The following is a 56,711-nucleotide window of genomic DNA, read 5'->3' on the forward strand; positions in this document are numbered from 1 at the left end:
CCGTGCCTTGTGGCCCAGGCCGGAGCCTGCCAGCTCCCTCTCCAGTACTCCCTCCAGCTGCTGTCCACTCTCCATCATGGCCCAACAGCCTACTTCTCCCGTCCTATCCCCTGCCCTATTTTTTGGGTAAGTATGAGCCCAAAGGGAGAGGGGACATCCACGGGTCTCCTCCTCAGTCGCGCGAGAAGTCACCCTGTGCCTCGACCGAGGGCTTGCCGTCGAGATCCCAGTATTTCCACTCCCCGGCCTTCTCGCCATGGGCGTAGTGGCCCTGAGCGGCCAGCACGCCATTCGCGTGCCACTCCGAGTAGAGGCCCTGCGCACGTTGCGCGAGCAGGGTCCCCTCGGCCCACTTCTTCCCGTCGGAGCGCCACGCGGTCCACTTCACCTCTTGCGAGCCGGCGGTGTGGACCTCCTCGCGGTTCTTCTGTCCCTCTTCGTAGTAGAGGGTCCACACGCCCTGCTTGAGGCCACCGCGGTACTCGCCCTCGAGCTGCTTCACCCCGGTGTCGAAGTAGCTCACCCAACGGCCTTCCATCTTGCCGTCGACGTAGGGCCCCTCGGTCTTGAGCTTCCCGTTGGGGTGCCACTCCACCCAGCGGCCGTGCTTCCTGCCATCGGGCTTCGCGCACCACTGCAAGGTGCCCTCCGGTGGCGCGCGGCCATGCAGCTGCGCGCCATCGGGACAGGGATGGGAGGCCTTGCTGCATCCGAGGACCGTGCCCACGACGACGGCCAGCGCGGCGAGACGCATGCGAGAGGAGACTAGTAGCAGGTGCCGACTCCGCTGCAGCTGCAGTTGTTGCTGGCGAACGAGTAGTCGTCGGAGGCGGCGGTGAAGCTGCCGAGGCCGTAGTCGTGCTTGGCGCAGTCCTGGGTGTACGCGGTGGTGCCCACGCAGGCGGGGGTGCTGGTGATGCCGCAGCCCTGGCCGCAGCGGCCCTTGCAACCATTGCCCGAGCCGCCATTGCAGCCGCAGCCCCTGCCGGCCTGGCGGGTGTAGCCGCCGATGTTCTGATTGCCGCAGGTGCAGGAGATATGGGTCCAACCGCGCGCCGACACGAACTGGTACGGGGAGAGCAGCTCACCCGTGGGGACGATCTGCATGAAGCTCGTCTGGCGCATCGCCGCCTCCTCGGAGCGGGTGCGCTGCCCCTCCTCGGGGATGGCCTTGGAGATGCCCTCGAGCAGCGGGGTGATCAACTGGGCCTGCGCCGCATCGAGCGCGTTGCCCTCGGGCATGAACTTGCCCACGCCCTGGGAGTAGTCGAGGTGGAAGCCGATGACGGGATTGCCGAAGTCGTAGGTCACCTCGACGACGTTGGCGGAGGTCTCGACCACCAGCATGCGAACGGACGCACCGCCCGAGCTGTAGGAGGCCTCGAGCGTGGTCGCATCACGCTGGAGCAGCGCGAAGCCTTGCGCCTCCTCCACCACTTGCGACGGCCCGTTCGAACAGCCGATCGCCATCACCATCGTCATGACGGCCAGGAAGAGCTTCTTCATCTCGGTCTCGATTCCGCGCGTGGGCGCACAGGAAGGGGGACCGGGATGGTAGGGAGAGCCCTCGTGCATGTCCATGAGAAATCAGGAATCCCCATAAAACCCGCGTGACGTTCCGGCCTCAGCGAGCGCACGTGAAGCGCTGCGTCAGGAAGGCAATCCGCACGCGAAGAACCGTGGTACATGGCCGCCCCCCCATGGAATCGTCCTCGACGTCACGACGGCTGATGGCCGTGAGCCTTGGCCTCCTGCTCCTCTCCTGTAGTGTGGTCCGCAACCCGGCCCTCCCCGGTCCCACGGGCGCGAAGGACCTCTCCCGCTACGTGCTCGTCATCGACGAGACGCCGGACGGGCAGGTGCGGCACGAGTGGAGACCCATCAGCGGCTTCGACCTGTCGAAGTACTCCCCCTATCGAGCGGATGACGGCTTCACGGGGGGGCACATCGTTCACGCGGCCTGGACGCGCGACTGTGACGAGGAGTTCGATCAATGCGTGAAGATGTGCAAGGACTCGCGCAGGGGCACGAACTGGAAGCACGCGACCAAGCGCTCCAAGGAAACGATGTGCCGCGACAAGTGCTATCCCGCCTACCGGGACTGCTGTGATCTTCGAGAGCGGGCCACGGCCGGAGCCGTAGAATTCACGGCAATCGCCGGTGCCGTTGAATGGTTGAAGCAGAATCGTGAGAAACTCCTGCTCGGGGCTACTGTCGTCATCGCTGGGGTGGCGTTCGTCGTGGTTGCCACCGGAGGCAGCTTCATCCTCGCGCCGGCCCTGCTCCTGGCGGCACACGCTCCCCCCTCCGCTTCCCAGCTCGCGGTCTCGCAACCATGACGGTCCTCACCATTCTCCGGCACCCGCAGGAGGTCATCGGCAAGCGGTGGAGGGAGGATCAGCCGCCCGAGCAGACTCGCGTTCTCAGCCTCGCGCGAGACGCCCTTTGCTTCATTGCCGCCACCGGCCAGTACTACCCCTTCGAGGATTTCCAGAAGGGCCTTCACTCCGCCCCTGTCGTTCAGACTCGAGATGATGACTTCCCGGAGCTGAAGGAGCGCCTGAGCAGAACGGAGGCGTTCTTCACGCAGCTCCTGGATGACCCCGACTCCGCTGGAGAGGAAAAGCTGATCCAGGTCATCCTCGATACGCTCCGGTTCATCTCAGCGACCGGCCAGTACGAGGCCTTCAGCCAGTACCTGGAGCATCTCGAGGCGGAGGGCCCTCCTCATGTCGTGGCCGCCTTCGACACGATGCAGGAGGCGCAAGCCTGGCTCGACCACCACCCCGCTCCACCGCGTTTCGCCAGTATCCTGATCGGCAACGACTACCACGCCGTGATGTACGATCGCGAAACGAACTTCCGCCGGCTGCCGCGAGCCCGCAGCATCAGCTACTACCTCGTTGACCTGGAGGAAAAGGGCGCCCCCGTCGCCACGGCCTCTTTCGCCAACCACGAGGAAGCCGAGGCCTGGCTGAAGGCACAACCCACGCCCGCCAGAAGGGCGTGGGTGAAGATCGGCTCCGAGCTCTACCTGGCCGCGTACCACCCCCACTTCAACCACCGCGCCCTGTACCCCCTCTCGCTGGCGGACGGCTACAGGGACGGAGAGTAGGTCCACCCGCTCAAGGAGCGGCGGTGTTCGTCGGAGAGGTGAAGAACACGCGGTTGGCGGGGTTGAACTCGATGGACACGGGCACCCGCGGCGACACGCGGCCCACCGCGTCCATCTTGGCCAGCTCGGTGTTGTTCTCGCTCACGTAGTCCTTCATGTGCGCCTCGATGCCGTTGCCGGGCTTCCGCAGCGAGATGGGGAAGTCCGTGGGAATGTCCTGCTGGCCCATGCGCGCCCAGTCCGACAGGAGCACCGACTGCAGGCTGGCGCGCGGCACCGGGTCGCCCGCCGCGGCGATGCGGTGCACCTCGCCCTCGCGCTGCCCGGCGGAGATGAGCGGCGAGCCGAACGCCACCGTGTTGATGACGTTGTAGCGCGCCTTGATGGTGGGATCCGCCGCGAGCTGCTGGGCGATCATCCCGCCCTGGCTGTGGCCGGCGAGCACCAGGTCCGCGCCCGCGGGCACCGTGTTCAGGATGGCCTGGCGCGCGTTGCGCAGGCCGGGGTTGTCCTGCTGGAAGCCGGACTTGAGGTTGGTGATCCACCCGGTGCTCTGGTTCTCCACCGCCTCGGTGCCGGAGATGCCCACCAGGTGCACCTGCCGCGAGGTGTTGCCCTGGCGCAGCGTCGCCGGGGTGATGGACACCGGCCCGTGCTCGCCACCGTTGTAGCCCGCGAAGACGAACTGGGCGAGCTCCGCCGCGCCGTTGATCTTCCCCGTCTGGTTCGGCGAGAGCTCGCCGCGCTGTCCATAGAAGTTGTTGCCCAGCTGCGAGGGCGCCGGACGGCTCGCCACGGGCAGGGTGGGCGCCGGGCGGTTCGCCTTCGCGACGACCGCCGAGGCGGTCTGGAAGCCGTCCTTGGACGCCGGGGCCTTCGCCGTGTCCACCGTGTTCTCCGCGCGCACGGTGTTCTTCGCGGGAGCGGTGGTGGCCGGGGTCTCGGTCTTCGGGGCGGCGACGGGCTTACGGCCGGAGTTGTTGACGTTCATGGACATGACGGAGGGTCTCCCGCATCAACTGGCGATGCGCTGGATGGATATCGATGCAGCCATTGTCTGACTTCGCTCGTGGAAGTTTCCGATTGGATTTGAGAGGGATTTTCCGGAGCGTGCGCCAGCGCATCGTCATTTCTCCGTCAGCGCATCGTCATTGCCTCGAAGGCATGGGCGGAGGTGGCTCCCGGGCCACCCCGGCCCCCGGCGTGCGCCTCGCAGCACCCACGCGAGCACGGCGAGGCCGAGCCCCCACGCGCCGCTCCCCGCGTCCACGCCACAGCCACAGCCCACCTGCAGCACGAGGTCGCCCACGTTGAAGCCGAGCGGCGCCGACTGCGCGCTCCGCAAGCCGTACTGCTCGGCCCAGGCGGACGCCTCATGCGGGCCCTCGGCGAGGTCCGTGGTGGGCACGACGGCGAAGGTACCGGCGTCGTCCGCCACCACGGGCGCTCCCAGCGGCTCGCCATCGAGGAACACCTGCACGGTGGCACCGGGGGCCGTCCTCCCCTCGAGCCGGGGCCTCGAGATGACCCCGGTGTCCCCGGCTCCGGGAGACACCCAGCCCGGCACGGAAGGCGCGGCGAAGGCCTGGGAGATGACGTCCACGCGGCCCACGTGGAGCGGATCCTCCGCGAGCACGGGCTCGGCGCCGCGGGTGCCCGCGGGCGAGTCACCCGCGGCCCCCGCGTTCACCGTGGCGGCACAGTCCGAGGGCACGCCGCCCTGGGCCTGGATGAACAGCAGCCCGCCTCCGCCTCCACCACCCGGGGAGGTGTCACTCGAGGCGCCCGCCCCGCCGTTGGCCGAGAGCACGGTGCAGCCGAGCGTCTGCGCGACGCGCACGTGCACCGTGCCGCCCGCGCCTCCACCGCCACCCCCTCCGTGCAGACCACTGGCCAAGGGCGCGTCCTCGCCACGGGCGGTGATGATGCCGCGAGGACGGGGGCCCTGGATTTCACGGGCGCGCACGAAGACGATGCCGCCCCCCGCGCCTCCCGCCGTGCCCTCGATGCCCGCGCCCCCGCCGCCCCCGAGCAGCAGGCGCTCCTGGGTCCGCGTGTAGCGCAGCGCCGAGCCGCCCTGGCCACCCACGTCGCGCTCCTCCGCCTCCTGCGAGGAGCGGCCGCCCTTCCCGCCCGGGCCCACGTGGCCTCCGCCACCACCGCCCGCGTCGTGGCAGTTGCCGCCACCGCCGCCATTGGCGATTCGTCCATACCCGCTCTTGGGGACCGCGTCGGCCAGGCCGGCGAGCCCCTCGCCCTTGCGCGCACCGCCTCCGGCCGCCGCCGTCCCGTCCTCCGCCGCGCAGTCGTAGAGCTCCAGGGCCAGCCCCGTCTCGGCCGCGCCGCCCCGGAAGCCCAGTCCGTCCACGTCCAGCGAGCCCAGGTTGAAGACGGTGCCGGTGGCCAGGAACGCCAGCACGCCACCGCTGCGCCCGTCCCACGCCCGCGCCCGCAGCGAGGCCGCGTTCGCGATGCGCACGTCCGTGTACTCGGGCACGCGCACCACCTGGGAGACGGAGGCGAAGCGATTCACCAGCGGCGCGCTCAGGCGCAGCACTCCCGTCCCCACCTCCGCCACGCGCGCCAGCTCCCAGCGGCCCGCGCCCGAGTCCCGCGCCTCGAGCTCGTCCACCGCCCCCCGCAACTGCGAGAAGGGCAGCGCGTCCGCCATCTGCAGCACCAGCACCAGCTCGCCCGCGGCGAACGCCGAGGCATCCGCCACGCTCAGCTCGGTGGCCCCCGCGGCGGCCGCGGCGAGCAGCGGCGTGGTGGCGTTGATGACCGTCCCCGCGGACCTCACCTGCAGGCTGCCATGCTGCCCATTGCCCAGACCCATGGTGTCCGGCTCGGCACGGACCACCAGCGGCCACAGCCCCAGCACCACGGCCAGCAGCCCGAGCACGAACCCCGGCCCGAAGCCGGCAACGAAACGACGCGAGAAAGACAGCGACACGGCCCACCTCCAGTGTCTGCCTCTCGTCATAGGAGAAAACAAGGGAGAACGGCAACTCCCGAAGGACGGGGACACACCGGCAGTGCGTCCCTCCCGTTCAGAATCGGCCCTGGGCGAGCGGGAAGAGGGTCACCATGCGGCCGGGCCGCGACACATCCGGGGCGAACGCGGGAAGCGGCGCGCCCACGGAGACGCGAGCGCCGTCCACGTTGAGCAGCGCGCCCCCGGGAGCGCGGGAGGCGAAGGAGGAGCGCTCCTTGGTGAGGTTGATGACGACGGTCTGCACCAGGGCCACGAGGAGCCAGCTCGTCATGTGGGTGGGCCAGAGGATGAGCTCGAGCCCGCCGTGGCGCGAGGGCAGGGCGTACTGGAAGGACCAGAAGGCGGCGTAGGTGGCGATGCCGGAGAGCCACGTCCAGATGAAGCTGTGGGAGTAGGCGAGGTCGGTGCTGGCGATGAGCCAGATGGGCAGGGTGCTGAGCAGCGGGAGGACGGCGCCGTTGAAGACGATCATCGCGTGCGTGCCGGCGCCGAGGACGAAGTCGGCGCCCTCGCCACCGGTGAAGGCGGAGGAGAGGACGGTGGCGCCGAAGAGGGTGACGACCTCCACGGCCCACAGGCCGGAGCCCACGATGAGCTGCGAGCCGAAGCCGGTGACGAACTCGCCGAAGGCGCGCAGGAAGGAGAAGGACGAGCGGCGCACGGGCCTGCCGGGCTGGTGCTCGTGCGAGAGGAGCCCGTAGTCATGGGACACGGCGACGGAGGGCGAGAGCAGGCTCAACGCGCGAGGCGGCTCCACATCGAGCCGGGGCGCATCCGCCGGAGAGAACTGGAGAACGGAGAGGACGAGCAGGGTCGCGAGCATGGGGAGGAGTATGCCCGCTGGGAACGCCGCCAGCTCATGGTCAGGCATTGCCCACCATGATGCTTCACATCCCCAACGTCCTCACCGCCGAGCAGGTGGCCCGCTGCCGCGAGGTCTTCGCCCAGGCGTCCTGGGAGGATGGCCGCGGCACCGCCGGCCACCAGTCCGCCCAGGCCAAGAAGAACCTCCAGCTGCCGGAGAACGGCCCCGAGGCCCGCGAGCTCGGGGACCTCGTGCTGCGCGGCCTCGAGCGCAGTCCACTGTTCGTCTCGGCCGTGCTGCCCCAGCGCGTCTTCCCGCCGCTCTTCAACCGCTACGACGCGGGGATGACCTTCGGCTCGCACGTGGACAACGCCATCCGCCCCATCACCGGCACGCCGATGCGCCTGCGCACCGTGGAGGACACCTATGGCAGCCACTCGGTGAAGCTGCCCGCGGGGGACCTCATCATCTACCCCGCCTCCAGCCTGCACCACGTCACCCCCATCACCCGGGGCGTCCGGCTCGCGTCCTTCTTCTGGATTCAGAGCATGGTCCGCGACGTCTCGCAGCGCTCGCTGCTCTTCGACCTCGACATGGCCATCATGCAGCTCAACAAGGAGGTGCCCAACAGTCCCTCCCTCGTCATGTTGACGGGCGTCTACCACAACCTCCTCCGCCAATGGGCCGAGCCCTGACGACACCCTCCGTGCCCTTCCCCACACCGCGAGCGGTCCCCACATTGACCTCCCAAAGCACGTGGGATATCTCTGCCCCGGGTGAAACTGAGAATTATTCTCAATTTCCATATCGGAATGCAGGACATGGCCCCCGCCCGGCAGGACGCGAGGCCCGCGGTGGGCCTGTTCCGCATGGGCGAGGCCAGCTCGACGGGTGAGCGGGAGCGCTGGGCCTGGGCGCTGGTGTCCGCCGGGCTCGTGCACGCCGTGGCGCTGGTCATCGGACTGTCCCTGCCCCACAGCACCCCGAAGGCCGCCCCGCTCCCCGAGGAGCCGGAGGTGGTGTTCTTCTCCTTCCCGCCTCCGCCCGCCGCGGCCTCCGGTGCCACGGCCGCCCCGGCGCCCGAGCGGGTGCAGCACCAGGCGCGGACGCGCGCCCCGCGAATCATCCCGACGCTCGCGATGAAGACGCCCGTGCCCGAGCCCGTGGAGGCGCCGGTCGAGACGGCGAACCCCGAGACGGTGCCGGAGACTCCGCCGGAGCTCGAGGAGGCGCCCGCGAGTGAGGCGACGGGCAACCCGGGCGTGCAGGGCGTGGTCGCGGGAATCGTGGGCGGCGTGCTGGATGGACGGGAGGGCGGGCTGCTCGGCGCCACGGGCGGCTCGGCGCTCGAGCTGAAGCAGGTGGCGCGCGCTCCGGAAGTGCTCGCGCAGGTCCAGCCGCGCTACCCCCGGCGGGCCAAGGCCGATGGCATCCAGGGGCTCGTGCTGGTGCGCATCATCATCGGCACGGATGGGCGCGTGGAGCCCGAACACACGCGTGTCATCCGCTCGGTCCCCGAGCTCGACGCGGCGGCCATCTCCGCCGTCAGCCAGTGGCGCTTCTCTCCGGCACTCGGCCACCAGGGCCGGCCGGTGCGCGTCATCGTCGAGATTCCCGTCCAGTTCTCCCTGAAGTGAAGCGCGCAGAGGGGCTCCGCACGCAGAGGCACCCGATGAGCATCACCCTTCGCAAGATCATCTTCTGGCCCCATCTGGTGTCCGGCGTCATCACCGGAATCGTCATCGGCATCATGTCGCTCACCGGCGCGGCGATCGCCTTCGAGTCGGAGCTCGTCGACCAGGCCGACAGCGCCAACCGGAAGGTGCAGGTGCCCGCTCCGGACGCGCCGCGCCTGTCCGTGGACCAGCTGCTGGCCCGCGTGAAGGAGGCCCGGCCGAAGGCACGGCCCTCGGGCGTGACGGTGTACCCCGAGGCGGACTCGGCCGTGCGGGTGCTCACCGGCCGCTCCGAGGGCGTGTATGTGAATCCATACACGGGCGAGGTGCGCGAGCAGGGCGCGAAGGGCTGGCGCTCGAGCTGACGTGGGAGACGCGCAACCAGAGCCGCAACAACCTGAACGCGGTGGGGCTGTCCACCGGACCCAACATCACCGCCGACCTGTTCGAGCCCAATCCCACGCCGGACCTGTCGGCGGTCAACCCCGTCTTCGCCAGCGCCAACCAGAGCCGGCAGTGGACGGTGGGCGCCTACGCGGCGGATCAGCTCAGCCTTGGCCGCTACGTGGACGTGCTCGGCTCCGTGCGCTTCGACCTCTTCGACACGAAGTACGTGGCGGAGGACGCCGCGCGCACGCGCACCGTGCTGAGGCGCCAGGACCACCTCTTCAACTGGCGCGTGGGTCTGCTCGCCCACCCCCTGGAGAAGACGAGCGTCTACGCGACGTACGGCACGTCCGCCAACCCGTCGGCCGAGGTGGGCACCCTCACCACGGGGACGGCGAACCTGGAGCCGGAGCGCAACGCCACCATCGAGCTCGGCGCCAAGGCGGACCTGTTCGAGGAGCGGCTGGGGCTGAACGCGGCGGTGTTCCGCGTGGACAAGACGAACGCGCGCGTGCCGAACACCGACCCCTCGGGACCCCCGACGATTCTCGATGGCGCCCAGCGCGTGCAGGGCTTCAGCGTGGGCGTGACGGGCAGCATCACGAGCACCTGGAGGGTGATCGCCAGCTACACCCAGTTGGACTCGGAGATCCTCGAGCACAGCAACGCGTACCTGGTGGGCCAGCCGCCGCCGAGCACGCCGCCGCGCAGCTTCTCGCTGTGGACGACCGTCACCCCGCTGCGGAGCCTCACGATTGGCGCCGGCGCCGTGTACCAGGACGTGACGACGGCGAACAACCCGGCCTCGGAGAGCGTGGCCTTCCTCAAGGTGCCCGACTTCTGGCGCTTCGATGCCTTCGCCAGCTACCAGTTGTTCAACCGGGTGGACCTCCAGCTCAACCTGAACAACATCAGCGACGCGCTGTTCTACGAGCAGTACTACGCCGGGCATGCGGTGCCCGGTGAGGGCCGCTCGGCCAACCTGACGGCCCGGGTGCGCTTCCAGGCCGCACGAGCGGGCGCCGGAGTCACCGCCTGCGCCCGCTCGCCGTGTCGAACCGGTGCAGCCGCTGCGCGTCGTAGCGCAGCCACACCGGCGAGCCCGTGGGGGCCGAGAAGTCCTCCTTGGCCCTGGCGATGAGGCGCTCGCCGGCCACGTCCACCGTCACCCAGCTCTCCGAGCCCATCGGCTCCACCAGGTACACCGTGCCGCTCAGCGCGCCCTGGGGCGCCGCGCCCGTGCCGATTTCGAGGTGCTCGGGCCGCAGGCCCAGCGTCACGCCGTCCTCGCGCATCCCCAGCGTCTCCGGCTTCACCAGGTTGATGCGCGGCGAGCCGAAGAACGCCGCCACGAACAGGTTCGCCGGGGCGTCGTAGAGCTCGCGCGGCGGCGCCACCTGCTGCACCTCGCCCTGGCTCATCACCACCACCCGGTCCGAGAGCGTCATCGCCTCGGCCTGGTCATGCGTGACGTAGATGAAGGTCGCCTTGAGGCGCTCGTGCAGCTTCTTGATTTCCCCGCGCATCTGCGTGCGCAGCGCGGCGTCCAGGTTGGACAGGGGCTCGTCGAAGAGGAACACCTTGGGACGCCGCACCAGCGCACGCCCCAGCGCCACGCGCTGCCGCTGACCGCCACTGAGCTCCTTCGGCCGCCGCGTCAGCAGCTTCTCCAGCCCGAGCAGCGCCGCGGTCTCGTTCACACGCTGGTCGATGGTGGCCTTGTCGGCGCCCGAGACCTTCAGCGGGAAGGCCATGTTTCCACGCACGTCCATGTGCGGGTACAGGGCGTAGCTCTGGAAGACCATGGCGATGTCCCGATCGCGCGGAGACAGCTCATTGACCGCCACGCCGTCGATGCGCAGCACCCCGGCGGAGATCTCCTCCAGCCCGGCGATGAGGTTGAGCGTCGTCGACTTGCCGCACCCGGACGGGCCCACCAGTGAGACGAACTCGCCATCGGCGATTTGCAGCGTCACGTCCTTCGCCGCCACCACTCCGCCCCGGTACTCCTTGCGAACACCTTCCAGTGAGACCGTTGCCACGCCACGTGCCTCCTCGCTGAAGTCCACCCGGCAGACTACCGGCACGGCGGCACGTCGGTGCTTCTATTCTCGCGGAGGTGTCCGGTACGAGACCGGCGTCTCCGGGTCCCTGGTAGTCTGCCGGGACGCCACTCCGCCGCCGAGCCCCATGCGAAAACCTCTGGTGCAGTTCGTGCTCTCCCTCTCATCGGCCGCCGTCCTCGGCCTCTCCTGCGTCACCGCGCGCCCCTGCTTCGCTCAGTCTTGTGGACCCGCCTGCGCTGTTCCCGTCGCCCCGAGCACTGGCGAGATTCTCGTGCCAGCGGCGACCCGGGCTGGACAGGTCTTGGAGAAGGTCATCCAGGCCGCCGAGGTCATTCAGGGCTTCCTCAGCGTCTCCAAGTTCCTCGACGAAGCACAGAAGAAACAAGCGGAGGACATCATCGTCGAGTGCGTCAAGCAGGCACACTTCAAGGTCGAAGAGGATCTCTTTGGAAAGGGGAAGACGCTCCCCGCATCGGACTGCAAGAAGCCCCCCACTGTCGAGAAGAAGCTCGCCCCTACCTGGGCCCAGCACCTGGGCAAGCTCAAGCACACAGTGGCCTTTGAATGTATTCAACGGCGCTTTTTCGAGGAGTTTCCCAACAACTTCGCCATCGAGCCGAGATATCGAAGGGAAGAGTTCACGAACGACCTCATGCTCACCGACAGGTGGGGGGGCTCGAAGAGGCCTGACGTCGTTCTCCACTTCACCCGGAATGCCACTCGGATCCACTGCATCTACGAGCTCAAATTCCCCTGTGGGAATGAGCAGGGCAATCCCTGGAACGACAAGCGCGTGCAGATCCAGATGGAGGAATACAGAGCCCTCGGCGGCGAATGCGAACCTGTCATCATCACCCCGCAGCTCGAGATCAACTGACAGTAGACCCCATGCCCCCCAGCCAACCACGCATCCGAATCCAGGGCACCGTTCGCAACGAGTCATACGGCTACGAGAAGGTCGGAGAGGAACTCGTCAAGAAGGTCCGAGAGCACGTCTACGACCGAGTCCTCGCGAGGGACGTGGTCCGCATCATCTTCTTCCTTCCCCACCATCACCACCACCTCACCACCGGGGTGACTCATGCTCTCGACAGCTACCTGCATGCCATCGAGGGATGTCCCGGCGCGCTCTCGAGGTACACCTGCTGCTGGTGGGAGTCCTTCGACCTGACGGAGCCATCGGACTGGGCTCGCATCCGAGAAACCCTGGAACCAAAAGAGCCCCGATTCTTCGAGGACTATGAGCCCCACGATGCTCGATTCGCCGAGAAGGACGGCGCCGATCCGTACTTCACCCTCTTCGGCGAGCAGGGAAATGGCTACTCCTTCAGTTACCACGCCCGGCTTCCCTGGCGAGAACCGCATCCCCACAGCGTGAGCGTTCTCTCCGCCACCCTCCCGACCGAGTACCTCGAGGAGCACGGCGCCCAGCACGTACAAGCGTTGGCGATGGCCATGGCGTCTCGCCTGCCCTTCGCTACCGGGCATGCCGGACTCGCCCTCGAACTCTGGCATCCCATCTACGCCCAGCTCGATCGCCTGCGCACCGAGCTCTTCCGCCACCCGGGCTTCGATGTCCGTGAGGCCTCCCACTTCGACGGCATGGGCACACTCGTGGATGGCATTCACTGGATGAACTTCCTCGGCCCGCCCCTCCTCTCCGAGCTGGGAGGCGCCGCGGGTCTGCGCGCCCGTCTCCACTCGCCCACCACCACCGTGCAGGAAATGGAGGATGAGCGCGCCGTCGTGACGTTGGGCGCGGAGCCCGAGGCGGGTGACACGGCGCAGGGCCAGATGCTTCCCGCCTACCGGGAGCTCGCCCGCCTGCTCGAACCCTACCTGGAGCCCTTCCCCTGGGGATTCCTGGCTCGCAAGACGCCCTCCGTGGAGGAGGAGCTCCGCCGCTGGTGGCGCCGCTTCCTCGATTGATCCGGTAACAGCGTTGCGGCTCCGCGTCTGCTAACCTCCGGGCACGGCGCTCCCCCCGCCGTTGCCCCATGCGCTGCCCGGTCTGCCACCGTCGTCTCATCCCCGGTGCCGCCTGTCCCCCGCACGCGGAGCGGCCTCCGCTTTCTCCCGAGGCCGAGCCCCTCCCCGTGCCACAGGTGCCCGGCTTCCAGCTCCAGGCCCTCATCGGCGTGGGTGGCTTCGCCCGTGTCTTCTCCGCCCGGCGCGAGGAGGATGGCCGTGAAGTCGCCCTGAAGGTGGCCCTCGGCCCCTTCTCCGCCCGCTTCGCCCGCGAGGCCGCCGCCCTGCGCCGCGTCGGCCCTCCCACCGTCCCCGAGCTCCTCCTCGAGCGCTCCACCCCGGGCTCCACCGAGGGCCGCTCCTTCCTCGTCCTCGAGCGTCTGCGCGGACAGACGCTCGCCGCCTGGATGGCCGCGCTCCCCGGCTCCGGCGCCGCCCCCCTCTCCCACGTGCGTGATCTGCTCGCCGGCCTGTGCGGCGCCCTCGAGCGCGTCCACGCCGCGGGGCTCGTCCACCGCGATCTCAAACCGGAGAACGTCTTCCTCCGCGAGGGCGGTGCCCTCAGCCTCCTCGACTTCGGCCTCGCGCGTTTCCTCGATGCCTCGGACCCCGGCGAGCCCGAGTCGTCCGTCAGCCTCACCCGCACCGGCCAGCGGCTCGGCACCGCCGTCTACATGGCCCCCGAGCAGTGTCTCGAGTCGCGCGACGTGGACGCGCGCACCGACCTCTACGCGCTCGGCGTCCTCCTCTTCGAGCTGCTCACCGGCTCGCCCCCCTTCACCGGCGGGCCCGACGAGGTGCTGCACGGCCACGTCACCCTCCGGCCTCCTCGCGCCTCCGAGCGCGGCCCCGTCCCGCCGGCCCTCGACGACGTCCTCCTGCGCTGCCTCGCCAAGGACAAGGCCGCGCGCTTCGACTCCGCCGCCGCGCTGCTCGCCGCCTTCGACGCCGCCTGCCGCGCCAGCCCCTCCGCGCCCGCCGCCGCCGAGGAAGCCCTCGCCCCCGCCCGTCCCCAGGGCGTGCGCCAGGTGGCCCTCCTCGGGGTGCGCGGCGAGCTGGACGTGGAGCACCTCGCCGCCACCGTGGCGCCCGAGGGCGGCCTGCTCGCGCGCGTCCACCCGGGCCTCTACCTCGCCGCCTTCCCCGAGCACCCCTCGGCCGAGGCGGGCCTGCGCGCCGCCGCCCGTGCCGCCCGGCTGCTCTCCGCCGAGCCCCATACCACCGCCGTCCTCCACCTCGCCGAGCTGCGCGTGCGCCCCGGCGCCACCCTCACGCGCATGGCCGGCCCCGCCCTCGAGCAGCCCGAGTCCTGGTGGCCCTCCCAGAGCCCCGGTGCGGACACAACCCTGCTCGCCACCCCCGAGGCCGCGGCCCGGCTCGGCGAGGGTGCGACACAGCCCGGCCCCTCGGGCGCCCTGCTGCTCTCCGGCGACTCCTCCATCACCCGCGGCCCCGCCTCCGCCGGGCCTCCGCCCCTGCTCGGCCGCGACGCGCTGCTCGACACGCTGGTGGCCAGCGCCACCCGCTCCTTCTCGGGCCACGGCCCCGGCCTCTCCGTCCTCACCGGCGAGCCCGGCCACGGCAAGACGCGCCTGCTCGACGCGCTCGCCACGCGCCTGGAGACGGAGGCCGGGGCCCGGGTGCTCCGCCTCGCCGCGCCCCACCCGGACGCCGCCGGGGCCGATGCCCTCCTGCATGCGCTGTGGGCCCTCTGCGCGCCGAACACGCCCCTGCCCTCGGCCCCCACGGGCGCCCGGCGGCACGCGCTCGCCCGCGCCGTGGCCGAGGCCCTGCGCCGGCTCGCCGCCCGCCAGCCCCTGGCCCTCCTCCTGGACGACGCGCACCAGGCGGACCCCACCCCCCTGGATGCCCTCGAGGTGGCCACGCTCGCCGCGCCCGAGGTGCCCCTCTTCGTGTGCGCCGCCGGCCGGCCCGAGCTGCTCGGCCTGCGTCCGCTGCTCGGCGAGCGCGCCGGCCTCCCCGCCTGGCACGTGCTGCCGCCGCTCGCCCCCGAGGCCAGCCGCGCCCTGCTGCTGCACCTGCTGCGCCCCGCCGAGTTCATCCCCGAGCCGGTGCTCGCCCGCCTGGAGCAGCTGACGCAGGGCGTGCCCCTCTCCCTGGTGGAAGTCGCTGGCGCCCTGCGCACCTCGGGTGCCCTGCGCGCCACGCCCGGCGGCGAGTGGTACGTGGCCGCGGACGAGCTGCTGCACGTCTCGGTGACGCCCCTCTTCGAGCGGCTCGCCACCCGTGCCCTCTCCGTGCTGCCCGCGGCGCACCAGGGCCTCGCGCAGCTGTGCGCGGTGCTCGGCCAGGAGCTGACGGTGGCCCAGGTGGACGCGGCGCAGCGGCACCTCGACACGAAGGAGGACACGGCGCGCATGGCCGGCCTCGACGCGGGCGCGGGGCTCGCCCGGCTGGAGCGCGCGGGGCTGCTCGAGGCGGTGGGCCCGGAGCGTTACGCCTTCCGCCAGCCCCAGTTGCGCGAGGCCCTCGAGCGGGCCCTGCCAGCCCCGTGGCGCCGGGCGCTGCACGCGGCGGCCCTGCGAGGCCTCTCGGGCCAGGGAATCGCGGAGCAGCGCCGGAGGGCCCGCCATGCCGCGGCCTGTGGCGCGCACGAGGAGTCCTTCACCGCCTGGTTCTCCCTGGGCGAGGCCGCGCGGCAGGCCCACCGCCACGTGGAGGCCGAGCAGGACTACACCCATGCCCTGGCGCAGCTCCCGGAAGGAGACACGGCCCGGCGCGCGCGGGTGCTGGCGGGACGGGGCCGGGTGCGCTACCGCACGCACCGCCTCCGCGAGGCGCTGGCGGACCTGAGCGCGGCGCGGGCGCTGGCCGGCGCCCTGGGGAGCACCTCGCTGGAGGTGGACCTGCTGCTGGAGGAGGCCACCGTCCTGGACTGGCTGGAGGACGCGGAGGGCTCGGCGGCGCGCACGCGGGAGGCGCTGGAGAAGGCCGAGTCCCTGGATGATCCACGCCTGTCCGTGCGCTGCTCGCTGGCCCGGGCGCGGCAGGCGTGGCGGCAGGGGGACTGGGCGCGCGCGACGCGGCTGCTCACCGCCACGGTGGAGGCGACCACGCTCGCGCGGGACACGGAGACGCGCGTCATCGCCCTGATGATGCAGGGCACGGGGCTGGCGCTGGCCGGTGAGGGGGAGGCCTCGGCGCGGGCCTTCGACGAGGGGGTGGCGCTGTGCCGCAAGGAGGGCGACGCGCTGCACCTGGCCGCCACCCTCATCAACCGCACCTTCCTCTGGCGGCTGCGCGGAGACCTGGAGGGCAACGAGCGGGACTTGCGCGAGGCCATCGCCGTGGCGCGCGAGCTGGGCCACGCGCAGGTGGAGCGCTGGTCGGTGGGGCAGCTCGCCGAGTGTCTGCACTGGATGGGGCGCTCGCGGGAGGCGCTGGGGCTGGCGCGGCGGGCGCACGAGCTGGGGGTGCGCTTCTTCGGCGAGCACCCGGTGGCGGTGGACGCGGTGCTGCTGGCGCGCGTGGACGCGGCGCTCGAGGACATGAAGGAGGCGCGCGGGCAGCTGGACTGGCTCTCCGCCCACTGCCGGCCCGAGTCCACCCCGCCCAACACCCTGGCCCTGTGGCGGCTGGTGGAGCTCCGGGTGCGCGAGGCCGAGGCCGGCATCCGGGACGCCGGGGCCTGGAAGGTGCTCGCCGAGGAGGCCCAGCCCCACACCTCGGGCGACGAGCTGACGGAGGTGCTCCACCTGGCCACCCTCTCCGCGCTCCAGGCCGGCCGCCGCGACGAGGCCCGCGAGTGGCTCACCCGCGCCGAGAGCACCGCGGCCGCCTCTCCCCTCTGGCGCTCGCGCCTGGAGGGGCTGCGTGTTGCCTGGGAGTCCACTCCGGGGGCGCGTGATCCGTAGCCGCACGAGCAACAGGGGCTCCAACCTCCTCCCCGCCCCCGAGGAGGCGAACGCCCCCTCTCCCATGGCCCGCCCCATGCACTTGTGTCACACCATGAATTTCCAGCGACTCGCGAACAAGTCTGGCTCCCTGCACGTCCTGTTCCACGGCCTCACACTGGGGGTGATGCTGCTCGGGTCGACAGGCTGCCAGCCCGGGCTGCCGGAGGACGAGGGGGGGCTGGAGAGCGGCACGGTGGAGCGGGAGCTGCGGGTGGCCAACTCGCTCACCACGAAGGCGCTGGTGCTCAACGCCATCTCCACCAACCCCACGGCGAACGACTTGCTGGCCGGCGGGGGCCTGGCGCCGCTGTTCCACCCCGTCACGGGCAACGGCTACCTCCAGCTCCAGCTGAGGGACCTGGACGCGCAGAGCTTCATGTCCTACCTGGTGGGCTGCGCGCTGCCGGCGGGCCACACCATCGCCTGGGAGGATCCGCTCACGCTGACGCCGCGCACCTGGGAGGGCAAGGCGGGCCTGTGCCCCCAGTGGGAGTACGGAGCCCCGTCCGACACGTGCAAGAACCGGGTGTCGGCGTGTCTGCTGGCGCGCAACAACGCGCTGGGCCGCCGGGTGGAGCTGTCCATGCGCGGGGAGGATCCGCTGCAGCCGGCGCTCTTCCCGCTGGAGGCCCAGACGCGGCCGGTGGAGTACGACCCGGACCTCGGCAACGCGCGGGTGCCGAGCTACGAGGCCTGCACGGCGGCGCAGAGCGGGGTGGGCCGGGACTGCGGCTGGAAGGGGGACTTCATCGGCCGGTGCGTGCCGGGGCAGGCGGTGCGGCTGGGAGCGGGAGGCCGGGCGCCGGACCAGTGCGTCACGGGCCCCGCGCTGGGCGCGTGGAGCGGGGCACGCATGATGCTGCGCGTGTGCGAGGGCAACATCGGCTGCGACTCGGGGAGCGGGCGCCACCTCGGCCAGAGCCAGGGGACGTGCCTCACCACGGCCCCGGCGGTGACGTTCACCTGCCCGGCCTCGGGCTTCTTCAACGTGATGAGCGCGCCGTATGACAGCACGCTGACGGGCGGCGTGTCGGTGGCGGTGGAGACGGGCACGCTGGCGGCCACCAGCTACAAGCTCTCGGAGAAGGCGGTGTACCGGCTGCGCGAGGGGGCCTACTACGGCAACATCTTCGACTCCAAGGCGCTGGCGGCGAAGGTGTACGTCGAGGAGAGCGGCCGCATCGTGGGCAAGGAGCAGACCGTCCAGGGCTCGGTGTACCGGAAGATGTTCTCCTGCCAGGCGCCGGAGTGGAACAACGACGCGGCGTATGCCTCGTACCGCGTGTGCGCGCTGCCGGGCTCGGGGGCCAACTGCGCGTCCCGGGTGGTGGGGGACTGCTACAACTACAGCATGCCCTCGGCCTCGAAGTGCAGGAGGGAGGACGGCGCGGTGGTGGTGGGAGATGGGGACTTCGAGGACTGCTACGATTCGGAGGGCACGCTGTGGAAGGAGCCCATCACCGTGTACCTCTACGAGGCGTGCGGACTGACGCCGGGCATTCCTTCCGAGTATTGCCTCTGGCGCAGCACGAAGCAGTAGGAGCACCCGCCGCATGAAGGACGGTCAGGACGATTCCCGCGGTGCGCCTCGAGCCAGCGAGGCCCGGGCCTGGTCGCTGTACGGCGAGGAGCTGTCGCCGGGGGCCCAGGTGGGGGGCTACATCGTGGAGGGCACGCGGTACCGGGGCAGCGTCTCGACGCTCTACCGGGCGAAGGAGGCGCGCAGCGGCGCCCCCGCGGCACTCAAGGTGATGCACCCGCAGTTCGCCGCCGCGCGCAGTGCGCTGCGCCGCTTCCAGCAGGAGGCGGAGACGCTGAAGCGGCTGAGGCACCGGCACATCGTCGACGTGCTGGAGCACGGGACGCTGGCGGACGGGCGGCCCTTCATCGCGATGGAGTGGCTGGAGGGGAGGGACCTGGCGGCGGAGCTTTCGGCGCGAGGGCCCTACTCGGCGCGGGAGGCGTTGGAGCTGCTGGAGCAGGTGGGCTCGGCGTTGAAGGCGGCGCACGGGGCGGGGGTGGTGCACCGGGATTTGAAGGCGCAGAACGTGGTGGTGCTGGCGGGGGAAGGGGGCCCGCGGGTGAAGCTGGTGGACTTCGGGGTGGCGAAGCTGCTGGCGCCGGAGGAGCACCCGGGCGCGGTGATGACGAGCACGGGGATGGTGCTGGGCACGCCGCTGAGCATGGCGCCGGAGCAGATTCGAGGGGAGACGCCGGACGCGCGGACGGACCTGTATGGGCTGGGGGTGCTGCTGTACCAGCTCGTGACGGGACAGCCGCCGTTCCAGGGGACGACGCAGGTGGAGCTGGAGGAGCAGCACCTGCACGCGCCGGTGCCGAGGGTGAGCGAGCGGGCGCCGGTGCCGGCGGCGCTGGACGCGGTGGTGGGGCGGTGCCTGGAGAAGAAGCGGGAGGACCGCTACGCGGACGTGGACGCGGTGCTGGTGGAGCTGCGGCGCGCGGTGCGGGGGGAGGGCCAGGGCCGGTCGACGCAGGTGAGGGCGCTGGGGTTGTACGTGGAGGCGAGGATGGGGGTGATGGTGGACGACGCCACGATGGACGCGGTGGACGCGTTGATGGAGCACGCGCGCGAGCGGGCGGACGCGGTGGGGCTGAAGGTGATGGTGGAGGGGAGCAGCTTCCTGTTGGGGGTGGCGGCGCTGCCGGACGAGGCGGACGCCGAACGGGAGGCACGGAGACGGGTGCTGGAGCTGGCGCTGGCGCTGGCGGAGGAGCCCGACCGGGGAGAGGGAACGGCACGGGTGCGGCTGACGCCCACGCTGCACCTGGACACGGCGACGCTGCGCCCGGACGCGAGCGGCAGGCCAGCGCTGGGGGGAGGCCGGCTGCTGAGGTTGTCGGCGTGGACGGGGGGACATCCGGGGAGGGGCGTGGTGGTGACGGAGGCGGCACTCGCGGGGTTGCGGGACACCTTCCAGGTGAAGGTGCTCCCGGGCCGCGAGGGCCTGTGCCACGTCACCCGGCACGCGGCGTGAGACGGTGTTGAACGGAAGCGGGCTACCGGCTGGGCTACGGGAACGTCACGCCGTCGAGGAGATGCCCCGTCCCCCCGCCGCCTCCTCTGACTCCACTGCTCTGACAAGGTGTCGAGCACGAGCAGGCGACAATGCGCCAGAAGGAATGCCAGGGAAACAGGGCCCTCGCTGTTCGGCTATGCTCCCGATGAAGCGCCCATGAGAATGATGGCGGCGCTGGAGGCGCGCGCATGACGGCTCCGTCGAAGAAGGGCACGGCTCCGAAGTCCCCGGTACGGCCCGGAAGAGCCCCGCCCCTGCCCATTTCCGGCGAGTCCTTCAAACTCGTCCCCCAGGGCGCGGCGCTGGCCGTCGTCAAGGTCCCGCCCGGGGAGCGCCAGGACACCTCCGATCATGTCCTCACCCGCGCTCGGCTCGAGCAGTTACTGTGGCGCAACTCCATCCCAGTGGTGCCGGGCTCGGCCCTGTCGGGCTATCTTTCCACCCTGCATTCACTGCCCGCTTTCGAGCGGCATGCGCCGGGAGCATTCTCCCTGGACCCGGGTACGACTCGGCTCTCCCGGAGCGACTGGCGCGGCAACCTCGGCGAACTCTCGGCCCGGCACGGGGGGATGATTGCCCAGCAGGACCTCAATGCCGTGCGCCCCAATCACCCCATCTTCGATCTGCGCGACCACCGGGGCGGCCTGAATTCCGTGAAGACGAGCATACGCCCGGCGGATGGCCGGGGAGATCCATTCGAGACGTACCTGCGGGGGCTGCGCGACATCGTGGGCCTGCGCCCGACGACCTGGGAGCGGGCGCGAACGGCCCTGTACCCCCAGCGTCCGGCGGACGAGGGCCGCGCCTTGATGCTGCGCAACGGGTACCTTTCGGTGAATGAGGAGCATGTGGAGCCGTTCCGGGCCGCGCTGCGCGACCCCGGCAACTACCGCAAGCGCTCATACCGCGAAGTGGCGGACAAGCTGCTGGAGGCGGAACCGGTGCGGATTGGCGGGACGGTGTACCGCGCCTATCAGAACCTGGAGAACACCCGCCGGGGCTCGGGGTCTCCGGACGACGTGCGCCGGCAGGCGGAGGCCGCGCTCTCCTCCGTGAGGGAGAAGATCGCCGTCTACATCACCAGCAACAACATCACCTCCCAGCACCTCATGCAGTTGGAGCGGTTCCGCCAGCAGGTGGCCGTCGCCAATCCCCACATGACACCCGCGGAGGTCAACCGCTGGGTCTTCCCGGAGCTCCTCCTCGTGGCGCGCCATGGGGGTGGGGTCCGCGGAAACGCCGTGGCGTCCGGTATCGCGGGCGGGCGGGGCTCGGTGGGTGGCGCAGTGGTTTCCGTGCTTTGTGAAGCCGTTCACGTCTACTATGAACCACCAGAGGATCCATTGCCGTCACTCACCAAGGCTGGCGCCGCGGGGGGAACATCAGGGCTGGTAGGTGGTGCTACCCAGAATCTCGTCACGGCCAACGCAGGCAGTGCGCTAGCGCGCAGACTCGTCAGCCAGGGCACGAGTGTCCGGCTGGCGACGGGTACGGGCCGGGCAGTGGGTGGATTCGCGGGAGGCGCGCTGGCAGCCCCCATCTTCACGATGACCTCGCTCGCGCTCGACGATGAAGAGCACAGCGGTACGGACTACGTCGCGACAGGAACGCGGGCTTTTGTCTCTGGCAGCCTCAGTTCCGCCATCGCGGCGGGGGTCGTGGGCGCCATCTGGGGAACAGAGGTTCCCCTGCTGGGAAATACGGTGGGATTCATCATTGGCTTCGGCGGGTATTATCTCGTGGACGCACTGACCGGCGAACAGGTGGAGCAGGGCATCCGCAATAACCTGGAGGCTCCGCCAGGAAGTGGCCGTTGAGGGGCGGGTGAAGCCAATGGAGAAAATCACCAAGAAAAAGCCCCTCCCTCTCTGGGTGATCGGATTGGGGGTGTGGGTCGTGGCCTTCGGGATTGTCTCCGCGCTCTGGATCGACCTGAGCATCCGCCAGAAGCTTCCAGGGCCCATCAGCTGGCCAAGTCTGGCCTTGATAGCGGCTTGCGCGGCGATCTTGGTGGTGATGATCGTACAGCGCATCCGGTCGGAGCCGACGCCCGAGCAACGGGCCGCGTTCTGGGCGCTCCTGGAGGCGGAGCCGGGGACGGTGGGCGCGGTCGTGGTGAAGAAGAAGGGCAAGCCAGAGGTCATCGCCACCGTGCGCAGCGTGGAGGAGTATTGGATGCTCGCGGGCCTGGGCAAGCTGCCGCATGAGCACACCCTCGTCATGGCGGCGCCAGAGGAAGACCCGAAGCCCAAGCCGTGAGGAAACATACCCCGCCGTGGTTGTTTGGATTGTATGCAGAACTATTTCGAGCTGGAAAACGACATGGGCATCCGGGACCGCTGGGAGCTCGGCGACCCGATGGATGGGAGTGGCCAGGAGATCTGGAACGGGCACTTCTCGAAAGGTCTTCCGCTCTCCATCCATCTGCCCGTTCGGATGGGCATGTACAAGCAAGGGCGTGCCCTGGATTTCTCGACCACCGCGCTCGGTGTCACCGTCATTCACGACAGGGTCAAGACACTCTTCGAGCAGCTTGGCATCCAGGACCAGATGCAGCTCTTCCCCGTCACGATCGACGGCCATCCGGAGCGTCACTACATCGTGAACCTGCTCCGAACGATCCGGTGTATCGACGATGCCCGATGTGAAGAGGTGGGTTATCGCACCGCGGAGGAAGGATACGAGGAAGGGATTGGCGAGTATTACAAGGTGGTCGGTCTGAGGATTGACCCGAGCCAGGTGGGGAATGCCGAGATCTTCCGTCCCTGGGGCTGGCCGGTCTCCATCATCGTTTCGGAGCGAATCAAGAAGGCCATGGAGATGGCTGGCGTGACGGGCACACGTTTCACGGAAGTCTGAGCGGGTGTTGCGCCAGAAGCGAGCGAGCAGGCCAGCGCTGCTCTCCTCTTCGAGCCTGGAGCCAGCCCCTCCCACTGACCTGTGAGCCCTCCCCGCCGTGCGCAGCCTACAAGGGTTGAGCTGGCGAGAGGAGTACGGCCATGACGGACCCGGACAACGAGTGGGACGACCTGGAGGCAGGATGGGACGCCACGGGGGCCCTGGTTGGACCGACCTCTGACGAGGTGAACGCGCGCAAGGCCCTCAAGGGTCCGAAGCCCGACGAAGCGAGCTCGCTCGCGGCCCTGCGGGCACGGGAGCAGGCGGGCGAGGCCCGAGGAACGGAGGACGCCCCCACCGCCGGAGGCAAGGCCACCGCGCGCCCCGAGGAGTGCGAGGGACGCGCGCTGGACGCCATCAACGACGGCGATGGCAACTACCTGGAGCCACCAGACTGAGCGGCCCGGGGGAAGCTCACTTGATGCCGTGCCGCCGCAGCAGGCGGTAGAGGTACACGCGGTCCATGTCCGCGCCGCTGGCCGCCTGGGACACCTTGCCCTGGTGCAGCTCCAGCAGCGCGCGCAGGTAGCGCCGCTCGAAGTCGTCCAGGGCCAGCCGCCTCGCCTCGGCGTAGGGCACCTTCGGATCCACCTCGAAGCGGCTGCCCGGCGGCACCATGTCCGACAGCGCCAGGGTGTCCTCGAACACGAGGCACCGCTCCAGGTAGTTGCGCAGCTCGCGCACGTTGCCCGGCCACGCGGCCTGCTCCAACCTCGCGATGAAGCCGGGCTCGCGCAGCGCCTTCGTCCGCTCCGGATCCGCCCCCAACGAGTCGAGAATCTGCTCCACGAGGAAGCGCAGATCCTCGGGCCGCTGGCGCACCGGCGGCAGCGGAATGCGCAGCACCGCCAGCCGGAAGAAGAGGTCCGAGCGGAACCGGCCCGCGTTCACCTCGGCGCGCAGGTCCCGGTTCGTGGCGGCGATGATGCGCACGTCCACCGGCACGTAGGCGTTGGTGCCCACGCGGCGGAACTCCCGCGCCTCCAGCACGCGCAGCAGCTTGGGCTGCAACTCCGCGGGCAGCTCGCCAATCTCGTCCAGGAAGACGGTACCTCCGTGCGCCTCCTCGAAGGCGCCGATGCGCCGCTGGGCCGCGCCGGTGAAGGCCCCCTTCTCGTGGCCGAACAGCTCGCTCTCCAGCAGGTCCGCGGGAATGGCGCCGCAGTCCACCGTGAGGAAGGGCTTGTCGCGGCGGGCGCTCTCCTGGTGGATGGCCTGCGCCGCCTGGCTCTTGCCCGTGCCCGTCTCGCCCTCGAGCAGCACCGTCACGTCGCGGGCCGCCGCGCGCTCCAGCAGCGCGAAGCACATGCGCATCGGCACCGAGGTGCCCACCAGCGAGCCGAAGCGCGTGCGCTCGGACACCGGCAGCCGGTTGCTGTCCGTGCTGTAGTCGAAGCGCACCACCACGCGGCCCAGGCGCAAGAGACTGCCGCCGCGCAGGTACCCCTCGGCCACCTGCACGCCATCGAGGATGACGCCGTTGGTGCTGTCCAGGTCCTTCACCCGCGCGCCCTTGGGGCCCACGCGAATCTCGCAGTGAAAGCGCGACACCGTGGGATCATCCAGGTTGAAGTCGTTGCTCGGGTGCGAGCCGATGGAGCACGCATCGGACACCGAGTCCCAGACGGTCCCCACTCCGGGCCCCTCCACCACGGTGAGCAGGAAGCGCCGGACGGCCGTCGCTTCCGGAGCCCCTGGCGCGTGCGCGTAGGGCCGCGTCACGCTCACATCCTCGGCTCCGGGAGGGTTCTCAGGACGATCAATGGAGGGCATGGACGAAGGTTAGCAGCCCATCGCGCCCCCGCACGCAACTCCTGGCGCACATCGACGACAATATGGGCGTACCTGGGCCGATGTAGGTCCATTTACGGGGAATCGACCCATGCTTGTCCGCTCGACCGCCGCCACCGTCCGCCCCCCGCCCTTCGTCCCGGCCGCCCCGGCCGAGGCCCGCCGAGGGGCGAGCCCGGCACCGCGCGCGCCCCAGGGGGGAGGCGACGTCTTCGAGACCCCGAGCCAGCCGCCGCGCGACGAGGGGTTGAAGGACAAGGCGCTCATCCAGGCGCTGCATGAGGCGGCGGCGAAGCACAAGGACCTCGGCTACAACCAGGCGCGCAAGGTCATCTTCACCGCGTTGGACAACCACGAGGGGAAGGTGAAGTGCGTGTACACGGGCCGCGAGCTGAAGACGAACAAGATTCCCAACAGCTCGGACATGAACGTGGAGCACACGTGGCCGCAGTCGAAGGGCGCGACGGGGGCGGCGAAGAGTGACTTGCACCACCTGTTCCCCACGGACAGCAAGGCGAACAGCCAGCGCAGCAGCCATCCGTTCGGCGAGGTGCGGAAGGTGAAGTGGAGCAGCCCGAGCGGGGCGAAGCTGGGCACGGACGCCGAGGGCCGCACGGTGTTCGAGCCGCCCCCCGAGCACAAGGGCAACGTGGCGCGGGCGCTGTTCTACTTCTCCACGGTGTACGGCAAGGCGATTCCGCCGGCCGAGGAGGCGGTGCTGAAGAAGTGGAACGTGCAGGACACGGTGGACGCCGCGGAGCTGACGCGCAACGGCGCCATCGAGAAGTACCAGGGCAACCGCAACCCCTTCGTGGACGACGCCTCGCTGGCCCAGCGCATCGCGGACTTCTGATTTCCCCTCGCCCTCCGGGAGAGGGAGTAACCTGCGCACGTGATGGCCACTGTCTCTCCATTGTGGGCACTGGTCCCCGGGGCCTCGGACGTGCCGCTCGCGAAGGTGGGCGGCGCACCGGAGCCCGTGGGCGCCGTGCACTGGCCGGCCTGCGCCACATGCGGCGAGCCCATGCGCTTCCTCTTCCAACTGCCGCACGTGCCCGGGCGTCTGGACCTGTCACCCTCCGCCGCGGTGTACGTCTTCCAGTGCGAGAACCCGGACACCGTCTGTGAGCGGTGGGACGCGCACGCGGGAGCCAACGCGGTGGTGGCGGTGGAGCCGGGCACGGCCTCGGTGGAGGGAGCGCGGCCCACGGGCGTGCCGTACGCGGAATGGAGCCTGGGCCTGGCCCCGGCCGAGGAGGACACCGAGGCGCTCTCGGTGGACGTCAACGAGGCCACGGACGAGCAGCTCGCCGCGCTGGACCGGGCCCTGGAGGAGGCGCCCGAGAGCAAGGTGGGCGGAGTGGCCGGCTGGGTGAACGGGGATGCCACGCCGGAGTGCTGTGGCGAGCCCATGCGCTTCCTGGCCCAGCTCGCGGCGATGCCCTTCGGGCTGGCCTTCGGGGACAACGGCCGGGGCTACCTCTTCCGGTGCCGGAGGGGCGGGTGCGGCACGCCCTTCCGCTTCACCTGGCAGGGCGCGTAGCCGGGCGGCTCGCCTGCATCCCCCCTATCGAAGCAGACGTCTTGTCCGTGGACGGAGACCCGGGAACGGGCGACGCTCGGGGGTGGAGACGACACCGGGATGACGACACCGATCGACGACCGCTTCTACATCGAGCTGCTCAAGCTGTTGCTGCACGTGGCCTGGAGTGACGACGAGCTCAAGCCGAGCGAGGCGCATGCGCTCATCGGCGCGGCGCAGCGGTGGAAGGTACCGCTGGCGGAGCTGCAGCGGCTGGAGCGATGCCTGGAGCTGGGCGAGCCCCTGCCGGCGCCGAACCTGGGCCTGCTGCGCCAGCATCCGGACGAGGTGCTCGCGACGGCGCGCACGCTCATCGGGAGCGACGCCGAGGTGCACATCTCCGAGGAGGAGATGCTCGGCCAGATTCGCGAGCTGCTGGGCCTGTGAGCCCGGCCTGACGCCTGGCGGACCCCGGTCCCCCTCCCTGGAGACCGGGGCCTTCATTCTTCTCTTCCCGTTCTCGGAGGGTCCCATCCCGGCCCCTCCGAGGGACCTCACGGCGTATACAGCTCGGCCGAGGTCTGATCGCGATTGCTGACACTCGCCGTCACGAGGACCCGGCCATCGGGAAGCAACGTGGCCGTGTGCTCGTAGGTATCCACGGCCTTGTTGCCGGCCGGGCACCAGCCGGAGCCACAGGCATTGGCGCTGTACACCTCCGCCGAGGTGTGGATGCCATCGTAGTCACTGTACCCTCCAACGACGAGCACCCGTCCATCCGGCAGCACGGTCGCGGTGTGATAGCGCCGGGCCTTGCCCATGGGCTCGGCGGCGGTCCAGCTTCCGGAAGCCGGGTCATACAGCTCGGTCGTGTTGCTGAGCGCATGGCTGCTCCCGCCACCGGTGACGAGCACTCTGCCATCGGGCAGGAGCGTCGCGGTGTGATGGCGCCGGGCCGTGGTCATTCCACCCACGGTCGTCCAGGTCCCGGTGGCCGGGTCGTACAGCTCGGCCGACGAGAGGAACACCCCGCGCGCATCACTGCCCCCCGCCACCAGCACCCTGCCACCGGGCAGGAGTGTCGCGGTGTGATGGGCGCGGGCGGTGGCCATCGCACCGGTGGGATGCCAGGTGTTGGAAACCGGGTCGTACAGCTCGGCCGAGGACTGCGTGAGTCCACCATCGTTGGTGCCACCCGTGACGAGTACCCGGCCGTCGGGCAGCAGGGTAGCCGTGTGGTGCCGCCGGGCCGAACTCATGGGAGCGGTGGACAACCACGTGCCGACGGCCGGGTCATACAGCTCGCAGAACGCACCGGACGCGCTGCCTTCACCGCCCGCGACGAGCACCCGGCCATCCGCCAGCAGGGTGGCGGTGTGCTCTCGGTGGGTGGCGATGGCGTTGCCCGTGGCAGTCCAGGCGCCCGTGGCCGGCTCGTACAGCTCGGTGGACCAGACGAAGCCACCCACCACGAGCACCTTGCCGGAAGGCAGCAGGGTGGTGGTGTGCAACAGATGCTCACTGGCCATACGACCGGTGGAGGACCACATCCCCGCCGCCGGGCAGATGCCCGGGCCCGCCACCACGTTCACCTCGCGCGTCGCGGAGGCCTCGTGGCCGGCCCCATCCGTCACCGCATAGGTGAGGGTGTAGCGGCCCTCGGTGGTGGTATCGACGACACCGGAGATCCTCACCTGGGAGGAGAGCTCTCCCGCGCAGACATCCGAGGCGGTGGCTCCCTGCTCGACATACGGACGTCCCGGATCACAGCCCAGGGTGACGACACCGGGCCCGTTGAGCACCAGCGTCGGCGCCTGGGTGTCGACGACGTCGACGGACGAGGTGCACCGCGCCTGAAGCCCGGACGTGTCCGTGGCGGTGTAGGCCACGGGCGTGGAGCCCAGTGGGAAGGAAGCCTCGGGCGGTTGGGAGACGTGCGCCAGGGAGCAGGTATCACTCGCCGTGGCGGCGGGCGGCCGCAAGCGGGCGCCTCCAGCCACACACTCGGCGGTCACGGGAGCCGGGCAGGACAGGGCGGGCGGCTGATGGTCCTCAACGGTGACGGGGATGTTGCAGCGCGCCGTGTTGCCCGCGCCGTCGGTGGCGACACAGCTCGCCGCGGAAGTACCCAACGGGAAGGTGGAGCCCGAGGGGGGCTCGCACCGGGTGGAAACTCCACCACAGTTGTCGGTGACAGAGGTGGAATAGGTGGCCACGGCACTGCCCTCACGGCACTCGAGCACCGGAGTCTCCGCCGGGCACGTGAGCGCCGGAGGCGTCACGTCCTCGACCGTGACGGTGGACTGGCAGGAAGAGGAGAGACCGAAGCCGTCCGTACAGGTCAGGGTCACCTTCTGCGAGCCGAGCGCATAGGGACAATCCGGCGTCTGCACGCAACTCAGCGTGTCGGTCTCGTCTGGGTCATACGAGCCATCATCCACGGAGGTGCACCCCCTGCAGGACGAGTCGGCCGCGATGGTGACATTGCGGCAACGGGCCACGGGCGGGCGGTTGACGCAGTTGCCGGCACAGCTCGGTCCATCGGCCGGGTCATCCCAGACGAAATCCGCGGAGCCAACGGCCGGCTCGGGCATTCCCTCGGAGTGGGCGAACACCTGGAGGGTGTTGTGGCAGCTCCGCAGCTCGATCGGGAAGGAATAGGCTGGATCGAGCCCACAGTTGGTGCAGACAATGACCTCGGGGCCGTCGTTGAGCTTGTACCAGATGCGGTCCACGACGGCGGGCCTGCTCTTCACCACGCCCGAGACGGGAATCCTCGGGCCGGCGGCACAACCCGAGGCGGAGGTGATGCTCACCGAGAGCGGCGGAACGATCTTCACCCGCTGCCCACATCCCAGCGTCACACTGACCGGAGCGAAGTTCGCCGTATTCACCGCCCCGCTGTCGCTCATCAGGTAGGCGCCCGGCTTGAGCGAGTAGGTCCCCTGAGGAAGCACCATCGACACGGAGCCCTCCGTCTGAGGCTCCGTGACCATCGGCGTGTATCCCCAGATGGCCGGGACACCGTAGAACTGGCCTGCGACCGCGTAGGCGCGCGAGATCCCCATCCAGTCCTTTCCACTGAAGGAGCCGGAGGCGACATCCGCCCAGGGATTGTAGAGGCGCCCCAGCGGAGTCGAATACTTGAGTTGTACTTCGTTGAAACAGTACTCATGGTCGATGCGCTTGCGCTGCTCCGCGCCAAGCAGCGCGGAACGGTTCGCCGGCTGGTAGATTGACAGGGAGCCATACCGGAAGCGCGCCTCGTCATACATCCCGGGCCGGGTCCTGAACGAGGCGTCTTGCGTCCAGAAGCGGAGGCTCAGGTTCTGCTGGGTCCACGTGTGCGGCAGATCATACGGATTGGGGAGCACCTGCTCGTAGGTGGAGTCCAGTTCCCCACGGCTCCGTTCGAACTTGCGGGGGAAGGACGTGTAGGAGTATCCGCCTGAAGCCGACGCGTTCAGGAAGGTTCCCCTGAGACCGAAGTTCTCCGGAGTATTCGGGATGCCATCTTTATTCGAGTCCTGATCCGCATCGAACCAGAGCGACTCGAGGGTGCTGTAGGAAGAGGGGTTCAGGGGAATGGAGGGATCCGCCAGCCGGACGGCGCCATGAAAGTAGGCGGGCCGCATGGAGAAGGCATGCCGCGTCTCGCCCTCAACCACCCGGGTCACGGGTGTGGTCTGGTCCGCGATGACCGTGACAGGACCCGCAGGCGTCGATGGAGAGAGGGACGGCGTGGCGAAGCGGGTAAACTCGCGGCCGCTACGCAGGTAACCCCAGCCCTGGAGCGACCATTCTCCCTCATCCAGGGTAGGATTCATGGTCCACCATGAGCCTGGAGCGCTCACGGGTGATGTCAGGCTCGTACTGCTGAGGTTTCGACGAGTGATGGAGGGCAGCGCCTGGTAGGTGGCCCTGAGATCACGCATGTAGACCAAGGTCTCTCCACTGATCTCCCAAGGGCCGGTGATATTGCCCTGCGGCCCCTGAACGAGCTTGTCCGAAATGGGTGTGCAGATACGGACGACCTCGTCACATGCCGCGGTCGCGGTCACGGGCCTCCCGAATGCATAGAGACGCCCGTCCTCGCCCAACACGCTGTAGTACAGGGTGGTGTTCAGGCTCGCGCCCCCCGTGATGTATGTCGCGAAGCGCTGCTGTCCCGGCACGCGGAATACGCTACCACTCTTGAGCGATGCGGTAGCGAAGGCGGGAGACGGCGTCGTACAGGCCGCATCCGTGCCAAACTCGAACTGCACCACACCAATGCAGGACTCGATGGTGAGCTCGGTGGGGTTGGGCGGTGTCTGGCGAGGCCGGACCACGACTCCAGAGGCGACGGGCAAGGTATAGCCGCCACGTCTGGCCGTGACGTTATAGGACACCCCCGCCTCTCCTCCCGCGCTGGACTCGACGAGCAGCGTGAAGTCATACGTCGAGGGACTCTTGAATGTCGTATAATTGGTCGCGGCGCTGTATCCAGCCGGCCGGGTGCTGCTGGCGGAAACGGATGCGATGTTGGAGCTCGAGGAAGCGCCGGCCGTGTGCCACGGATCCGCCCCCAGCAGGGCGAGGATCTCCGGGTTCTCATTGGTCAGCTTCACGGTGCCATTGATGACATTGGGCTCCAGCTCGATGACTCCCCCATCCGCCGTGGCCAGCGGCATGAGCGCCGGCTCGGGTGTGGCGAGCAGCGGGGACTCATCTTCTTCTCGCTGGGCAAAACCGAAGGGAAGCTCCTCCACGGCTGACGCCGTGTCCTCGAGCGTCTCGCCAGGCTGTATCTCGATGGGGCCAAATGCCGCCCCCCCTGCTGGTGAAGACTCCTTGGATACGGATTGGATGACTTGCGGCCCCTCTTGTTTGCCTTCGTCCCCAGGGGCTTCACACGCAGTCAAGAGCAGACAACTCGACACAGCCAACACTGCTGTATACGAACGTTTCAAGTGCTCTCCCTCGCTCCACTGCGGGTGAATACTCACCAATCTGGCAGAGAAATTTCAAGAGTGAACAATTGTAGGTTTCGTCATTTTCGCGTGTGGAATAACAGCCATTACATGCCTGGGGCGAAAGCCAGGGAATGCAGAATAATACTCATTTCAAAGCCATCCACTGCTGTCTTCCATTGCGGAACAAGTCGAGAATCACCACACATCAGGGATGAGAAGACGAAGAGGCCGCGAGCACACCCGGAGCGACACGATGGCGTGTGCCCTACGCATCCAGCAGCCGTGCCCAGAAGGCGACGAGCCGCCAGACATCATCCACGTCCTTCAGCCCTTCGAGCTCGGCGTGGGAGATGAGGGGTGAGAGCAACAGCCGCACCTCGGTCCGGGGCGCCAGCCAGCGTGCGAGGAGCACGGACTCGATGGCGGGGATGACGGAGTCCTCCGTGCCGTGCAGCAGATATACGGGCGCGGAGGTGGCGGGCGACTGCTCGGGCGAGAGCGCCGGGTCGCTGGCGTAGACCTTCGCGTGCGGCAGCAGCAGCGGCCCGAGCGTGGCCACGTCCCGTTCATTCACATACTTCATGAAGGTGGCGGCGGGCTCGGGCATCTCCGCCTGCAGGCGCCGGGACTCTGCGAAGGTCTCCTCGGCCTGGCGCATGTCCCGCAGGGTGAGGTGCGAGGCGCGCAGGAAGGTAAGAATACCCGCGCGCAGCGTCTCCACCTGCCCGGCGGGGACCACCAGGTGGGCCACGTTGAGCAGGATGATGGCCACGCCGTAGTCATGGGGCCTGCGGTGCTGGCCTCCGGGCTCGACCCCCGTGCACAGGAAGGCGAGCACGCGTGACAGCTCGCCATGCCCGCCCAACGAGAACGCGAAGGCGACCCTGCCAGCGAGCGAGGGCCGCCCGGCGGCGACGAGCGAGAGCCCACCGGAGAAGCTGATGCCCATGAGGCCCACCCGGCCATCGGGCGCGAGCTCCGGGCGAGCGGAGGCCCAGAGCGCGGCGTCCTCGAGCATGTCCGGCTCGCGCGGGGTGATGCGGTAGCTCAGGAGGTCGGGCAGCTCGGGGGTGAGGACGGTGAGCCCTCCGGCGGACAAGTCCCGGGCGAGCTTCACCAGCCGGGGCTCGTCGATGCCATCCGCGTGCACGCCGGGGGTCAGCAGCACCGTGCGTCCCCGAGGACTCCCGGGACGGAAGAGGCGGGCGCGCAGGGCGCCGTGGCGGGAGGGAATCCGCACGTCCTCCTCGGAGACGGGGCCGGTGCCCCAGCGGGAGACGCGCCCGGCCAGACCGTCCCGCATGCCCGCGGCGCGAGCCACCAGGGACAGGCCCCGGAGGTAATGCGGGACGGCGAGCACCCCCACGAGCAGCAGTCCGCCGAGGAAGACCAGGAGCGTCGCTCTGCGGGTGCGGGAGCGCATCGCGGGCCATTCAAACACAAAGGGCCGGACCCGAGGGGCATTGCCGCCCCGCGAGCCCGGCCCCTGGAGGGCCCGTCGGACCCGAGCCTCAGTTGGAGAGGATGCGCTTCAGCTCGGCCTTGTCGTTGGAGAACTGGAAGGAGTTGTAGAGCTGGAAGCCGTTGTCCCGGTCGAGCACGCGCGACCACAGCACCCGCACCGCCTTCAGCCTGTCCTGCGAGAACTGGAACTGGTTGAGCACCTGCTGCACCTGGCCGACGAGGAAGTAGTGGGTACCGACGGCATCCTGCAGGACGTTCATCTTGTCCTCGGCGAAGGGCTCACGGGACATGGCGCCCATGATCTTCTGCAGCTTGCCCTCGGCGATGGGCTGGTAGGCGGGAGCCGGGGGCGGAATCGGCCCCGGGTTGCCATACCCCCCACCCCGGCCCGAGCCCCGCAGCTCGGGGGCATCGGCGACCAGCTCGCGCAGGTCCTTCAGCTCCTCGTAGGCGGCGCGGATCTTCGCCTTGCCGCCGTTGCCGCGCTTGCTGCTCTCGAAGGCCTGACCCAGCAGGTCCTCCAGGTCCGCGAGGCGCTGCTCCAGGTCCTCGCGCTCGAGCACCACCAGGGTGCCACGGCGGCCGCGGCGGTACTCGCGGAACTCGTCGGCGTCGCCACCCCGGTCGTCACCCCGGCCCCGGAACTCGTTGGAGGTCGGAGGCGCGTTGCCGGTGGGCTGGCCCGGAGGAGGCGCGAGGGTGGGGGCGGTCTGGGCGGAGGCGGCAACGGCGGTCAGGAGCGTGAGAGCGACGAACAGGGCCTTCATGGGAGTCATCCTTCTGGACTATGTCCTTGCTGCATCTGCCCACTCTGACGGGCCGCGGGCGTCCGCATTCAAACGGATCCGCCCCTCCCCGCCCAGGCCCCCTCCCCTCATGGCCCCTGCTCCTGGGTCCAACGACGGGCCCGCCGTCGTCGCCCTCGGACGGAGCATCCCGCCCCTGGACGCGCGAACGCGCCAGGTACCGGAAAAGACGAGGGTCCGCCCTGGGCCGGGCATTGCACGAAGGCCGGGCATGATGACACTCACGCCTCCTTCCATCCGTCCGTCGTTCGCGAATGACCCGTTCCTCCAGTCCCGGCTCAACGGACTGGGGCTCCTGTCCAGCGTGATGATGCTCACCGGCTTCAGCGGCATCGTCATGCTGCTCGGCCCGGGCTCCCTGGCCGATGCCTCCGAGGTGGACCTGGGGGTGACCCGGGTTCCCCTGCCCATCGCCCTCGCGGGGGTCTTCTTCGTGGGCCTGGCCCTCCGCCACTGGCTCGGCTGGCGGGTGAGACAGCTGGAGCGGCGGGGTTGGGAGTTGCTCCAGGCAGGCAGACCCGAGGCGGCCATCCGCTCGCTGGAAGTGGCGATGTCCACCGGAAGCCATATCGCGCGGGGCCGGGGCTACTACGCGCTCGCCCTCGCCTGTTTCCGACAGGGTGACTACGAGCGTGCCCTCGCCCTCGGAGAGAAGACCACCTGGCTCGGGAGGAGAAGGGATGCCAGGGTCTGCGATGCCCAGGTCCCCGCGCTGATGGCCGTCATCCTCGCCCTCTACGGAGAGCTGGACGATGCCCGGGAGTGGGTGGGCCGCATCCGCCGCCCCATGTTCGACGAGACGGACCATGCGCTGCTGGCGCAGGCGGTGATGCTCTGCCGCGAGGGCCGGTACGTGGAGGCGGTGAAGCGCATCCAGCGCACCGCGCGCAAGGACGTGCCCGAGACGGACGTGGACGCGGTGGCGGTCCTCCACGCCTTCGCGCGCAGCCGGCTGGGAGGGCAGCTCGTGCCCCTCAAGCCGCAATGCGTCCAGCCCCAGCGGCCCGCGCGGGGCTCGGAGTCCCAGTACGAGTACCTCGCGTGCGAGTGGCCCGAGCTCGCCGCCTTCCTCCGGGGCGAGGAGGCCCCGGCGCCGATGCTCGACGCGTGACGAAGGCCGCCGGACAGCGCGCTACTCCTTCACGGCCCCGGCGGTGAGCCCGCTGACGATGCGCCGCTGGAAGAGGACGGTCATCACCACCAGGGGGAGCGTGGCGATGACGGAGGCGGCGGCGATCTCCCCCCAGGGCTCCTTGTGCTCGCTGGCGAAGAGGCTGATGGCCACGGGCACCGTGCGCTTCTCCGGCGAGGACAGGAAGGTGAGCGCGTAGAGGAACTCGTTCCACGCGAAGATGAAGACGAGGATGGCGGTGGTGGCCAGGCCCGGCGTGGCGAGCGGCAACAGCACCCGCCAGAAGGCGCCGAGCGGCGTGCACCCGTCCACCCGCGCGGCCCGGTACAGCTCGTCCGGGAGCTGGCGGAAGAAGGACGTGAGAATCCACAGCGTGAGCGGCAGCGCGAAGGTGGCGTAGGGAGGCACCAGGCCCACCAGCGTGTCGCGCAGGCCCGTGGCGCGCAGGATGAGGTAGAGCGGGCTCACCGTGGCGATGGGCGGGAACATGGACACGGCGAGCGCCGCGGCCAGCAGCAGGCCGCGCCCGCGGAACTCCAGCTTCGCCAGCGCGAACGCCGCCGACGCACCCACCGCCATGCAGAAGATGGTGGTGAGCGAGGCCGCCACCAGCGAGTTCACCAGCACCTGGAGGAAGGGGCGGCCCCACAACACGCTCGCGTAGTTGTCGAAGGTGAGCGAGGTGGGCAACGGCTGGGTGAGCTGTCCGTCCGGCCACACCGACGTCAGCACCTGCCAGAAGAAGGGCCCCAGGAAGAAGGTGAGGAAGGCCACCGTCGCCAGCCACAGTCCGGGCCGCTTCATCCCCGCCCCTCCTTCCCGAGCAGCCGGATGTACACGAGGCTCAACCCCACCACGCACAGGAACGTCATCACCGACAGCATGGAGCCGTAACCGAAGTTGCCCGCCCGCATCAGCGTCTTGTAGGCGTAGATGCTCAGCGTCTCCGTGGTGTTGGCGGGGCCGCCCTCCGTCAGCACGAAGATGGCGTCGAAGACGCGGAAGGCATCCAGCGTGCGGAACAACAGCGCCAGCAGGATGGCGGGCTTGAGCAGCGGCAGGGTGATCGACAGGAACGAGCGCCAGCGCGACGCGCCGTCCACGCGCGCCGCCTTGTAGATGTCCTCGGAGATGCCCTGCAGGCCCGCGAGGATGAGCAGCGCCATGAAGGGCGTCGTCTTCCACACGTCCACGAGGATGGCCGCGTGCAGCGCGTACCCCGGCACGCCCAGCCAGTTGATGTCCTGTCCCGGCAGCAGCCGGTTGATGAGGCCGTAGTCCGGGTTGAAGAGCCACGCCCACAGCTTCGCGCTCACCACCGTGGGGATGGCCCACGGCACCAGCACCGAGGCGCGCAGGAGGCCCCGTCCCGGGAACGCGGTGTTGAGCAGCAGGGCCAGCGGCACCGCCAGCAGCAGCTCCACCGTCACCGCCACCAGCGTGAAGTAGGCCGTGTTCTTCAGCGCGTTCCAGAAGCGCGCGTCGCCCAGCATGAAGCCGTAGTTCTCCAGCCCCAGCCACCGCTGCTCTCCGAAGACGAGGATGAGCCGGTGCAGGCTCAGCCAGACCGCCGCCAGAATCGGGTACAGCGCCACCCCCAGCAGCACCAGCACCGCCGGCGCCACCAGCATGTACGCCTGCCGCCGCTCGCGGCCCATGGAGCCCGTGGCCTTCACCGTGCCATTCATCGGTGCGCCCCTCCTACTCGAACTGCCCGGTGAGATGGTCCACCTGCCGCTGCGCCTGCTTCAGCGCCTGCTCCGGCGGACGGATGCCCGCGATGGCCGCGGAGAACTCGCTCTGCAGCACGTCCGAGAGCAGGTTGTAGTACGGCGTCACCGGCCTCGGCCGCGCGTTCTCCACCATGCCCAGCAGGCTCGCGATGAAGGGCACCCGCTCCACCAGCCTCGGGTCCTTGTACACCGAGGGCCTCGGCGGGTTGCGGCCATAGCTCAACGCCATCATCACGTTGGCCTCCGGCGAGGTGAGGTGCGCGATGAGCCGCTCGGCCGCCTCCTTGCGCTTCGGCGACACGTGCGCGTTCACCGCCAGCTGCCACCCGCCCAGCGTGCCCCACCCCGGCTCGCCGCTCACCGTGGGCAGCGGGGTGATGCCCACCTTGCCCCGGATGGGCGAGTCCGGCTTCTGCGCCTCCTCCCACGCATAGGGCCAGTTGCGCATGAAGACGGCCTGGCCCGCCTGGAAGACGCGCCGCGCCTCCTCCTCGGCCGCCGAGGTGACGCCCGGCGGGGAGATGCCGCTGGCGATGAGCCCCCGCAGGTACGCGAGCCCCGCGCGGGCCGGCTCCGTGTCCAGCTCCAGCCGCCCCTTGTCGTCCAGCACCCGGCCCCCGTGGCCCCAGATGGCCTCGAAGACGTTGCAGTTGAGCCCCTCGTACTGCCGGCCCTGCCACACGTAGCCCTGCAGCAGCGGCTGCTTCGCCCGGGCGTCGCGCGCGAACTGCTCCAGCTCCGCGTAGGTGCGCGGCGCCCGCGGCACCAGGTCCGTGCGGTAGAAGAGCACCCCCACGTCCACGTACCACGGCACCGCGTACGTCTTGTCCTTCTGGTCCTTCTCGTCGCGCACCACCACCGCCTCCACCGGGCCGGAGAGGAAGTCGCGGCGCAGCACCTCGGGCGGGAAGGCGCCGGAGATGTCGGCGATCCACCCGGCCCGCGCGAACTCGGGCACCCAGACGACGTCCACCACCAGCACGTCGAAGTCGTCCGCCCCGCCCTCCAGCGAGGTGAGGAAGAACTGGTGCGCCACGTCCGAGGAGTTCGGCAACGCCTCGGTGGTCAGCACGACGTCCGGGTTCTTCCGCTCGAAGTCCGCGAGCAGCTCGCGGAAGGCCACCGGATCTCCCAGCGGCTGGTACTTGAAGACGAGCGGCGTCTTCCCCCCGGCGGCGGTGGCCTCTTCCTTCTTGCGGCGGCAACCCGGGAGCGTCCAGAGGACGAGCCCCAGCACGAGCACGGAGATGAGCGGGCGGCGCATAGGGGGCCGATGTCCCCATCTCCTCGCGCCCGGGGCAAGCACGTTCGCACCGCGCCCCGCCCAAGTGTCGCCCGGTCTCCGGAAGCCCGGCCCCCGTCGCGTACACTGTCCGGGATGCGTCCCGGCCCCCGCTCCCGCGCGTTGCTGCTGCCCCTGATGGTGCTCACCGTCGCGCTGGGCCTGGGCTCGCGCTCCGCGGCGGCGCGGCTCCACCTGCCCCGCTTCGTCACCGGCTACGCGGGCGACGCGCTGTGGACCGTCATGGTCTACCTGTGCCTCGTCTTCCTCTGGCCCCGCCTCTCCGTCCGGCGCGCGGCCGCCGGGGCCCTGGGCCTCTCCGTGCTCGTCGAGCTCAGCCAACTCGTCCACACGCCCTGGCTGGATGCCCTGCGGGCCCACCGCCTGGGCGCCCTCGTGCTGGGCCGGGGATTCCTCGTTTCGGACCTCGTCTGTTACGCGGTGGGCGCGGGGCTCGCCGCGGGCACGGACCTGCTGGGCGCCCGGCTCCGCGCCACGCGGGCCCAGGCGCCGTCCCACGGCGTTCCCCCCTGAACAGCCCGTATTCCCGGGGTCCGTCACCGTCCCATCGGAAAGCTTCTCGCGGGCGGTGATTCAGGAACAGCGGGGCGCCGGAGGAGTGTTATGTGGTGGATCGCCGCCGCGTGCACGACGTCTTGAAATCGAATTCCGGGGAGGTTACCGACTCGACTTCACGGGCAACCAGGTGTACGCCCGGTATGCGCTCCAGTGAGCGCGCGGTTCGGCGATGGTCGCCGGGCCGTGTAGGAGAAAGAATCAGAGCAATGGCAAGTGGCACTGTGAAGTGGTTCAACGACGCGAAGGGCTTTGGTTTCATCACCCAGGACAACGGGGGCCCGGACGTGTTCTGCCACCACACCGCGATCATGACTGAGGGATTCCGGACCCTGGCCGAGGGCCAGAAGGTGGAGTTCGAGGTCAAGAAGGGCCCCAAGGGGCTCCAGGCCGAGAACGTTCGTCCGATCGGCTGATCGCGCGAGCGCGGCTACTTACCTTCAAGCCCACGAGGCCTGGCCTCTCACGAGGTCGGGCTTCTTTTTTACCTCTTTCCCAGGAGCATCCATGCAGGGAAGGTCAACGAAGAGACAGAAGGAGATGGCCCGCCAGCAGAAGCAGCGGGACAAGGACGCCAAGAAGGCCGAGCGCCAGCGCGAGAAGGACACGCGGCCTCCCCGCCAGCCCGGCGATGAGGATCCGGATATCGCCGGCATCGTCCCCGGCCCGCAGCCGCCCCTCGAGATGTGAGGCAGGCCGACCGTGAAGCAGTCAGCCAAGCGCCCGGCAGGCGTCCAGGGCTCGGACTCCCAGGTGGATTCCGGGCCCTTCGTGCTTTCAGGGCCCGGCGTCATGCATAGCTTCGGAAGGAAACAGCCGGAGGCACGCATGGCGAAGGATGAACACCCGGCGGACAGCCACGTCTTCGACAAGCCCGCGACCCTTCGAGAGCCCGCGGCCCCGAGCGTTCCCGCCGAGGCCCGTCCCGAGACGCTCCAGCGGGCCCGCGAGGCCACCGACGCGCTGCTCCAGGAGATTCTCGAGGAGGACTTCCTGAACGAAGCACCCGAGCCCCGGCGCGCGGAGCCTCCAGCCCCGCCCGCCCGGGAGGAGGACTGGCCCGCGGAGCTGCACTCGCTGCACCTGCCGGAACAGCCGTGAGGCAATGGCCGGGCGCCCCGCGGAGAACCGTCCGCGGAGCGCCCAGGTGCTTCCGGAGCGCTACCGCTCGTTGTCGGGCTTCTGGTGCTGCTCGGTCTCACCGTTGCGGCCATCCAGGCCGATGCCGCTGGGCGCCTCCTGCTGCGGCGGCACGCTCTGGAAACCTTCCTCATCGGGCAGCCGCTTCAGGTCCTGGGGCTCCTGGCCCGGCCCGGTGTCCTCCTGACGGCCCGCGCCGCCCGTGCCCGGCGCCGGCTGCTGCTGGCCCTGCACCTCCCGCGCTCCCTGCTGCCGGCCCGCCTGGTCGCGGCAACCCGTCACCCACAGGGCCGAAGCGGCCAGGCCGAGCACCACCACACGCTTGAATCCATTCCTCATCCGGGTCTCCTTGCTGGGGGCCTTCTCTGGCTTCCCCCAAGGCTTTGGCGTGCCGGACCGTGCTGCAGCGGCCGGGGAGGCGCCCGTCCGGCTGTCCGCCCTCACGGGTGCTGGCTCGCCCGCTCGCAGCGCCGGGGCAGCACGGACTCCACCAGGTGGAGCATCTCCTCCAGCTCGAAGGGCTTGCTCAGGCAGCCCATGGCGCCCACCTCGCGCGCGCGCCGCTGCGCGTCCTCGGCCGCCGTGCACACCACGATGGGAATCCGGTGGCCATACCGCCGGCGCAGCTCCGCCGCGAAGGCCCAGCCGTCCATCACCGGCATCCGCATGTCGAGCAGGATGAGGTCTGGCGTGCACTCCTCCACCCGCTCCAGCGCCTCCTGGCCATTCGAGGCCCTGCACACCCGGTAGTCCCCGGCCTCCAGCGTCAGGGCCATCACGTCCTGCATGTCCGGGTCATCGTCCACGACGAGGATGCTCGCTCCGCTCATCCGCTCACCTCCTCCCCGCAAACTAGGAATGAAGCTCCCGCTCGTCCCGCCGGGGTGCGTAGGGGACGGAGAAACAGAAGGTGCTTCCCCTGCCCTCTTCGCTCGACACGCGCATGGTGCCGCCGTGGTGGAAGATGATCTCCCGCGAGATGTAGAGGCCCACGCCCATGCCGCCCCGGTCGTGCGGCGTGCCCGAGTGCGCGCGGTAGAAGCGCTCGAAGAGCCGGGCCTGGCGCTCCGGGGGGATGCCGATGCCCTCGTCGCTCACGCACACCTCCACCTCGCGCTCGTGCGACTCCAGCCGCACCTCCACGCGCCCGCCGGACGGGGAGTAGCGCACGGCGTTGTCCAGCAGCACCACGAGCACCTGCCGCAGCCTCGCCCGGTCCCCCCGGACGATGACGGCCTCGCCCGGCCGCACGGAGAAGCGGTGCCGGGTGCTCTGCGCGGCCATGTTCGCCACCGTCTCCTCGGCCAGCTCGCGCAGGTCCAACGGCTCCTCCGTCAGCTTCAGCTGGCCCAGGTGCAGCTGCGACACGTCCAGCAGCTCGCGCACGATGCGGTCGATGCGGTCCGCGCCCCGGTTGATGGCATCCAACATCTTCCGGTACGTGGCCGGCGTGGGCTCGGACTTGAGCGCGAGCTGGGCATAGGACTTCATGATGGCCACGGGCGTCTTCAGCTCGTGGGCGGCCACGCGGACGAACTCGTCCTTGAGATGGTCCAACTCCACCATCTCGGTGACGTCGCGGGCCACGGACACGGCGCCGGTGATGAGGCCGTGCTCATCCCGGATGGGGGCGGCGTTGGCGCGCAGGTGCAGGGTGCGGCGCCGCTCGGGCGAGGGGAAGCTCAGGTCCGCGTCCACGACGATGTTGCCGCGCAGCGCCTGGTACAGGGGGATGTCCTCCACCCGCCCCACCCGCTCCCCGCCCAGCCGCACACCATGCAGCTCCAGGTGGCCGTCGGTGAGCTGGACGCCCTCGGAGCCCACCTCGCCGAAGAGCTGCCGCCCCGCCTTGTTCACGAAGGTGATGCGGCCCGTGCGGTCGCTCACCACCACGCTGTCCACCATGTTGTCGATGGTGGCCTGCAGCTCCGCGCCACGCTGTTGCAACTGCGCGAGCAGCCGGTTGCGCTCCTCCTCGGAGCGCTGGCGCTCGGTGATGTCGGCCAGGAAGAGGTAGCGCATGGGCCGGCCTCCGCTCTGGACGACGGTGGTGGAGATCTCCACCGGGAGCGCCCCGCCGTCCTGCCGCCGCACCTGCGTGCAGATGCGCTGGCGGCGCAGCACCGCCCCGTCGTCCCGCTCCAGCAGCGGCCGCAGCTCCGGGCCGAGCAGCAACTCGAAGGCCGGACGGCCCACCGCCTCCTCCTTCGTCCAACCCAGGAGCCGCTCCGCCTGGGTGTTCCACTCGGTGATGTGCTGCTGGCAATCCACGGAGACGACCGCGTCGAGCGAGGTCTCCAACACCTCGCGCAACCTGCGCTCGCTGCGCGCCAGCACCTCGTGCAGCCTGCGGCGCTCCTCGAGCGCGAAGGACAGCTCGCGGATGCGCACGGTGCGATGGACGAGGAAGGGCACGGCCAGCAGCACGGCCCACACCGCCACGCCGAGCAGGAGCATGGCCAGCCGGAAGCGCTCGAGGCTGGCGAAGAGCGTGGACTCCGCGGTGGAGACATGGACGGTCCACCCCGACTCGCCCACCTCCACCTGGACGGTGCGCCGGGGCCCGGGCATCCGCTCGGCCTCGTACTCGTGTACGTCCGCGAGCGTGAGCTCCCCCAGGGACGTCACCGGCCGGCCGTGCGCGCGCGCCCAGGCGAGCAGCGGCTCCGGGGCGGGGTGGGCGAAGAGCCGGCCCCCGGGGGTGGTGACATAGAGCAGCTCCCCCCCACTGGAAGCATTCGCCTGCTGGAGGACGCCGTGCAGGTAGGGAATGGAGACATCCACGGCGATGACGCCCACCGGCTTCCCGGAGGCATCGAGCAGGGCCCGCGCATGGACGCGGTAGAGGGAGTCCCCGGCAGGGTGGGGCTCCGGAAAGACGGGCGCTCCCCGGGCCTCCAGGGCCCGCTGGTACCAGGGCTGCCCGTCCGGCTCACCGGGCTGGGCGGTGCGCGCGTCGGTGACGGCGACGGGCTCCTTCCCGGACCCGGCGCGGAAGGCATAGGGCGCGAGGCCCGGCCCGCCCCCGGGAAGAGCGGAGGGCTCGAACCAGACCCCGAGTCCGCGGATGGCCTCCGTGGGCGCCGCGGTGAGCAGCGCCTGGAGGAGCCGCTCCAGCTCGGCCTCGTTCCTCACGGGGGCCACGACGGCGGCCGTCGATTCCGCGACGAACCCCGTGTAGGCGATGCCGGGCTTGAGCTGGTAGGCGACATCCTTGGCGCGCAGCAACTGCCGCAGCAGCGCCTCGTCCTCCAGACGCTGGCGGGTCATCGAATAGAACGCCACCAGTCCCGCGGTGAAGACGGCCCCGAGGAAGAGGAGGAGGAACACGAGGGACTTGAAGGGCAGCTTCATGGTGGCGGGGACCGCCCACGGCGAGTGGGAAGGACTTCCTCTGGGGGAACACGTGTGCCCCCCACGCCCCGCCGTCCATCACCCCCGGAGGCCAGCGATTGCCGTCTGGCCCACACCCCACGGGAGCGGACGGCCGCCGGTCCGGGCGCGAAGCCGGGCAACTGGTCCGACAGTCGGACCCGTTGGCGCCGCTCGCCGCCGGAAGGGGCCCGCTCAGGCCACCTTGCCGAACCGCTCCTCGCGCAGGCGGGCCACGAGCTCGCGCGCCTCGGCTTCCGAGGAGACGAAGTGGACCCGCGTCAGCGCGCTCGCCTCCGCGCGCCCGGCCAGGTGCGCCGCGAGCGCGATTCCCCTGGCCACGGCCCGGTGCAGCAGCCGCGCACGAATGTAGATGGTGCCGAGAATCCACTTCGGCTGGACGTGCTTGCTCAGATAACTCCCACCCTCCACGTCCAGGGTGGTGGCCTCGCTCAGGTCCGACACGATGAGGAAGGGGCGCTGCTGGCCCAGCTCGCGGTAGAGCTCCACCAGCTGGATGGCGTCATCCAGGGTGGCCTCACCCCGGGTGTGGACCCAGACGAGCTCGGGCGGCTCGAAACGGACCGTGTTGTCTCCGACCTTCCACTCGCGAAGCTTGGACATGGGCCCGGCCCCGATAACGGACCCGGACCCCGGACGCCGGGATTTTCACGGCGGGTGTGTGTGGTGCTCAACGTTCGCGAGCGGCTACAGCCCCAGCTGCTTCGCGATGATGACCTTCATGATTTCGTTCGTGCCCGCGTAGATGCGCTGCACGCGGGCGTCCATGAAGGCGCGGCTGATGGGGTACTCCAGCATGTAGCCGTAGCCGCCGAAGAACTGCAGGCACTCGTCCACCACGCGGCTCAGCATCTCCGTCTGCCAGAGCTTGGCCATGGAGCACTCCTTCACCAGGTACTCGCCCGCCACGTGCTCGGTGAGCAGCCGGTCCAGGAACGCGCGGCCCACTTCGATTTGCGTCGCGCACTCCACCAGCTTGAACTGCGTGTTCTGGAACTTGGAGATGGGTTTGCCGAACGCCTTGCGCTCCTGCACGTAGACCAGCGTGTCCGCGAGCACCTGCTCGGCCGCGGCCTGCGCCATGGCCGCCACCACCAGCCGCTCCTGCTGCAGCTTCGTCATCAGCTGGAGGAAGCCCGCGCCCTCCTCGCCCAGCCGGTGGGCCACCGGCACCCGGCAGTCCTCGAAGACGAGCTCCGAGGTGTCCTGCGCCGCCATGCCCATCTTCTTGAGCTTCTTGCCCTTGAGGAACCCGGGCGTCCCCGCCTCCACCACGAAGAGGGAGATGCCCTGGTGCGCGTTCTTCGGGTCCGGATCCGTCTTGGCGGCCACCACGCACACGTCGCACAGGATGCCGTTGGAGATGAAAGTCTTGGCGCCGTTGATGACGTAGAAGTCCCCGTCGCGCACCGCGGTGGTGCTCAGGGCCGCCAGGTCCGAGCCCGCGCCCGGCTCCGTCATCGCCACCGCCGCCACCGCCTCGCCCGAGGCCAGCTTCGGCAGCCAGCGCTTCTTCTGCGCGTCGTTGCCGAACTCGTGGATGTAGGGCACCACCACGTCCGAGTGCAGCGGCATGGCGAGCCCCGACTCGTAGATGCGCGCCAGCTCCTCCATCACCACCACCGAGTGCAGGAAGTCGCCGCCCGCGCCGCCGTACTCGGGCTCCAGCCACGGACAGAGGAAGCCCGCCTCGCCCGCCTTGCGCCACACCTCCCGGTCGACGATGCCCGCCTCGTTCCACCGCTCCTGGTGCGGCTTCACCTCGCGCTCGAGGAACTGGCGGAACGACTGGCGGAACTGCTCATGGTCCTCGCGGAAGAGCTTCCTCTGCACCTGGGTGCCTCCGGGCACTGCGGGCCTCGTGCCCGCGCTGGGAAGCGGATGCTCCCCCGGGATTGACGCGGAAATCAACCGGGGGTCCCGCCCCCCGGTACCTGGGCCTCAGGAGGCCCCGTTGAACAGGCGCAGGCGAGGCAGCTCCGAGGCCACCCGCGCCGTGAGGCCCCGAAACCAGACATGGGCGGGGTCCCGGTCCAGCCGGCGGTGCCAGATCTGCGCCAGCGTGTACTCGTAGGAGACGGGTGACTCGAGGATGCGCAGGTGCAGCAGCGGCGCCAGCGACTCGGCCACCCGCGCCGACATGGTGACGACGTAGTCGGATTGAGCCACCAGGAAGGGAGCGGCGAGGAAGGTGCCCACCGTGCGCACCACCCGCCGCTTCAGTCCCTTCTCCGCCAGCAGCGTATCCACCCGCGACGTGGGCGTGCCGCGCGGGGCGACGAGCACGTGCTCCAGCTCCGCGAAGCGCTTGAGCGTCAGGGGCCGCGCGAGCGCCGGGTGCCCCTCGCGCACGAGCGTGACGAACCGGTCCTTGAAGAGCGCCTCGCTGGCGATGTCGTCGGGCAGCTCGGGGAACACCCCGAAGGCCACGTCCGCCCGGTCCGCCCTCAGCTCCTCCACCGCGTCCGGCCCGATGGGACGGCTGTGGAGGAGCACCCTCGGCGCCTCGGCCGCGAGCAGGGGATCCAACCGCCGCAGCAGCACGAGCTCGATGTGGTCCGTGGTGAGCAGGCGGAAGGCGCGCTCCAGCTTCGTGGGCTGGAAGGCCTCGGGCGGCTGGAGGAGCCGCTGCATCTGCTCCATGAGCTGACGCACCTGGGGCGCCAGGGCGGCGGCCCGCGGCGTGAGCACGAGCTGGCGCCCGGCCCGCACGAGCAGGGGATCTCCCATCAACTCGCGCAGACGCGCCAGGGCATGGCTGGTGGCGGAAGGACTGAGCGCGAGCCGCTTGGACGCGCGGCCGACGTGCCCCTCCTGGAGGAGCGCGTCCAGCACCACGAGGAGGTTGGTGTCGATGGCGGGAAGCTGCATGGGATGCAGCCATCCCATGCCAACACTGCAGCACACAAGATGCTCGTGGCCGCTATGTTGCGTGCACCATGAACCCCACTCCCATGAACCCCACTCCGAAAATCGCGATCATCGGCGCCGGCAACGTCGGCACCAGCCTGGGCATCAACCTCGCCGGACACGGCTACCCCCTCCGCTTCGGCGTGAGGGAGGGCTCGGATGTGAAGGAGGTGCTGGCGAAGTGCCAGGGCCGGGCCGAGGCCTCGAGCGTGTCCGCGGCGGCGCAGTGGGCGGACGTCATCTTCCTGGCGGTGCCGGCCCCGGCCGCGGAGGAGGCCGTGCGCTCGCTGGGAGACGTGAAGGGCAAGGTGCTGGTGGACTGCACCAACCCCGTGGCCTTTGGCAACGACGGGCCCCGGCTGACGCCCACGGCCCAGGGCTCGGTGGCGGCGACGCTGGCCCAGGCCTTCCCGGGGCTGCGCGTGGTGAAGGGCTTCTCCACCTTCGGCGCCGAGTTCCACCTCGAGCCGCGCGTGGGGGACACGTCCGTGGACGTGCAGCTCGCCGGGGACGACGCGGAGGCCAAGGCGCTGGTGTCGGCCATCGCCACGAAGGCGGGCTTCACGCCGGTGGACGCGGGCCCGCTGCGCAACGCCGCGCTGCTGGAGAGCCTGGCCGTCCTGTGGATCCACCTGGCCATGAAGGGAGGCCAGGGCCGTCACGTGGCCTTCAAGCTGCTCAAGCGCGGCTGAGCCTACGCGTGCGTCGAGGAGTCCTCCTCGGCGATGAGCCCCTCCTCCTGGGCGAGCGAGCGCAGGTGCGTCTTGATGCGCTGGAATTGCTGGCGCAACGCCGCCGCCTTGCGCTTGAGCGCCGAGTCCGTCAGGGGCTCCTCGCCCTCGGACATGACGCGCGCCACCTCCTCCCACGACAGGCGCTGGTCCACCCGCAGGAGCAACAACATGCGCTCCTGGGGCTCCAGGCTCTCGCGCAGCGCGCGGAACCGCTCCTTCACCGAGGTGCGCTGCCAGGGCCGCGTCTCCGAGCGCGGCTTGATCTCCGCGTCCGGCAGCTTGGACATGGTCACCGGCTGCTCCCGCCCGGCCGGCGCGTGCATCACCTGGTAACAGGCGTTGCGGGCCAGCCGGTAGGCCCACGTCCGGAAGGAGCTCTCCCAACGGAAGCCCGAGAGCCCGCGCAGGAGGTTCTCGCTGAAGAGGCTGAAGGCATCGCGGCTCCGCTCGTAGTCATGCAGCACGGAGGCCATCAACCGCATGATCTCCTGCCCATACCCCTCCAGCGCCCGCTCCACGGCCCCGGCCAGGTCTCCCCGCTTGCACAGTCCCTGGATGTCCTGCTCCAGCTTCTCGCGCTCTTCCAACTGCATGGTGGCTCTCCCTCGCTGCCTCTCGTTATCCAACACTCCCCCTCACACCAGCCCCGGAAGCTCCGCGCCCGGACCCGGCGGCCGCTCGAGCGCCCGCAGCGCATGCCGCTCGAACTCCCCCGCCCCCTGCTCGCGCGCGATGCGCACCGCCTCGAGCAGGCTGGCGTGGGCCTCCCGCGCGTGGCCCAGCGCCCCGTGGGCCCGGGCACCCATCCGGTGCAACTCCGCCTCGTAGGAGCGCTCGCCCACCGCCTCCACCCACCGCAGCCCCTCGTGCACCGCGACCAAGGCCTCGCGGGACTCGCCCAGGCCCAGGTGCACTTCGGCCAACAACCCGAGGTTGTGCGGCATGCCCGCGCGCAGGCCCGTCATCCGCCACCGGCCGAGGAACTCGCGCATCTGCTCCAACCCCTTGCCGGGCTGCCCCAGCCGGGCCCACGCCCAGCCGCGCAGCAGGCCGGACCACTCGATGAACAACCGCAACCAGTGCTCGCGCGCGAGGGCATGGCACTCCTCGGCCAACGCGAGCGTGCCGCGCGCGTCCCCGCGCACCTGGCAGGACAGGGCGGCGTAGAGCATCGTATAGGCCCGGGTGTTCGCGTGGCCGATGCGCCCGGCCAGCTCCAGCGCCTCGCGGCGGTACTGGAGCGAGCGCTCCGGCTGGCCGAGCACCGCGTGGATGAGGGCGGCGTGGATGAGCGCCACCGCCGTGGGGTCCACCCAGTGCTTCTCGGCCAGCACCCGGTGCTGCTCCAGGGTGAAGTCCGAGCACGCCAGCGCCCGCTCCACGTACTCGCGCGCGGTGTGCAGCTGGCCCCAGGCGAAGAAGTCGGCGGCCATCATCCGGTAGCCCAGGGTGAGCAGCTCCGGGTTGCGCTTGCGTGAGCCGAGATCCACCAGCTGCTCGGCCAACTGGTGCGACAGCCGGTACTCGGCACGGGCGAAGTAGTAGGCGAAGGGCCCCCAGTAGGGCAGCTCCAGGTCCGGCAGCGCGTCCCCCACCAGGGGGAAGAGCTCGCCGACCCGGGCATACGTGCGCTTCACCTCGGGCGAGCGGTAGCCCTGCACCTGCGACAGGGCCATGCCCAGGGCGATGAGCAGCTGCAGCTCCTGTGGAATGCGCTGGCCGGCATCGGGCTGGGCCCCCAGCAGCTTCAACCCGTGCCGCAGGTGGCTCACCGCCTCCAGGTTGGCCGAGCGCAGGCTGGCGCGGAGGCCGGCCTTCATCCAATACGGAATGGCCAGGTCGTGGTTGCCCGCCTCGGTGTAGTGGTGGGCGAGCACCTCGGGCTGTGTCTCCACCACCTCGGGGAAGCGCTCCAGCAGCGCCTGGGCGATGCGCCGGTGGTGCTGCCGCCGGGTGCCGCGCAGCAGCGACTGGTAGGCCGCGTCCTGGATGAGCGCGTGGCGGAACTGGTAGCCGGGCCCGTCCTCCTCGGCCTCGTGCTGGAGCAGACCCGAGGCCACCAGCTCCTCCAGGTCCGCGCGCAGCGAGGCGGCGTCCCGCCGGGTGAGCGTGGCCATCAACGCATGCGAGAAGACGCGCCCCACCACCGCGCACAGCTGGGCCAGCGCCTTCTGTCCCGGCGGCAGCATGTCCAGCCGCGCCAGCAACAACTCGTGCAGGGTGATGGGGATGGAGGGCAGGACGCCGCCTCCGGCCACCATGCGCGTCATCTCCTCCACGAAGAGGGGAATGCCGTCCGTCTTCTCCACGAGCTGCAGCACCGTCTCCCGCGGCAGCGCCCGCTCCCCGGCCGCCGCCTGCACCAGCGTGGCGGTGAGCGGCGCCGGCAGCCGCTCCAATTCCACCCGGAGCAGCGGGCCCGCGACGGGCCAGGTGTGCCGGAAGCCCGGACGGGCGCTCAGCAGGAGCAGGACGCGCGCCTTCTCCACCCGGCCCAGCAGGTAGTCGAGCAGCTCCAGCGTGGAGGGATCCGCCCAGTGGAGATCCTCCACCACGGCGAGCACCGGGCGCGACCGGGCCATGCGCGAGAGCAGCTCCGTCAGGGCCTCGAAGGTGCGCTCCTTCTGATGCTCCGGCGACAGCTGGAGGATGGGCAGGTTCTCCTTCACCGGCAGCGAGAGGAAGGCGGCGATGAGGGCCATGCGCTCCGGCTCCAGGCCGAACGTCCCCAGGTGCGCCTCCAGCCGGGCCAGGTTGTCGCCAGGCGAGCCCTCCGCGTCCAGGCGGAAGAGGTGCTGCAACATCTCGATGAGCGGGTGGAAGGCGCTGTTGGAGAACTGGCTCCAGCACTGGCAGCGCAGGCGGATGCGCGTGGCGGCGGGCACCCGGAGGCGGAGCTCCTGGATGAGCCGCGACTTGCCGATGCCGGCCTCACCCGCGACGAGCACGAAGGAGCCCCGGCCCTCCACTGCCCGCTCCCAGGCGCCGAGCAACTGGCGCAGCTCGTCCTCCCGGCCCACCAGGGGCGAGAGCGGACCGGTGGCCAGCGCGCGATCGAAGCGGAACACCGCCTTGCGCGCGCGCGTCACGCGCCAGGCCTCCACGTGGCGCTCCCCGGACACGCCCTCGAAGGTGCGCGCGCCGAGCGCCTCGGACTCGAAGGCCGGCTGCACCAGGGTGTGCGTGGCGTGGCTGAGCACCACCGTGCCGGAGCCGGACCGGCGCGCCAGCCACGAGGCGATGCGCGGGGCCTCGCCCTGGATGGTGGGCGTGCGCCCGCGCAGCTCCGGAAGGCTGTCGTCGAACACCACCGTCTCGGTATGGATGCCCACCCGCACCGGCAGCGAGGCGGCCAGACGCATGCCGGCGAGCACCGCGCGCTCCGAGTCCTCCTCCCGCGCCACCGGGTAGCCGAAGCAGGCCAGCACCTCGTCTCCCACGCAGGTGGTGATGGAGCCACCGTACCGCTGGATGACCTCCGAGCAGCTCTTCTGGAAGCTGGCCTCCAGCTCGCTGAAGTCCTCGGGGTCCAGCTCGCCCGCCTGCTCTCCCGAGCGGGCGAGCCGGCAGGACACCAGGGTCACCTGCCGGCGCTGGGGGACCAGCGAGCGCGGCTCCTCGCGCCACGGCCCCAGGCGCTCCTCCAACCCGCGCAGGCGGTCGCGCAGCACGGCGGCGGAGCGCGGGCGCTCCGGGGGCGCCTTGGCCAGGGCGGCGGCCACCAGCGCATCCACCTCCTCCGGCACGTCCGGACGCCGGGCGCGGACGTGGGGCGCGGGCTCGGAAGACACCACCTGGTCGCGCAACTCCTCGAGCGTGGCGCTCGGATAGGGCAGCTCGCCGGTGAGCATCTCGTACAGCACGACGCCGGCGGACCAGAGGTCCGTGCGCTCGTCCTGCGCCCCACCGCGCCACTGCTCCGGGGACATATAGGGAGGCGTGCCCGCGGTGGGCAGGAAGGGCAGCGGCGAGTTGCTGGTGGACGTCAGCCACGCGAGGCCGAAGTCGAGCAGCTTCACCGTGCCCTGGCGCGTGAGGAAGACGTTGCTGGGCTTGAGGTCGCGGTGGACGATGTGGCGGCCGTGCGCGTGCGCCAGCCCCGCGGCCACCGCGCCCATGATCTCCACCGCCTGCCGCACGCTCAGCCGGTGCTCGCGCTGGAGCAGCACGCCGAGCGACTCGCCCTCCAGACACTCCATGACGAGGAAGGGAATGCGCGGCTCCCAGGGCGCGCCCACCCACTCGGCCACGTCGAAGATGCGGACGATGTTCTCGTGGTCCAGCTGCGCGATGGCCCGCGCCTCCTGGCGCAGCATGGAGATGAGCCACTGCCCGCCCCGGCCCGCGCGCGGGAGGATGAACTTGAGGGCCACCTCGCGCTGCAATTCCTCGTCCCGGGCGCGGAACACCAGCCCCATGGCCCCCCCACCCAGCTCCGAGACGACCTCGAAGCGGCGGCCGTCCGAACCGCCCAGGCGCTCGCCGGGAGCGGGCTTGCGGAACGGAAGCGGCTCCTGCGCCACCTCCTTGAGGAAGGAGTCGCCGAAGTCCGAGCCATCGGAGAGCGCTCCCCCCGCCGAGCGCGGGTGGCCGTCCCTGGGGTTGTGACCGGACTCCTCACGCATTCGCTGCTCCCCGGTCGACGGGCCCTCGCGATGCAAGGCCTTGCTGGATGAAGTTACGGGTCCCATGGTCACCGGGCAATGCAACGGGCCAGGAGGGCAGGTGCTCTGTCCAGGGCTGGTACCCGGCTCGTTCCTTCGACGTACCTGTGGAGGCGGAGCAACGGCGCCGCGTTCGTGATGCGGCGAAGTGACGCCGCTCCCCTCTCCGCTCCCTGGGCATCCAGGCGAAGCACCGCAAGGGGCCCCCCAGGGCAGGAGCCCCCCTGCGTCACACCGGCGGCGAGGGCCTTCTACCCGCGGGAATCCGCTGTGGCACGAGGGCTATGGGCGTGACATTTCCATTCAAGAATCTCGTCTTCGAGGGGGCCGGGGTCCGCAATTGCGCCTACGCGGGCGCGCTGCTCGCCCTGGAGGACTCCGGCGTCTTCCGGCAGGTGGAGCAGGTGGCGGGCACATCTTCCGGCTCCATCATCGCCACCCAGGTGAGCCTGGGCTTCACCCCGGAGGAAATCCGCCAGGAGATGCTGGCGCTGGACTTCGCCCGCATCCGCGATGGCAACTGGCTCACCGGGCCCGCGCGTGTGCTCAACCGCCATGGGTGGAACCCGGGGGACTACTTCCTCGCGAGAATGGAGGAGGTCATCGCCCGGAAGACGGGGGATGGGCGCATCACCTTCGCCCAGCTGCGCGAGCGCGGCTTCAAACCCCTGCACGTGGTGGGCACCAGCCTGTCGGCACGCAACGTGCGCGTCTTCCCCGACGAGCGCAGCCAGGACATGGCCGTCGCGGACGCAGTCCGCATCTCCATGTCCATTCCCTTCTTCTTCGCCAGCCGCGAGTTCCAGGGCGAGGTCTACGTCGATGGCGGCGTGATGTGGAACTACCCCATCGACCTCTTCGATGGGCCGGAGGGCTACGACGCGCGGACGCTCGGCCTCTTCCTGGACACGTTCGATCAGCCGAAGCCGGACCCCATCCACACCCTGCACGACTTCGCCGGGTCGTTCTTCGCCTCGCTGCTCAGCTCGCAGGAGATTGATTTGATGAACAGCCCCGCCAACCTGGCGCGGAGCATCCGCATCAACGACCTGGGCCTCAAGCCCACGGAGTTCGGCATCACCCGCGAGCAGAAGCTGGCCCTCATGCAACAGGGCGAGCAGGCCACGCGGGCCTACCTGGAGCGCTACGCCGCGTCACATTCGGCCGCGTGAGCCTCCATCCGCCCTGGAGCGTATCCATGTCCAGCAATGCCTTGACTGTCGTTACCCCCATCCAGCCCGACAAGGAGAAGGAGCTCGACGCCCTGCTGAGTGAGATCGGCGAGGACATCGACAACAAGACGGGCCGCCACATCGGCTTCGCCCGGCTCACCACGGTGCACTTCCTGCGCTGGGTCATCCTGCCCGCGGACAACGAGGGAGAGCGCCACTACCCGCCGCAGCTCGCCTTCGAGAGCAATTACGACGGTCCGCTGGACGCGCACCTGGAGGAGCTCATCCGGGTGGGCGGGCCGGTGCTGGCGCGCATCTACGGCTACTGCGCGGGCTGTCCCGCGGACGTGGCGGGCAGCGTCGAGTCCTTCAAGCGCTTCCTGAAGAACCACCAGCTCCCCTGCGCCGCCTTCTACCGGGGCTATCCGAACCACGGCGTCCAGGACGTGCGGGAGAACACCCGGGCGCGGCGGGCCATCCAGGACTTCCTCGACGACCCGAAGCGGGCGGCCACCCTCCGCGGCCTGCAGCCGGAGCAGCTCTGCCAGGAGATCCAGAAGTACCTGGCCACCGTGCCCGGGCTGAAGCTGGAGCGCGACCCCGCGCCCAAGCCGAGCCTGTTGGACCGGTTCGTCGGGCGCCTCATGGACTCGCGCCGCGTGCAGCTGGCGGTGGGCATTCCCGTGGGCCTGCTGCTGTTGCCCGTGCTCGTGCCGGCGACCCTGCTGCTGATGTGGAAGGAGTCCCGGGACGAGGCGGAGCCCAAGATGGAGGACGTGGTGGACCCGCGCGTGGAGGGGCAGGAGGACTACATGGTCCAGAACCAGCTCACCCACCTGGTGGAGGTGCGCCCGGGCTGGTTCCGCCAGCGCACGCTGCGCGCGGTGCTGGGGGGAATCGATTTCCTGGCACGCCACTACTACAACCGCGGAAACCTGGGCGGCATCCCCAGCATCCACTTCGCGCGCTGGGTCATCATCGACGGGGGCCGGCGCCTGCTCTTCTTCAGCAACTACGACGGGAGCTGGGAGCGCTACCTGGGGGACTTCATCGACCGGGCGGCCGTGGGGCTCACCGGCGTGTGGAGCAACACGCGCGGCTATCCGAAGACCCGGCTGCTCTTCGGCCAGGGCGCCACCCACGAAGAGGAGTTCAAGCAGTGGACGCGCGACCACCAGCTCTACACCCAGGTCTGGTTCAGCGCCCACCCCGACGAGAGCGTCCGCAACATCCTGCAGAACGTGGCGGTGTGCGCGCAGCTCAAGGCCCAGCTCAAATCCCAGGAGGCGGAGCAATGGCTGCTCAAACTGTGACATCCGGTTCCCACACGGCGGCGGTGCCGGGCGAGACACTCGAGTTCGAGGACATTCAAGGGCTCGTCTTCTTCGGACACGGGCACCTGAAGTACTCGCGGTATGTGTTCCTCCGGGTGAAGGACGGCGCGCGCGCACGGGCGTGGCTGCGCACGCTGGTGGAGCGCAAGGAGGTCAGCACCGCGAGCGGCAAGCGGCATCCCGGGCTCTCGGAGACCAAGGGCAAGCACGCGCTCCAGGTGGCCTTCACGGCCTCGGGACTGGAGCACCTGGGCGTGCCCTCGGAGGTGATGACCACCTTCCTGCAGGAGTTCCGCGAGGGGATGAGGGACCGGCGCCGCGCGCGCATCCTGGGCGACCTGGGCGGGAGCGCGCCGGAGAAGTGGCAGTTCGGCGGCACGGACGCGACGGCGCCCCACGTGGTGCTGGTGCTGTTCGGCCGGGACGACGCGGACCTGGATGTCTTCCACGCCTCGCACCGCGAGCGCTACCAGGACGCCCTGGAGGAGGTGTTCCTCCAGGACGCCGACATGCGCCAGGGAGACACGGAGCCGTTCGGCTTCCGGGACGGCATCTCGTTCCCCTACATCAAGGGCGTGCCCACCACGCGCACGGCGGATGCGCTCGGCCTGCCCGTCAACGCGGGGGAGTTCATCCTCGGCTACCCGAACGCGTACGGCCAGTACCCCTTCTCGCCCCGGGTGCCGCGCGCTCAGGATCCCCGCGACCTGCTGCCCGAGGTGCCCCGCTCGCAGAGGGTGCCCGGAGAGCCCCGGCCCAAGGACCTGGGACGCAACGGCACCTACCTGGTCATCCGCAAGCTGCGCCAGGACGTGAAGGGCTTCTGGAAGTTCGTCGAGGAGAACAGCCGCGTCCCGGGCAGGAGCGTGGAGGAGAACGAGGCGAGCAAGGAGTTGCTGGCCGCGAAGCTGATGGGTAGGTGGAAGAGTGGCGCGCCGCTGGCGCTGTGCCCGATGAAGGACGATCCGAAGCTGGGCGGGGACGCCACGCGCAACAACCACTTCGAGTTCCGGGAGGACCCGTATGGGACGAAGTGTCCCCTCAGCTCGCACGTGCGCCGCGCGAATCCCCGGGACACGCTCGTCGAGGATCCCCAGAAGTCCATCCAGCTGACGGCCCGCCACCTCATCATCCGCCGGGGCCGGCCCTATCGCGACGCGCTGCCCGGTGGAGAACAGGAGCAGGGGCTGATGTTCGTGGCGCTCAACACCAACCTCGGGCGCCAGTTCGAGTTCATCCAGCAGACGTGGATGAACAACCCCAAGTTCAACGACCTGTACGACAGCAAGGATCCCATCGCCGGAGACAACTACGATCCCGAGTACCCGGGGGATGATCCGAAGAACTACACCGCCGTGGTCCCCGGCTTCCCGGTGCGCCAGCGCATCTCCGGCCTGCCGCGGTTCGTGCACATGCGGGGCGGCGACTACTTCTTCATGCCTGGCATCAAGGCACTGCGGTACCTGGGCTCGGAGCGCGCGCGATGAGCTCCCGATTCGTCCGGTGGCTCACCGGCGCGGACACGCAGCGGGCGGTGTTTGGATTCCTGCGCAGACACCACCCCAACCTCATGCTGGGCAAGCGGGCGCTGGTGACGCGGGCCGAGGACGTGAACGAGGTGCTGAAGACAGACGCGGTCTTCGGGGTCACGGAGATCTACGCCGAGCGCATGGAGCGCACCACGGGGGCCTTCTTCCTGGGCATGGAGAACACGCCCCAGTACCAGCGGGAGGCCTCGCTCTCCCGGAGGGCCGTGCGTCCGGAGGACCTGGAGCGCATCCGGAGCATGGTGCGCGAGCATGCAGGGCAGCTCATCGCCCAGGCGCGTCCCACGGGGAGGCTGGACGTGGTGAACGGGCTCGTGCGCCCGGTGGCGGTGGGGATGGTGGACCGCTTCTTCGGTGTGCCGGGGCCGGATGTGGAGACGATGAAGCGGTGGATGCGCATCATCTTCTGGGACATCTTCCTCAACCCGGGCAACGACGCGGACGTCACGGCGCGGGCGAAGGCGGCCAGCGCGGAGCTGAAGACATACATGGAGGGCCTCATCGCCCAGCGGAAGGCCGGGCTGGCCACCGAGGGCCGTGACGACTTCCTCACGCGGCTGCTGCGCATGCAGGAGGACGAGGCCACGCGCCTGGACGACGACGCGGTGAGGCGCAACGTGGGCGGCATCATCGTCGGCGCGGTGGATACCAGCTCCAAGGCGCTGACCCAGCTCGTCAACGAGCTGCTGGAGCGTCCCGAGGCACTGGGAGAGGCCGGGAGCGCGGCCCGGGCGGGGGACACGGCACGGGTGGCGGCCCATGCCTTCGAGGCGCTGCGGTTCGACCCGCACAACCCCATCCTGCTGCGCACGTGCCACGAGGACTACGTGCTCGCGAGGGGCACGGACAGGGAGATGCGGATTCCGAAGGGCACGCTCGTCATCGCCTCGACGATTTCGGCGATGTTCGATCCGGAGGTGATGCAGCACCCGGACGAGTTCCGGGTGGAGCGACCGCCCCAGGGCTACATGCACTTCGGCCGGGGCCAGCACACCTGCTACGGGGAGCGCCTCAATCACATCGTCCTGCCCGAGGTGCTCGGGTGCCTGCTGCGGCTGCGCAACCTGCGGCGCGCGCCGGGCGGCGAGGGACGGATGCGATTCGAGGGCCCCTTCCCGGACCGGCTGGTGGTGGAGTTCGACGCGGGCTGACCTCGCTAGAGTGGCGGGCCTCCATGGGAGGCCCTGATGACGTCGCGCTCGAAGGTGACGGTGCTGTCGCTGCTGCTCCTGCTGTCCACCGGCTGCGCCTCGCTGACACCACTGCCCGGCAGAGGGATGAACCTACGCTACGCGCACGGCGAGGCCGACGCGCCTTCATGGGCCGGGAACCATCAGCAAGGCGCGAGCGTGGCGGTGGGCCCTGGCCGTGCGGAGGAGACCGCAGAGGCCAACGCCCTCGCGGCCCACCTGGCGTTTCGCGGTGCACTGGGCGAAGTGGCCGGCACCCTCCGCCACCTCTCCAGTGAGCTCTCCAGGCTGGAGAAGAGCCACTGGGGCATCGCGGGAAAGGGGGCGGGCCTCTTCCTGCCCCATGTGGAGTACGGCCAGCGCCAGCTGCGGTGGATGGAAACCGAGCTCGCCACCGCCACCCGGCTGGCCCACACGGCCTCGGAGGTCGAAGAGGAGGAGATGCAGCTGGCACTGCTGCGCATGGCGGGCCCACGGCTCGAGGCCGCCATGTTGGGCTCG

At 70.0% G+C, this 56,711-nt stretch carries 50 protein-coding genes (1 of these 50 running past the window's edge); 29 read left to right on the top strand and 21 right to left on the bottom strand.

Going from position 1 to position 56,711, the window contains the following annotated elements:
• Window positions 1-172: 172 nt before the first annotated feature.
• Both VFZ09_RS13440 and VFZ09_RS13445 read right to left on the bottom strand, forming a co-directional pair.
• On the bottom strand, window positions 173-754 hold the full coding sequence (locus VFZ09_RS13440; protein WP_329727947.1) for a toxin-antitoxin system YwqK family antitoxin: 582 nt from the start codon (window positions 752-754) through the stop codon (window positions 173-175).
• 11 nt (window positions 755-765) lie between these two features.
• Entirely contained in the window at window positions 766-1,506 is a 741-nt protein-coding gene (locus VFZ09_RS13445; RefSeq protein WP_329727948.1) for a hypothetical protein, read from the bottom strand.
• 230 nt (window positions 1,507-1,736) lie between these two features.
• Here VFZ09_RS13445 and VFZ09_RS13450 point away from each other — a divergent pair, with 230 nt between their 5' ends.
• Window positions 1,737-2,339 carry a hypothetical protein gene (locus tag VFZ09_RS13450; protein WP_329727949.1) on the top strand — a complete coding sequence of 201 codons (603 nt, stop codon included), beginning with the start codon at window positions 1,737-1,739 and terminating at the stop codon, window positions 2,337-2,339.
• The gene (locus tag VFZ09_RS13455; RefSeq protein WP_329727950.1) at window positions 2,336-3,115 is read left to right on the top strand and encodes a hypothetical protein; all 780 of its coding nucleotides are present in this window, start codon (window positions 2,336-2,338) and stop codon (window positions 3,113-3,115) included. Before VFZ09_RS13450 ends, VFZ09_RS13455 begins: the two co-directional genes overlap by 4 nt.
• Before the next feature lie 10 nt (window positions 3,116-3,125).
• Here VFZ09_RS13455 and VFZ09_RS13460 read toward each other — a convergent pair whose 3' ends face one another.
• The 3 genes from VFZ09_RS13460 to VFZ09_RS13470 all read right to left on the bottom strand — a co-directional run bounded on the left by VFZ09_RS13460 (window position 3,126) and on the right by VFZ09_RS13470 (window position 6,933).
• Window positions 3,126-4,112: a hypothetical protein gene (locus tag VFZ09_RS13460; protein WP_329727951.1), complete on the bottom strand. Its 987-nt coding sequence runs from the start codon at window positions 4,110-4,112 to the stop codon at window positions 3,126-3,128.
• A 129-nt stretch (window positions 4,113-4,241) separates the two neighbouring features.
• Window positions 4,242-6,068, bottom strand: coding sequence for an adventurous gliding motility protein AgmC (agmC, locus tag VFZ09_RS13465; RefSeq protein WP_329727952.1), 1,827 nt, complete (start codon window positions 6,066-6,068; stop codon window positions 4,242-4,244).
• 97 nt (window positions 6,069-6,165) lie between these two features.
• Window positions 6,166-6,933 (bottom strand): hypothetical protein, encoded by a 768-nt coding sequence (locus tag VFZ09_RS13470; protein ID WP_329727953.1) that lies wholly within the window; start codon window positions 6,931-6,933, stop codon window positions 6,166-6,168.
• A 56-nt stretch (window positions 6,934-6,989) separates the two neighbouring features.
• On the opposite strand from VFZ09_RS13470, the gene VFZ09_RS13475 reads away from it, so the two are divergent.
• The 4 genes from VFZ09_RS13475 (at window position 6,990) to VFZ09_RS13490 (ending at window position 10,119) form a co-directional block, all read left to right on the top strand.
• Window positions 6,990-7,610 carry a Fe2+-dependent dioxygenase gene (locus VFZ09_RS13475; protein ID WP_329727954.1) on the top strand — a complete coding sequence of 207 codons (621 nt, stop codon included), beginning with the start codon at window positions 6,990-6,992 and terminating at the stop codon, window positions 7,608-7,610.
• 126 nt (window positions 7,611-7,736) lie between these two features.
• Window positions 7,737-8,552: a TonB family protein gene (locus VFZ09_RS13480; RefSeq protein ID WP_329727955.1), complete on the top strand. Its 816-nt coding sequence runs from the start codon at window positions 7,737-7,739 to the stop codon at window positions 8,550-8,552.
• A 35-nt stretch (window positions 8,553-8,587) separates the two neighbouring features.
• Complete coding sequence (locus VFZ09_RS13485; protein WP_329727956.1) at window positions 8,588-8,956, top strand: PepSY-associated TM helix domain-containing protein; 369 nt, start codon at window positions 8,588-8,590, stop codon at window positions 8,954-8,956.
• 41 nt (window positions 8,957-8,997) lie between these two features.
• Window positions 8,998-10,119 (top strand): TonB-dependent receptor, encoded by a 1,122-nt coding sequence (locus tag VFZ09_RS13490; RefSeq protein WP_329727957.1) that lies wholly within the window; start codon window positions 8,998-9,000, stop codon window positions 10,117-10,119.
• Here VFZ09_RS13490 and VFZ09_RS13495 read toward each other — a convergent pair.
• Entirely contained in the window at window positions 10,007-11,020 is a 1,014-nt protein-coding gene (locus VFZ09_RS13495; RefSeq protein ID WP_329727958.1) for an ABC transporter ATP-binding protein, read from the bottom strand. The genes VFZ09_RS13490 and VFZ09_RS13495 overlap by 113 nt on opposite strands.
• Window positions 11,021-11,345: 325 nt before the next feature.
• Between VFZ09_RS13495 and VFZ09_RS13500 the strand changes: the two genes are divergently transcribed.
• The 9 genes from VFZ09_RS13500 to VFZ09_RS13540 all read left to right on the top strand — a co-directional run bounded on the left by VFZ09_RS13500 (window position 11,346) and on the right by VFZ09_RS13540 (window position 23,263).
• On the top strand, window positions 11,346-11,921 hold the full coding sequence (locus VFZ09_RS13500; protein ID WP_329727959.1) for a hypothetical protein: 576 nt from the start codon (window positions 11,346-11,348) through the stop codon (window positions 11,919-11,921).
• 11 nt (window positions 11,922-11,932) lie between these two features.
• Window positions 11,933-12,973, top strand: a complete 1,041-nt coding sequence (locus tag VFZ09_RS13505) for a type VI immunity family protein (protein ID WP_329727960.1) — start codon at window positions 11,933-11,935, stop codon at window positions 12,971-12,973.
• 167 nt (window positions 12,974-13,140) lie between these two features.
• On the top strand, window positions 13,141-16,887 hold the full coding sequence (locus tag VFZ09_RS13510; RefSeq protein ID WP_329727961.1) for a serine/threonine-protein kinase PknK: 3,747 nt from the start codon (window positions 13,141-13,143) through the stop codon (window positions 16,885-16,887).
• A gap of 94 nt (window positions 16,888-16,981) precedes the next feature.
• A complete protein-coding gene (locus tag VFZ09_RS13515) occupies window positions 16,982-18,469 on the top strand; it encodes a hypothetical protein (protein WP_329727962.1) in 1,488 nt (495 codons plus the stop codon).
• A gap of 13 nt (window positions 18,470-18,482) precedes the next feature.
• On the top strand, window positions 18,483-19,925 hold the full coding sequence (locus tag VFZ09_RS13520) for a serine/threonine-protein kinase (protein WP_329727963.1): 1,443 nt from the start codon (window positions 18,483-18,485) through the stop codon (window positions 19,923-19,925).
• Between the two features lie 230 nt (window positions 19,926-20,155).
• Window positions 20,156-21,784 carry a hypothetical protein gene (locus VFZ09_RS13525; protein WP_329727964.1) on the top strand — a complete coding sequence of 543 codons (1,629 nt, stop codon included), beginning with the start codon at window positions 20,156-20,158 and terminating at the stop codon, window positions 21,782-21,784.
• Between the two features lie 79 nt (window positions 21,785-21,863).
• On the top strand, window positions 21,864-22,226 hold the full coding sequence (locus tag VFZ09_RS13530; RefSeq protein WP_329727965.1) for a hypothetical protein: 363 nt from the start codon (window positions 21,864-21,866) through the stop codon (window positions 22,224-22,226).
• 33 nt (window positions 22,227-22,259) lie between these two features.
• Entirely contained in the window at window positions 22,260-22,826 is a 567-nt protein-coding gene (locus VFZ09_RS13535; RefSeq protein WP_329727966.1) for an imm11 family protein, read from the top strand.
• A gap of 140 nt (window positions 22,827-22,966) precedes the next feature.
• Complete coding sequence (locus VFZ09_RS13540) at window positions 22,967-23,263, top strand: hypothetical protein (RefSeq protein ID WP_329727967.1); 297 nt, start codon at window positions 22,967-22,969, stop codon at window positions 23,261-23,263.
• Window positions 23,264-23,279: 16 nt separating this feature from the next.
• Here VFZ09_RS13540 and VFZ09_RS13545 read toward each other — a convergent pair whose 3' ends face one another.
• Window positions 23,280-24,638, bottom strand: coding sequence for a sigma 54-interacting transcriptional regulator (locus tag VFZ09_RS13545; RefSeq protein WP_329727968.1), 1,359 nt, complete (start codon window positions 24,636-24,638; stop codon window positions 23,280-23,282).
• A 109-nt stretch (window positions 24,639-24,747) separates the two neighbouring features.
• On the opposite strand from VFZ09_RS13545, the gene VFZ09_RS13550 reads away from it, so the two are divergent.
• The 3 genes from VFZ09_RS13550 to VFZ09_RS13560 all read left to right on the top strand — a co-directional run bounded on the left by VFZ09_RS13550 (window position 24,748) and on the right by VFZ09_RS13560 (window position 26,625).
• Window positions 24,748-25,509, top strand: coding sequence for an endonuclease I family protein (locus tag VFZ09_RS13550; RefSeq protein WP_329727969.1), 762 nt, complete (start codon window positions 24,748-24,750; stop codon window positions 25,507-25,509).
• Window positions 25,510-25,551: 42 nt separating this feature from the next.
• Window positions 25,552-26,199, top strand: a complete 648-nt coding sequence (locus VFZ09_RS13555; protein WP_329727970.1) for a hypothetical protein — start codon at window positions 25,552-25,554, stop codon at window positions 26,197-26,199.
• A 99-nt stretch (window positions 26,200-26,298) separates the two neighbouring features.
• Entirely contained in the window at window positions 26,299-26,625 is a 327-nt protein-coding gene (locus VFZ09_RS13560) for a TerB family tellurite resistance protein (protein WP_329727971.1), read from the top strand.
• 107 nt (window positions 26,626-26,732) lie between these two features.
• On the opposite strand, the gene VFZ09_RS13565 is transcribed toward VFZ09_RS13560, so the two are convergent.
• From VFZ09_RS13565 to VFZ09_RS13575, 3 genes are all read right to left on the bottom strand, one after another.
• Complete coding sequence (locus VFZ09_RS13565) at window positions 26,733-30,929, bottom strand: kelch repeat-containing protein (protein ID WP_329727972.1); 4,197 nt, start codon at window positions 30,927-30,929, stop codon at window positions 26,733-26,735.
• A gap of 469 nt (window positions 30,930-31,398) precedes the next feature.
• On the bottom strand, window positions 31,399-32,556 hold the full coding sequence (locus tag VFZ09_RS13570; protein WP_329727973.1) for a hypothetical protein: 1,158 nt from the start codon (window positions 32,554-32,556) through the stop codon (window positions 31,399-31,401).
• Window positions 32,557-32,644: 88 nt separating this feature from the next.
• Window positions 32,645-33,364: a DUF4476 domain-containing protein gene (locus VFZ09_RS13575; RefSeq protein ID WP_329727974.1), complete on the bottom strand. Its 720-nt coding sequence runs from the start codon at window positions 33,362-33,364 to the stop codon at window positions 32,645-32,647.
• A gap of 250 nt (window positions 33,365-33,614) precedes the next feature.
• On the opposite strand from VFZ09_RS13575, the gene VFZ09_RS13580 reads away from it, so the two are divergent.
• A complete protein-coding gene (locus tag VFZ09_RS13580) occupies window positions 33,615-34,514 on the top strand; it encodes a tetratricopeptide repeat protein (RefSeq protein ID WP_329727975.1) in 900 nt (299 codons plus the stop codon).
• Between the two features lie 21 nt (window positions 34,515-34,535).
• Here the strand turns inward: VFZ09_RS13580 and VFZ09_RS13585 are convergent, their stop codons facing one another.
• The 3 genes from VFZ09_RS13585 to VFZ09_RS13595 are packed head-to-tail and all read right to left on the bottom strand — an operon-like array spanning window position 34,536 to window position 37,532.
• Window positions 34,536-35,339 (bottom strand): carbohydrate ABC transporter permease, encoded by an 804-nt coding sequence (locus VFZ09_RS13585; protein WP_329727976.1) that lies wholly within the window; start codon window positions 35,337-35,339, stop codon window positions 34,536-34,538.
• Window positions 35,336-36,223, bottom strand: a complete 888-nt coding sequence (locus VFZ09_RS13590; RefSeq protein WP_414640700.1) for a carbohydrate ABC transporter permease — start codon at window positions 36,221-36,223, stop codon at window positions 35,336-35,338. Before VFZ09_RS13590 ends, VFZ09_RS13585 begins: the two co-directional genes overlap by 4 nt.
• 13 nt (window positions 36,224-36,236) lie before the next feature.
• Complete coding sequence (locus VFZ09_RS13595) at window positions 36,237-37,532, bottom strand: ABC transporter substrate-binding protein (RefSeq protein ID WP_329727977.1); 1,296 nt, start codon at window positions 37,530-37,532, stop codon at window positions 36,237-36,239.
• Window positions 37,533-37,646: 114 nt separating this feature from the next.
• Between VFZ09_RS13595 and VFZ09_RS13600 the strand changes: the two genes are divergently transcribed.
• From VFZ09_RS13600 to VFZ09_RS13615, 4 genes are all read left to right on the top strand, one after another.
• On the top strand, window positions 37,647-38,084 hold the full coding sequence (locus VFZ09_RS13600) for a DUF2809 domain-containing protein (protein WP_329727978.1): 438 nt from the start codon (window positions 37,647-37,649) through the stop codon (window positions 38,082-38,084).
• A gap of 251 nt (window positions 38,085-38,335) precedes the next feature.
• Complete coding sequence (locus VFZ09_RS13605) at window positions 38,336-38,542, top strand: cold-shock protein (RefSeq protein WP_329727979.1); 207 nt, start codon at window positions 38,336-38,338, stop codon at window positions 38,540-38,542.
• 91 nt (window positions 38,543-38,633) lie between these two features.
• The gene (locus tag VFZ09_RS13610) at window positions 38,634-38,816 is read left to right on the top strand and encodes a hypothetical protein (protein ID WP_329727980.1); all 183 of its coding nucleotides are present in this window, start codon (window positions 38,634-38,636) and stop codon (window positions 38,814-38,816) included.
• 138 nt (window positions 38,817-38,954) lie between these two features.
• Window positions 38,955-39,227: a hypothetical protein gene (locus tag VFZ09_RS13615; protein ID WP_329727981.1), complete on the top strand. Its 273-nt coding sequence runs from the start codon at window positions 38,955-38,957 to the stop codon at window positions 39,225-39,227.
• Between the two features lie 60 nt (window positions 39,228-39,287).
• Here VFZ09_RS13615 and VFZ09_RS13620 read toward each other — a convergent pair whose 3' ends face one another.
• From VFZ09_RS13620 to VFZ09_RS13645, 6 genes are all read right to left on the bottom strand, one after another.
• Complete coding sequence (locus VFZ09_RS13620; RefSeq protein ID WP_329727982.1) at window positions 39,288-39,605, bottom strand: hypothetical protein; 318 nt, start codon at window positions 39,603-39,605, stop codon at window positions 39,288-39,290.
• A 101-nt stretch (window positions 39,606-39,706) separates the two neighbouring features.
• Window positions 39,707-40,096 (bottom strand): response regulator, encoded by a 390-nt coding sequence (locus VFZ09_RS13625; protein ID WP_329727983.1) that lies wholly within the window; start codon window positions 40,094-40,096, stop codon window positions 39,707-39,709.
• Between the two features lie 22 nt (window positions 40,097-40,118).
• Window positions 40,119-42,620, bottom strand: a complete 2,502-nt coding sequence (locus VFZ09_RS13630) for a PAS domain S-box protein (RefSeq protein ID WP_329727984.1) — start codon at window positions 42,618-42,620, stop codon at window positions 40,119-40,121.
• Between the two features lie 213 nt (window positions 42,621-42,833).
• Window positions 42,834-43,262, bottom strand: coding sequence for a hypothetical protein (locus VFZ09_RS13635; RefSeq protein ID WP_329727985.1), 429 nt, complete (start codon window positions 43,260-43,262; stop codon window positions 42,834-42,836).
• Window positions 43,263-43,346: 84 nt separating this feature from the next.
• Window positions 43,347-44,492 (bottom strand): acyl-CoA dehydrogenase family protein, encoded by a 1,146-nt coding sequence (locus VFZ09_RS13640; RefSeq protein WP_329727986.1) that lies wholly within the window; start codon window positions 44,490-44,492, stop codon window positions 43,347-43,349.
• A gap of 108 nt (window positions 44,493-44,600) precedes the next feature.
• A complete protein-coding gene (locus tag VFZ09_RS13645; RefSeq protein ID WP_329727987.1) occupies window positions 44,601-45,530 on the bottom strand; it encodes a LysR family transcriptional regulator in 930 nt (309 codons plus the stop codon).
• Between the two features lie 68 nt (window positions 45,531-45,598).
• Here VFZ09_RS13645 and VFZ09_RS13650 point away from each other — a divergent pair, with 68 nt between their 5' ends.
• On the top strand, window positions 45,599-46,261 hold the full coding sequence (locus tag VFZ09_RS13650) for an NADPH-dependent F420 reductase (protein ID WP_329727988.1): 663 nt from the start codon (window positions 45,599-45,601) through the stop codon (window positions 46,259-46,261).
• Between the two features lie 2 nt (window positions 46,262-46,263).
• On the opposite strand, the gene VFZ09_RS13655 is transcribed toward VFZ09_RS13650, so the two are convergent.
• Together VFZ09_RS13655 and VFZ09_RS13660 are read right to left on the bottom strand one after the other, a co-directional pair.
• On the bottom strand, window positions 46,264-46,896 hold the full coding sequence (locus tag VFZ09_RS13655) for a sigma-70 family RNA polymerase sigma factor (RefSeq protein WP_329727989.1): 633 nt from the start codon (window positions 46,894-46,896) through the stop codon (window positions 46,264-46,266).
• 42 nt (window positions 46,897-46,938) lie between these two features.
• Window positions 46,939-50,928, bottom strand: a complete 3,990-nt coding sequence (locus VFZ09_RS13660; protein WP_329727990.1) for a protein kinase domain-containing protein — start codon at window positions 50,926-50,928, stop codon at window positions 46,939-46,941.
• 329 nt (window positions 50,929-51,257) lie between these two features.
• On the opposite strand from VFZ09_RS13660, the gene VFZ09_RS13665 reads away from it, so the two are divergent.
• The 5 genes in view from VFZ09_RS13665 to VFZ09_RS13685 are tightly spaced (at most 36 nt apart) and all read left to right on the top strand, a layout consistent with a single transcriptional unit that may run on beyond the window.
• On the top strand, window positions 51,258-52,139 hold the full coding sequence (locus tag VFZ09_RS13665) for a patatin-like phospholipase family protein (RefSeq protein WP_329727991.1): 882 nt from the start codon (window positions 51,258-51,260) through the stop codon (window positions 52,137-52,139).
• 26 nt (window positions 52,140-52,165) lie between these two features.
• Window positions 52,166-53,452, top strand: coding sequence for a hypothetical protein (locus VFZ09_RS13670; protein ID WP_329727992.1), 1,287 nt, complete (start codon window positions 52,166-52,168; stop codon window positions 53,450-53,452).
• A complete protein-coding gene (locus VFZ09_RS13675) occupies window positions 53,434-54,960 on the top strand; it encodes a Dyp-type peroxidase (protein WP_329727993.1) in 1,527 nt (508 codons plus the stop codon). Before VFZ09_RS13670 ends, VFZ09_RS13675 begins: the two co-directional genes overlap by 19 nt.
• Complete coding sequence (locus VFZ09_RS13680; RefSeq protein ID WP_329727994.1) at window positions 54,957-56,171, top strand: cytochrome P450; 1,215 nt, start codon at window positions 54,957-54,959, stop codon at window positions 56,169-56,171. The genes VFZ09_RS13675 and VFZ09_RS13680 overlap by 4 nt, the downstream gene beginning before the upstream one ends.
• Window positions 56,172-56,207: 36 nt before the next feature.
• On the top strand, window positions 56,208-56,711 hold the beginning of the coding sequence (locus VFZ09_RS13685) for a DUF2380 domain-containing protein (RefSeq protein WP_329727995.1). Its footprint extends 942 nt past the window's final position; 504 of the gene's 1,446 nt are visible here — the first part of the coding sequence; the start codon lies at window positions 56,208-56,210; the stop codon falls past the right edge of the window.

The organism is Archangium sp., assembly GCF_036277355.1.
Classification (GTDB): Bacteria; Myxococcota; Myxococcia; order Myxococcales; family Myxococcaceae; genus Archangium.

Coding starts and splice junctions, on each gene's coding strand:
- VFZ09_RS13635 (WP_329727985.1), bottom strand. CDS start 43,262: ATGTCCAAGCTTCGCGAGTGGAAGGTCGGAGACAACACGGTCCGTTTC.
- VFZ09_RS13485 (WP_329727956.1), top strand. CDS start 8,588: ATGAGCATCACCCTTCGCAAGATCATCTTCTGGCCCCATCTGGTGTCC.
- VFZ09_RS13575 (WP_329727974.1), bottom strand. CDS start 33,364: ATGAAGGCCCTGTTCGTCGCTCTCACGCTCCTGACCGCCGTTGCCGCC.
- VFZ09_RS13535 (WP_329727966.1), top strand. CDS start 22,260: ATGCAGAACTATTTCGAGCTGGAAAACGACATGGGCATCCGGGACCGC.
- VFZ09_RS13680 (WP_329727994.1), top strand. CDS start 54,957: ATGAGCTCCCGATTCGTCCGGTGGCTCACCGGCGCGGACACGCAGCGG.
- VFZ09_RS13560 (WP_329727971.1), top strand. CDS start 26,299: ATGACGACACCGATCGACGACCGCTTCTACATCGAGCTGCTCAAGCTG.
- VFZ09_RS13605 (WP_329727979.1), top strand. CDS start 38,336: ATGGCAAGTGGCACTGTGAAGTGGTTCAACGACGCGAAGGGCTTTGGT.
- VFZ09_RS13570 (WP_329727973.1), bottom strand. CDS start 32,556: ATGCGCTCCCGCACCCGCAGAGCGACGCTCCTGGTCTTCCTCGGCGGA.
- VFZ09_RS13580 (WP_329727975.1), top strand. CDS start 33,615: ATGATGACACTCACGCCTCCTTCCATCCGTCCGTCGTTCGCGAATGAC.
- VFZ09_RS13615 (WP_329727981.1), top strand. CDS start 38,955: ATGGCGAAGGATGAACACCCGGCGGACAGCCACGTCTTCGACAAGCCC.
- VFZ09_RS13625 (WP_329727983.1), bottom strand. CDS start 40,096: ATGAGCGGAGCGAGCATCCTCGTCGTGGACGATGACCCGGACATGCAG.
- VFZ09_RS13460 (WP_329727951.1), bottom strand. CDS start 4,112: ATGTCCATGAACGTCAACAACTCCGGCCGTAAGCCCGTCGCCGCCCCG.
- VFZ09_RS13660 (WP_329727990.1), bottom strand. CDS start 50,928: ATGCGTGAGGAGTCCGGTCACAACCCCAGGGACGGCCACCCGCGCTCG.
- VFZ09_RS13630 (WP_329727984.1), bottom strand. CDS start 42,620: ATGAAGCTGCCCTTCAAGTCCCTCGTGTTCCTCCTCCTCTTCCTCGGG.
- VFZ09_RS13675 (WP_329727993.1), top strand. CDS start 53,434: ATGGCTGCTCAAACTGTGACATCCGGTTCCCACACGGCGGCGGTGCCG.
- VFZ09_RS13480 (WP_329727955.1), top strand. CDS start 7,737: ATGGCCCCCGCCCGGCAGGACGCGAGGCCCGCGGTGGGCCTGTTCCGC.
- VFZ09_RS13610 (WP_329727980.1), top strand. CDS start 38,634: ATGCAGGGAAGGTCAACGAAGAGACAGAAGGAGATGGCCCGCCAGCAG.
- VFZ09_RS13505 (WP_329727960.1), top strand. CDS start 11,933: ATGCCCCCCAGCCAACCACGCATCCGAATCCAGGGCACCGTTCGCAAC.
- VFZ09_RS13440 (WP_329727947.1), bottom strand. CDS start 754: ATGCGTCTCGCCGCGCTGGCCGTCGTCGTGGGCACGGTCCTCGGATGC.
- VFZ09_RS13545 (WP_329727968.1), bottom strand. CDS start 24,638: ATGCCCTCCATTGATCGTCCTGAGAACCCTCCCGGAGCCGAGGATGTG.
- VFZ09_RS13585 (WP_329727976.1), bottom strand. CDS start 35,339: ATGAAGCGGCCCGGACTGTGGCTGGCGACGGTGGCCTTCCTCACCTTC.
- VFZ09_RS13555 (WP_329727970.1), top strand. CDS start 25,552: ATGGCCACTGTCTCTCCATTGTGGGCACTGGTCCCCGGGGCCTCGGAC.
- VFZ09_RS13470 (WP_329727953.1), bottom strand. CDS start 6,933: ATGCTCGCGACCCTGCTCGTCCTCTCCGTTCTCCAGTTCTCTCCGGCG.
- VFZ09_RS13620 (WP_329727982.1), bottom strand. CDS start 39,605: ATGAGGAATGGATTCAAGCGTGTGGTGGTGCTCGGCCTGGCCGCTTCG.
- VFZ09_RS13445 (WP_329727948.1), bottom strand. CDS start 1,506: ATGAAGAAGCTCTTCCTGGCCGTCATGACGATGGTGATGGCGATCGGC.
- VFZ09_RS13520 (WP_329727963.1), top strand. CDS start 18,483: ATGAAGGACGGTCAGGACGATTCCCGCGGTGCGCCTCGAGCCAGCGAG.
- VFZ09_RS13595 (WP_329727977.1), bottom strand. CDS start 37,532: ATGCGCCGCCCGCTCATCTCCGTGCTCGTGCTGGGGCTCGTCCTCTGG.
- VFZ09_RS13455 (WP_329727950.1), top strand. CDS start 2,336: ATGACGGTCCTCACCATTCTCCGGCACCCGCAGGAGGTCATCGGCAAG.
- VFZ09_RS13475 (WP_329727954.1), top strand. CDS start 6,990: ATGATGCTTCACATCCCCAACGTCCTCACCGCCGAGCAGGTGGCCCGC.
- VFZ09_RS13650 (WP_329727988.1), top strand. CDS start 45,599: ATGAACCCCACTCCCATGAACCCCACTCCGAAAATCGCGATCATCGGC.
- VFZ09_RS13600 (WP_329727978.1), top strand. CDS start 37,647: ATGCGTCCCGGCCCCCGCTCCCGCGCGTTGCTGCTGCCCCTGATGGTG.
- VFZ09_RS13590 (WP_414640700.1), bottom strand. CDS start 36,223: ATGAATGGCACGGTGAAGGCCACGGGCTCCATGGGCCGCGAGCGGCGG.
- VFZ09_RS13550 (WP_329727969.1), top strand. CDS start 24,748: ATGCTTGTCCGCTCGACCGCCGCCACCGTCCGCCCCCCGCCCTTCGTC.
- VFZ09_RS13525 (WP_329727964.1), top strand. CDS start 20,156: ATGACGGCTCCGTCGAAGAAGGGCACGGCTCCGAAGTCCCCGGTACGG.
- VFZ09_RS13655 (WP_329727989.1), bottom strand. CDS start 46,896: ATGCAGTTGGAAGAGCGCGAGAAGCTGGAGCAGGACATCCAGGGACTG.
- VFZ09_RS13540 (WP_329727967.1), top strand. CDS start 22,967: ATGACGGACCCGGACAACGAGTGGGACGACCTGGAGGCAGGATGGGAC.
- VFZ09_RS13515 (WP_329727962.1), top strand. CDS start 16,982: ATGAATTTCCAGCGACTCGCGAACAAGTCTGGCTCCCTGCACGTCCTG.
- VFZ09_RS13670 (WP_329727992.1), top strand. CDS start 52,166: ATGTCCAGCAATGCCTTGACTGTCGTTACCCCCATCCAGCCCGACAAG.
- VFZ09_RS13645 (WP_329727987.1), bottom strand. CDS start 45,530: ATGCAGCTTCCCGCCATCGACACCAACCTCCTCGTGGTGCTGGACGCG.